The 56,662-nt window shown below is 72.2% G+C and carries 54 protein-coding genes (1 of these 54 cut by a window edge); 33 read left to right on the top strand and 21 right to left on the bottom strand.

All coding sequences use genetic code 11. The features are described from left to right. A partial coding sequence (locus N912_RS0128010; protein WP_028924998.1) for a GntR family transcriptional regulator occupies nt 1-572 on the top strand: 572 nt, incomplete at its 5' end. Between the two features lie 102 nt (nt 573-674). Here N912_RS0128010 and N912_RS0128015 read toward each other — a convergent pair. From N912_RS0128015 to N912_RS0128065, 11 genes are all read right to left on the bottom strand, one after another. Then, complete coding sequence (locus N912_RS0128015; protein ID WP_028924999.1) at nt 675-2,087, bottom strand: aldehyde dehydrogenase family protein; 1,413 nt, start codon at nt 2,085-2,087, stop codon at nt 675-677. A gap of 10 nt (nt 2,088-2,097) precedes the next feature. Next, nucleotides 2,098-3,159, bottom strand: a complete 1,062-nt coding sequence (locus N912_RS55130; RefSeq protein WP_084211280.1) for an LLM class F420-dependent oxidoreductase — start codon at nt 3,157-3,159, stop codon at nt 2,098-2,100. Nucleotides 3,160-3,175: 16 nt separating this feature from the next. After that, nucleotides 3,176-3,952, bottom strand: coding sequence for an enoyl-CoA hydratase/isomerase family protein (locus N912_RS0128025; protein ID WP_028925000.1), 777 nt, complete (start codon nt 3,950-3,952; stop codon nt 3,176-3,178). Nucleotides 3,953-3,955: 3 nt separating this feature from the next. Continuing rightward, nucleotides 3,956-4,894, bottom strand: a complete 939-nt coding sequence (locus tag N912_RS55135; RefSeq protein WP_169747965.1) for an alpha/beta fold hydrolase — start codon at nt 4,892-4,894, stop codon at nt 3,956-3,958. A gap of 138 nt (nt 4,895-5,032) precedes the next feature. Continuing rightward, the gene (locus N912_RS0128035; RefSeq protein WP_028925001.1) at nt 5,033-7,129 is read right to left on the bottom strand and encodes an acetate--CoA ligase family protein; all 2,097 of its coding nucleotides are present in this window, start codon (nt 7,127-7,129) and stop codon (nt 5,033-5,035) included. Further along, on the bottom strand, nt 7,126-7,923 hold the full coding sequence (locus tag N912_RS55140) for an SDR family NAD(P)-dependent oxidoreductase (protein ID WP_084211282.1): 798 nt from the start codon (nt 7,921-7,923) through the stop codon (nt 7,126-7,128). Before N912_RS55140 ends, N912_RS0128035 begins: the two co-directional genes overlap by 4 nt. An 87-nt stretch (nt 7,924-8,010) precedes the next feature. Next, nucleotides 8,011-8,991 carry an alpha/beta hydrolase gene (locus N912_RS0128045; protein ID WP_028925002.1) on the bottom strand — a complete coding sequence of 327 codons (981 nt, stop codon included), beginning with the start codon at nt 8,989-8,991 and terminating at the stop codon, nt 8,011-8,013. Between the two features lie 26 nt (nt 8,992-9,017). Further along, nucleotides 9,018-10,628, bottom strand: a complete 1,611-nt coding sequence (locus tag N912_RS0128050) for an ABC transporter substrate-binding protein (RefSeq protein ID WP_028925003.1) — start codon at nt 10,626-10,628, stop codon at nt 9,018-9,020. 109 nt (nt 10,629-10,737) lie between these two features. Then, a complete protein-coding gene (locus tag N912_RS55145) occupies nt 10,738-11,625 on the bottom strand; it encodes a MoaF C-terminal domain-containing protein (RefSeq protein ID WP_084211284.1) in 888 nt (295 codons plus the stop codon). A 284-nt stretch (nt 11,626-11,909) separates the two neighbouring features. Then, nucleotides 11,910-12,494: an isochorismatase family protein gene (locus tag N912_RS0128060; protein ID WP_028925004.1), complete on the bottom strand. Its 585-nt coding sequence runs from the start codon at nt 12,492-12,494 to the stop codon at nt 11,910-11,912. An 11-nt stretch (nt 12,495-12,505) separates the two neighbouring features. Beyond that, on the bottom strand, nt 12,506-12,925 hold the full coding sequence (locus N912_RS0128065) for a nitroreductase family deazaflavin-dependent oxidoreductase (protein ID WP_028925005.1): 420 nt from the start codon (nt 12,923-12,925) through the stop codon (nt 12,506-12,508). A 96-nt stretch (nt 12,926-13,021) separates the two neighbouring features. Between N912_RS0128065 and N912_RS0128070 the strand changes: the two genes are divergently transcribed. From N912_RS0128070 to N912_RS0128090, 5 genes are all read left to right on the top strand, one after another. Next, nucleotides 13,022-13,534 (top strand): cupin domain-containing protein, encoded by a 513-nt coding sequence (locus N912_RS0128070; RefSeq protein WP_028925006.1) that lies wholly within the window; start codon nt 13,022-13,024, stop codon nt 13,532-13,534. Between the two features lie 13 nt (nt 13,535-13,547). Further along, nucleotides 13,548-15,161, top strand: coding sequence for a CocE/NonD family hydrolase (locus N912_RS0128075; protein ID WP_028925007.1), 1,614 nt, complete (start codon nt 13,548-13,550; stop codon nt 15,159-15,161). A 10-nt stretch (nt 15,162-15,171) separates the two neighbouring features. Beyond that, a complete protein-coding gene (locus N912_RS55150) occupies nt 15,172-15,807 on the top strand; it encodes a TetR/AcrR family transcriptional regulator (RefSeq protein WP_169747966.1) in 636 nt (211 codons plus the stop codon). Between the two features lie 106 nt (nt 15,808-15,913). Continuing rightward, nucleotides 15,914-17,764: an AMP-dependent synthetase/ligase gene (locus N912_RS55155; protein ID WP_064745406.1), complete on the top strand. Its 1,851-nt coding sequence runs from the start codon at nt 15,914-15,916 to the stop codon at nt 17,762-17,764. 53 nt (nt 17,765-17,817) lie between these two features. Continuing rightward, entirely contained in the window at nt 17,818-18,711 is an 894-nt protein-coding gene (locus tag N912_RS0128090; RefSeq protein ID WP_156994099.1) for a DUF6585 family protein, read from the top strand. Here N912_RS0128090 and N912_RS0128095 read toward each other — a convergent pair whose 3' ends face one another. Beyond that, the gene (locus N912_RS0128095) at nt 18,712-19,602 is read right to left on the bottom strand and encodes a LysR family transcriptional regulator (RefSeq protein ID WP_028925009.1); all 891 of its coding nucleotides are present in this window, start codon (nt 19,600-19,602) and stop codon (nt 18,712-18,714) included. It lies immediately after the preceding gene. Nucleotides 19,603-19,674: 72 nt separating this feature from the next. Between N912_RS0128095 and N912_RS0128100 the strand changes: the two genes are divergently transcribed. Then, nucleotides 19,675-20,466 carry an alpha/beta fold hydrolase gene (locus N912_RS0128100; protein WP_028925010.1) on the top strand — a complete coding sequence of 264 codons (792 nt, stop codon included), beginning with the start codon at nt 19,675-19,677 and terminating at the stop codon, nt 20,464-20,466. Between the two features lie 39 nt (nt 20,467-20,505). Then, on the top strand, nt 20,506-21,555 hold the full coding sequence (locus tag N912_RS0128105; protein WP_028925011.1) for an alpha/beta hydrolase: 1,050 nt from the start codon (nt 20,506-20,508) through the stop codon (nt 21,553-21,555). Between the two features lie 14 nt (nt 21,556-21,569). Here N912_RS0128105 and murJ read toward each other — a convergent pair whose 3' ends face one another. The 3 genes from murJ to N912_RS0128120 all read right to left on the bottom strand — a co-directional run bounded on the left by murJ (nt 21,570) and on the right by N912_RS0128120 (nt 26,074). Next, entirely contained in the window at nt 21,570-23,225 is a 1,656-nt protein-coding gene (gene murJ, locus N912_RS0128110; protein WP_084211285.1) for a murein biosynthesis integral membrane protein MurJ, read from the bottom strand. Nucleotides 23,226-23,276: 51 nt separating this feature from the next. Next, on the bottom strand, nt 23,277-24,572 hold the full coding sequence (locus tag N912_RS0128115) for a carboxylate--amine ligase (protein WP_028925013.1): 1,296 nt from the start codon (nt 24,570-24,572) through the stop codon (nt 23,277-23,279). A 239-nt stretch (nt 24,573-24,811) separates the two neighbouring features. Then, entirely contained in the window at nt 24,812-26,074 is a 1,263-nt protein-coding gene (locus N912_RS0128120; RefSeq protein WP_156994101.1) for a carboxylate--amine ligase, read from the bottom strand. Nucleotides 26,075-26,224: 150 nt separating this feature from the next. Between N912_RS0128120 and N912_RS0128130 the strand changes: the two genes are divergently transcribed. Then, nucleotides 26,225-26,677 (top strand): SRPBCC family protein, encoded by a 453-nt coding sequence (locus tag N912_RS0128130; protein WP_028925016.1) that lies wholly within the window; start codon nt 26,225-26,227, stop codon nt 26,675-26,677. On the opposite strand, the gene N912_RS0128135 is transcribed toward N912_RS0128130, so the two are convergent. After that, a complete protein-coding gene (locus N912_RS0128135; RefSeq protein ID WP_156994103.1) occupies nt 26,674-26,940 on the bottom strand; it encodes a hypothetical protein in 267 nt (88 codons plus the stop codon). The two genes, N912_RS0128130 and N912_RS0128135, sit on opposite strands and share 4 nt — an antisense overlap. Nucleotides 26,941-27,138: 198 nt before the next feature. On the opposite strand from N912_RS0128135, the gene N912_RS63820 reads away from it, so the two are divergent. From N912_RS63820 to N912_RS0128185, 10 genes are all read left to right on the top strand, one after another. After that, nucleotides 27,139-28,095: a hypothetical protein gene (locus N912_RS63820; RefSeq protein WP_028925018.1), complete on the top strand. Its 957-nt coding sequence runs from the start codon at nt 27,139-27,141 to the stop codon at nt 28,093-28,095. Continuing rightward, on the top strand, nt 28,092-28,448 hold the full coding sequence (locus tag N912_RS63825; protein ID WP_028925019.1) for an MmcQ/YjbR family DNA-binding protein: 357 nt from the start codon (nt 28,092-28,094) through the stop codon (nt 28,446-28,448). Before N912_RS63820 ends, N912_RS63825 begins: the two co-directional genes overlap by 4 nt. Nucleotides 28,449-28,759: 311 nt before the next feature. Next, entirely contained in the window at nt 28,760-29,917 is a 1,158-nt protein-coding gene (locus N912_RS0128150; RefSeq protein WP_051580907.1) for a right-handed parallel beta-helix repeat-containing protein, read from the top strand. A gap of 158 nt (nt 29,918-30,075) precedes the next feature. Beyond that, entirely contained in the window at nt 30,076-31,116 is a 1,041-nt protein-coding gene (locus N912_RS0128155; RefSeq protein WP_028925021.1) for an NrtA/SsuA/CpmA family ABC transporter substrate-binding protein, read from the top strand. Then, nucleotides 31,113-31,922: an ABC transporter permease subunit gene (locus N912_RS0128160; RefSeq protein ID WP_028925022.1), complete on the top strand. Its 810-nt coding sequence runs from the start codon at nt 31,113-31,115 to the stop codon at nt 31,920-31,922. Before N912_RS0128155 ends, N912_RS0128160 begins: the two co-directional genes overlap by 4 nt. Beyond that, complete coding sequence (locus N912_RS0128165; RefSeq protein WP_037067220.1) at nt 31,919-32,659, top strand: ABC transporter ATP-binding protein; 741 nt, start codon at nt 31,919-31,921, stop codon at nt 32,657-32,659. The genes N912_RS0128160 and N912_RS0128165 overlap by 4 nt, the downstream gene beginning before the upstream one ends. Beyond that, a complete protein-coding gene (locus N912_RS0128170) occupies nt 32,656-33,636 on the top strand; it encodes an ABC transporter substrate-binding protein (RefSeq protein WP_028925024.1) in 981 nt (326 codons plus the stop codon). The genes N912_RS0128165 and N912_RS0128170 overlap by 4 nt, the downstream gene beginning before the upstream one ends. Continuing rightward, nucleotides 33,633-34,697, top strand: coding sequence for an LLM class flavin-dependent oxidoreductase (locus N912_RS0128175; protein ID WP_028925025.1), 1,065 nt, complete (start codon nt 33,633-33,635; stop codon nt 34,695-34,697). Before N912_RS0128170 ends, N912_RS0128175 begins: the two co-directional genes overlap by 4 nt. Then, nucleotides 34,694-35,830: an LLM class flavin-dependent oxidoreductase gene (locus tag N912_RS0128180; RefSeq protein ID WP_028925026.1), complete on the top strand. Its 1,137-nt coding sequence runs from the start codon at nt 34,694-34,696 to the stop codon at nt 35,828-35,830. The genes N912_RS0128175 and N912_RS0128180 overlap by 4 nt, the downstream gene beginning before the upstream one ends. Next, complete coding sequence (locus N912_RS0128185) at nt 35,827-36,768, top strand: ABC transporter substrate-binding protein (RefSeq protein WP_028925027.1); 942 nt, start codon at nt 35,827-35,829, stop codon at nt 36,766-36,768. Before N912_RS0128180 ends, N912_RS0128185 begins: the two co-directional genes overlap by 4 nt. A 28-nt stretch (nt 36,769-36,796) precedes the next feature. Here the strand turns inward: N912_RS0128185 and N912_RS0128190 are convergent, their stop codons facing one another. Beyond that, on the bottom strand, nt 36,797-37,798 hold the full coding sequence (locus N912_RS0128190) for a substrate-binding domain-containing protein (RefSeq protein WP_028925028.1): 1,002 nt from the start codon (nt 37,796-37,798) through the stop codon (nt 36,797-36,799). A 109-nt stretch (nt 37,799-37,907) separates the two neighbouring features. On the opposite strand from N912_RS0128190, the gene N912_RS55160 reads away from it, so the two are divergent. The 10 genes from N912_RS55160 to N912_RS55175 all read left to right on the top strand — a co-directional run bounded on the left by N912_RS55160 (nt 37,908) and on the right by N912_RS55175 (nt 50,522). Further along, nucleotides 37,908-38,420, top strand: coding sequence for a MarR family winged helix-turn-helix transcriptional regulator (locus N912_RS55160; RefSeq protein WP_051580908.1), 513 nt, complete (start codon nt 37,908-37,910; stop codon nt 38,418-38,420). A gap of 244 nt (nt 38,421-38,664) precedes the next feature. Further along, nucleotides 38,665-39,312, top strand: coding sequence for a hypothetical protein (locus tag N912_RS0128200; protein ID WP_028925029.1), 648 nt, complete (start codon nt 38,665-38,667; stop codon nt 39,310-39,312). 142 nt (nt 39,313-39,454) lie between these two features. Then, entirely contained in the window at nt 39,455-41,947 is a 2,493-nt protein-coding gene (locus N912_RS55165; RefSeq protein ID WP_211261424.1) for a polysaccharide biosynthesis protein, read from the top strand. Then, on the top strand, nt 41,944-43,173 hold the full coding sequence (locus tag N912_RS0128210; protein WP_028925030.1) for a DegT/DnrJ/EryC1/StrS family aminotransferase: 1,230 nt from the start codon (nt 41,944-41,946) through the stop codon (nt 43,171-43,173). Before N912_RS55165 ends, N912_RS0128210 begins: the two co-directional genes overlap by 4 nt. A gap of 5 nt (nt 43,174-43,178) precedes the next feature. Further along, the gene (locus tag N912_RS55170) at nt 43,179-44,438 is read left to right on the top strand and encodes a glycosyltransferase family 4 protein (protein ID WP_084211333.1); all 1,260 of its coding nucleotides are present in this window, start codon (nt 43,179-43,181) and stop codon (nt 44,436-44,438) included. Beyond that, nucleotides 44,435-45,784, top strand: coding sequence for an O-antigen ligase family protein (locus tag N912_RS0128220; protein ID WP_028925031.1), 1,350 nt, complete (start codon nt 44,435-44,437; stop codon nt 45,782-45,784). Before N912_RS55170 ends, N912_RS0128220 begins: the two co-directional genes overlap by 4 nt. A gap of 157 nt (nt 45,785-45,941) precedes the next feature. After that, a complete protein-coding gene (locus tag N912_RS0128225) occupies nt 45,942-47,204 on the top strand; it encodes an alanine racemase (protein WP_028925032.1) in 1,263 nt (420 codons plus the stop codon). Then, nucleotides 47,201-48,169, top strand: coding sequence for an ATP-grasp domain-containing protein (locus N912_RS0128230; protein ID WP_028925033.1), 969 nt, complete (start codon nt 47,201-47,203; stop codon nt 48,167-48,169). The genes N912_RS0128225 and N912_RS0128230 overlap by 4 nt, the downstream gene beginning before the upstream one ends. Further along, entirely contained in the window at nt 48,166-49,416 is a 1,251-nt protein-coding gene (locus N912_RS0128235; protein ID WP_028925034.1) for a lipopolysaccharide biosynthesis protein, read from the top strand. The genes N912_RS0128230 and N912_RS0128235 overlap by 4 nt, the downstream gene beginning before the upstream one ends. Then, nucleotides 49,413-50,522 carry a hypothetical protein gene (locus N912_RS55175; protein ID WP_051580909.1) on the top strand — a complete coding sequence of 370 codons (1,110 nt, stop codon included), beginning with the start codon at nt 49,413-49,415 and terminating at the stop codon, nt 50,520-50,522. Before N912_RS0128235 ends, N912_RS55175 begins: the two co-directional genes overlap by 4 nt. Nucleotides 50,523-50,533: 11 nt before the next feature. On the opposite strand, the gene N912_RS55180 is transcribed toward N912_RS55175, so the two are convergent. Then, nucleotides 50,534-51,169 (bottom strand): phosphatase PAP2 family protein, encoded by a 636-nt coding sequence (locus tag N912_RS55180; RefSeq protein WP_156994107.1) that lies wholly within the window; start codon nt 51,167-51,169, stop codon nt 50,534-50,536. A gap of 38 nt (nt 51,170-51,207) precedes the next feature. On the opposite strand from N912_RS55180, the gene N912_RS60770 reads away from it, so the two are divergent. Genes N912_RS60770 through N912_RS60775 form a run of 3 tightly spaced genes read left to right on the top strand, consistent with a single transcriptional unit; the run spans nt 51,208 to nt 53,686 of the window. Beyond that, nucleotides 51,208-51,969 (top strand): polysaccharide deacetylase family protein, encoded by a 762-nt coding sequence (locus N912_RS60770; RefSeq protein ID WP_084211288.1) that lies wholly within the window; start codon nt 51,208-51,210, stop codon nt 51,967-51,969. Next, nucleotides 51,966-53,003, top strand: a complete 1,038-nt coding sequence (locus N912_RS55190; RefSeq protein WP_051580912.1) for a GNAT family N-acetyltransferase — start codon at nt 51,966-51,968, stop codon at nt 53,001-53,003. Before N912_RS60770 ends, N912_RS55190 begins: the two co-directional genes overlap by 4 nt. Further along, on the top strand, nt 53,000-53,686 hold the full coding sequence (locus tag N912_RS60775; protein ID WP_051580913.1) for a class I SAM-dependent methyltransferase: 687 nt from the start codon (nt 53,000-53,002) through the stop codon (nt 53,684-53,686). Before N912_RS55190 ends, N912_RS60775 begins: the two co-directional genes overlap by 4 nt. Here N912_RS60775 and N912_RS63835 read toward each other — a convergent pair. From N912_RS63835 to N912_RS63840, 3 genes are all read right to left on the bottom strand, one after another. Next, nucleotides 53,652-54,425 carry a LuxR C-terminal-related transcriptional regulator gene (locus N912_RS63835; RefSeq protein WP_028925035.1) on the bottom strand — a complete coding sequence of 258 codons (774 nt, stop codon included), beginning with the start codon at nt 54,423-54,425 and terminating at the stop codon, nt 53,652-53,654. The two genes, N912_RS60775 and N912_RS63835, sit on opposite strands and share 35 nt — an antisense overlap. 472 nt (nt 54,426-54,897) lie before the next feature. After that, the gene (locus N912_RS0128270; RefSeq protein WP_169747968.1) at nt 54,898-55,632 is read right to left on the bottom strand and encodes a class I SAM-dependent methyltransferase; all 735 of its coding nucleotides are present in this window, start codon (nt 55,630-55,632) and stop codon (nt 54,898-54,900) included. A gap of 115 nt (nt 55,633-55,747) precedes the next feature. Continuing rightward, a complete protein-coding gene (locus N912_RS63840; protein WP_245645452.1) occupies nt 55,748-55,870 on the bottom strand; it encodes an amidase family protein in 123 nt (40 codons plus the stop codon). Nucleotides 55,871-56,454: 584 nt separating this feature from the next. Here N912_RS63840 and N912_RS62445 point away from each other — a divergent pair. Next, nucleotides 56,455-56,662, top strand: the 5' end (the start) of a protein-coding gene (locus N912_RS62445) for a helix-turn-helix domain-containing protein (RefSeq protein WP_084211291.1). 605 nt of this gene lie beyond the right edge of the window; only the first 208 of its 813 coding nucleotides appear in the window; the start codon lies at nt 56,455-56,457; its stop codon lies beyond the right edge, outside the window.

Consider the following 56,662-nt stretch of genomic DNA (forward strand, 5'->3'; position numbering starts at 1 on the left):
TGCAGCAGCTCAGTGTGGAGGGTCTGGTCAAGATCACCCCGAGGGTGGGGGTGTTCGTGCGCGAGATCAGCGTTCAGGAGATCACCGACGTCTACCAGATCAAGACGGCGCTGGAACCGCTGATGGCCTCCTGGGCGGCCGAGCGCGGGTCAGAGGAACAGCGCGTCGCGTTCCACGAGTCGCTCACCGACCTCGAGCAGGCCGCGAACCACGACGACGTCCCCAGCTACGTCCGCCTCCTCGAACAACGACGCGAGGCACTGCTCGCGATGGCCGCCAGCGACGGACTGCGCGACGCACTCGGCGTGCTCGCCGGCCGGGTCAGGCTCCTGGAGTTCCGCGACCTGAGCCAGGCCGGGCGGCTGGCCGAGTCCGCCACCCAGCACCGGGCCATCGCCGATGCCATCGCCGCCGGCGACCCGGAGGCCGCCTACACCGCCATGCAGGCGCACCTGCAGCACTCGACCGTCCGGATCCAGGAGCTGCTGGCCTCGGTGGAGGACCCGGCGGTGACCGAGAGCCCCGAGTCCAGCCGCCGCCGGCGCGCGGCCCGGACGCCCCGCCGCGGCTGACAAAAACCGCGACTCGCCCTGACAGTGACATCAACTCGCTCGCAGGCTCGCTCGCGGGAGGTCGGTCGCTGCGCTCCCTCTCTAACCCCGACTCGCGGGGGTTCATTCGGCGATGCGTACGGAGACGAACTTGGTCTGCGTGTAGTGGCGGAGGGCCTCGATGCCCTTCTCGCGGCCGTGGCCGCTGTTCTTGTAACCGCCGAAGGGCGCCTCGACCAGGCCGGCGGACCATTCGTTGACGTAGACCTGGCCGGCCTGGAGGGCGGCGGCGACGCGGTGGGCGCGGGCCAGGTCGGCGGTCCAGAGGCCGGCGGCGAGGCCGTAGTCGGAGTCGTTGGCCTTGGCGACGGCGTCGGCCTCGTCGTCGAACGCGGTGACCACCAGGACCGGGCCGAAGATCTCCTCGCGGGCGATCCGCATGTCGTTGGTGACGCCGAGGTAGACGGTCGGTTCGACCAGCCAGCCCTCGCCGGTGGCCCGCCCGCCGGTGGCCAGGGTCGCGCCGTCCTGGATGGCCACGTCGAAGTAGGCCAGCACCTTCTCGAACTGGTCCTTCGTGGTCTGCGGGCCGTAGGCCTTGCCGGGGACCACCTCGCGCACCTTGTCCAACAGCCTGTCCACGAACCTGTCGTGCACGGTCCGCTGCAGCAGCAGGCGGGTGCCGTTGGAGCAGACCTGGCCGGCGTTGCCGACGAACGCGCTGGTCGCGGCGCCGACGGCGGCGTCGAGGTCGGCGTCGGCGAACACGATGTTCGGCGACTTGCCGCCCAGCTCCAGGGTGACCGGCATGATCTTCTCGGCGGCCACCCTGCCGACCTCCCGGCCGGCGCGCACCGAGCCGGTGAACGCGACCTTGCGGACGGTCGGGTGCTCGGCGATCGCCCTGCCCACCACGTCGCCGAGGCCGGTCACGACGTTGAACGCCCCGTCCGGCAGGCCCGCCTCGGCCGCGATCCGGCCCAGCTCCAGCGTGGTCGCCGAGGTGTGCTCGGACGGCTTGCACACCACCGTGTTGCCGGCCGCGAGCGCGGGCGCCGCCGCCCTGGCCGCCTGGTTGAGCGGCACGTTCCACGGGGTGATCACGCCGATCACGCCGTAGGGCTCGTGGCGGGTGTAGCCGTGGTAGCCGGCGCCGAGGTCGACGATCTCCCCCGCCGGCAGGTTCACCAGGCCGCCGTAGTACTCGAAGAACGCGGCGGCGCCCCGGATCTCCACGTCCGCCCGCGCCGCCGGCTTGCCGGTCTCGGCGGCCTCCAGCTCGACCAACCGCTCGCGGTGCCGCCTGATGCCGGCGGCGATGCCCATCAGCACCCGCCCGCGCCGGATCGGCTTGAGGGCCGCCCAGCCCGCGCCGGCGGCCGCCGCGGCCCAGGCCGCCCGGTCCACGTCGGACCCGGTGCCCAGCGCGACCTCGCACACCACCTCGTCGGTGCCCGGCCGCGTCGATGCCAGCCACTCACCGCCCAGCGACGCCACGTCCGCACCGTCGATCCAGTGCCCGTACCTGGTCACCATCCGTACCACCTCATGCCGGCTGTTCCTGCGGTCGTGTCGTCGTGCGGAAGACTTCGGCCAGGCGGAGCAGGTCCTCCAGCCGGGCGCGGGCGATCAGGCCGGTGGCCACACAGCGGTGCCACTTCGTCTCCAGGTCGTTGCGGATCTTCTCCGGCGGCCCGACCAGGGCGATCGCCTCGACCAGCTCGGTGGGGACGGCGGCGGCCATGCCCTCGCGGTCGCGCTCCAGGAACTTGGCCCGGATCTCCTGGCAGGCGTCCGCGAAGCCCATCCTGGCCACCGCGTTGAGGTGGAAGTTCGCGCTGGCCGCGCCGTTCGCGCCGACCTGGAACGCGATGAACGGGCGGACCCGGTCGGCGGCGGTCTCCACGTCGGGGCCGACCACCACCGACGCCGAGGGGATGACCTCGAAGTTCTCGGGCCTGCCGCCGGGGCGGGCCGCGAAGCCCAGCTCCAGCCGTTCCCGGTACCACTCGTCCCTGGCCGGGGAGAAGTTGGTCGGCAGCCAGCCGTCGGCGATCTCGGCGGCCAGCGAGATGTTCTTCGGCCCCTCCGCGCCGAGGAAGATCGGGATGTCCTTGCGTCCGTCGCGCAGGGACGACCGGAGGGGGCGGCCCAGGCCGGTTCCGCCGTCAACCGGCAGTTGGTACGTCCTGCCGGCGTGCGCGACCCGCTCGCCGGCGATGGTGGCGCGCATGATCGACACGTACTCGCGGGTCCAGCCCAGCGGGCGTTCGAAGGGCATGCCGTACCAGCCCTCCACGACCTGCGGGCCGGACACGCCCAGGCCGATCACCACCCGCCCCTCGGACAGCCGGTCCAGGCTCATCGCGGCCATCGCCATCGAGGTGGGCGGCCGGGCGGCCATCTGCGCGATGTTCGTGCCCAGCCGCATCCGCCGCGACCGCGACCCCCACCACGACAGCGGGGTGAAGCAGTCGTGGCCGAACGCCTCCCACGACCACGCCGAGGAGTACCCGGCCTCCTCGACCGCCCGCACCGCCCCGGCGATCTCCCCCGGATGCTCCGGATCCCCCAGCCCTGTGATCGAACACCCCAAGCTGTCGATCATCTTGCCCTCCGTTGAGTTATGAACCCCGAAAGCGAGGCGGCCGCCGTTCCCGCGCGGCGGCGAGACCTTCCAGCCGGTCCGCGCTGGACAGCAGCCGCTCGTACAGCGCGGCCTCCATCTCGACGCCGCGCTCCAGCTCCAGCCGGGCCGACATGTTGATCGCCTTCTTGGCCTGCGCGACGGCCAGCGGGGCGGCGGCGGCGATCTCCCCGGCGAGGGTGGCCACCGTCGGCTCCAGCTCGGCCGGCGGCACCGCCTCGGTCACCGCGCCCCACTCCCGGGCCTGCGCCCCGGTGAACCGGCGGCCGGTGAAGATCAGCGCCTTGGCCCGCCCGGCCCCGACCAGCCGGGGCAGCAGCTGGGTGCCGCCGCCGGCCGGCATGGTGCCCAGCGTGGTCTCCACCAGCCCCATCACGGTGTCCTCGGCGGCCACCACGACGTCGCAGCTCAGCGCCAGCTCCAGGCCGCCGCCCAGCGCGTAGCCGTGCACCTGCGCGAGCACCGGCCGGGTGCAGTGGTACATCGCCGCGACCACCCTGGGCACCAGCCGCCGCCGGTACCGCAGGGCGTCGTCGGTCATGGTGGCGCGCTCGGTCCGGTCCGCCCCGACGCAGAACGCCCGCCCCCGCCCCCGCAGCACCACGCACCGGATCTCCTCGGACGCCTCGATCCGCCCGAAGATCGCGAGCAACCGCTCGTACACCGGGGTGCTGACCGCGTTGAGCACGTCGGGGCGGTCGAGCGTCACGGTCGCCACCCGGTCGGCGACGCACAGTTCGACCACCTCGCCCATGCCTCAGCCCTTGGCGGCGCGGTGGCGGCCGATGAACGACAGCACCGCGTTGTTGAAGGACCTGTACTGCTCCCAGTGCGGGGCGTGGCCGGACTCGGCGATGATGGCCACCTGGGCGTCGCGCACGTGGCCGGCGACCTGCCGCATCCGGCTCGGCGGCATGTAGAGGTCGGCCTCGCCGGTCAGCAGCAGGGTCGGGATCTTGACCGACTCCAGCGCCTGCCAGGTCAGCTTGTTCTTCGGGGCCTGTTCGACGGTGACGACGGGGCGCTCGGCGTGCTCGATCCAGTGCTTCATCGCGTCCGGCGCGGCCGCCCGGTAGGACGGGCCGAGCTCCTTGAAGTGCTCGGGCAGCTCCTCCCACTGCGGGGGCAGGATCGCCGCGCTGACCTTCTTGAACTCCGGGTCCACGATCCCGGCAAGGGTGGAGCCGACCGTGCAGCTCAGCAGCCGGTCGGGCAGCGACAGCGCGGCGTCGAACCCGGCGAACCCGCCCTTGGCCAGCCCGACCAGGTGGAACTTCCCGGTCACGCCGAGCGCGCCGAGCAGCGCCACCACGTCGTCGACCAGGGTTCCGGGGCGGTCGGTCGGGCCGGCCTCGGACTGGTGGTAGCCCCGGCAGGAGAAGCTGATCACCCGGTAGCCGGCCTGGGTGAACGGGCCCTGCTGGTAGCCCCACACGCCGCCGTTGCCGGTGTGCGGGTGCAGGAAGACGACGGGCTCCCCGGAGCCGCCGGTGTCCCAGCAGGCCAGCTTCACGTCCGGGATCTGCACCTGGCCCTTGGCGCCGGTCATCTCCGGGAGCGGGTCCCAGGTGGTCTGCGCCGGGTAGACGGTCTCCCGCCCGGACGGCGGGGGCGGCGGTGCCTCCGCGGCGGACGCGCACGCGGTCAGCGAGCCGAGCGCGGCCAGGCCCACTCCCCCGCCCAGTCCCGCGATCATGCTCCGACGACCCAGTTTCGGACCCATCCCGTCGCCCATGACGTCCTCATCATTCGTAGTACCGACAGCTCGTCGTACGACGGCCGAGGGCATCATCGCGTGTGGCGCGGTCCGGCGCGCGGTGAAAGGGTTCATGGGTCAGCCGTCCTCGGTGTCACGGCTGAACGCGAGCGCGTCGAGCACGGTGGCCGCTTCGCCGGTGACGACCACCGGGTTGCACTCGATCTCGGTGATCCGCCCGGCGCTCGCGGTGACCAGCGCGCTCATCCCGGTCAGTAGGGCGGCGACCTGTGCGGCGAGCGCCGTGGGGTCGGCGGCTCGGCGGTAGAGGGTGGACAGGCGCAGGTCGGCCAGCGCGTCGGCGACGGATCCGGCGTCGTAGGGCGGGACCAGCGTGCGGACGTCGTCGACATCCTCGGCCCAGACGCCGCCGGAGCCGACGACCGCCCTGGTGCCGAACACCGGGTCGGCGAGCACACCGGCGATCAGCTCGGGGCCGGGCTCGACCTGGCGGGCGAGCAGGACGCGGCGGGCACCGTGGTCGCGGCGCAGGGCGGCGAAGGCCTCGCGGACGGCGGCCTCGTCGGCGAGGGCGGTGAGCACGGCGCCGACCCGGGCGCGGTGCGCGAGCATCGGGTCCAGCAGCTTGAGCACCACCGGGAACCCGATCTCGCGCGCGGCTTCGGCGGCCTCGATTTCGGAGTGGGCCAGGCGGCGCGCGGGAAGGGCCACGCCGAGCCCGTCCAGCAGCCCCATCGCCTGCCACTCGTCGAGCGCGCGCCTTCCCCCGGGCAGCGTCCTCGGCTCCAGCGCGGGCAGGGTGATCGTCGGTGAGTCCGGCGAAGGGACGCCGCCGCGCGCGGACCGCACCGCGGCCAGCCCCCGACGGACCAGGCCCACCCCGCGCAGCGCCCGCGCCGGGTCCGCGCACACCCGCAGCCCGGCCGCCGCCGCGCGCAGCCGCACCGACTCGGCCACCCCGTACCAGGACAGCAGCAGCGGCGTGGTGATCCGCTCCTGGGCGGTGGCCAGCGTGTCGATCAGCTCGTCGGCCAGGTACTCCATGCTGCCCAGGACGACCAGGACCAGGTCGGTGGCCGCGTCCGCGTCCAGCGCGTCGAGCGTCTTGGGCAGCAGCGTGTTGTCGTTGATGACCTGCGCGGTCATGTCGATCGGGTTGTCGGTCCCCGCGAAGCCGGGCAGCGCGCCGGCCAGCCGCTCCCTGGTGGCCTCGGTCGGGTCGGCCAGCGGGATGCCGTACCGGTCGGCGGTGTCGACCACGTAGACGCCGGTGCCGCCGGAGTTGGTGGCCACCGACAGCCCGTCCGCCGGCGTCCGCACCCCCAGCGCCCGCGCCACGTCGACGGCGTCGTCCACCGTCGCCAGCCGGGTCACGCCGTAGCGGCGGAACAGCGCCTCGAACGCGTCGTCGTCACCGGAGAGCTGCGCGGTGTGCGAGGCCACCGACGCGACGCCGCGCTCCGAGGTGCCCGTCTTGATCAGGAACGTCGGCTTGCCGGCTTGTCGGAGCAGTTCGAGCGAACGCGCCAGCGCCGCCCCGTCCCCGGCCCCCTCCAGGTAGCCGATCACCGCGCGGGTGTGCTCGTCGGCGGCCAGGTAGGCGAGGTAGTCGGCGAACGTGAGCACCGCCTCGTTGCCGCTGGTGATCACGTGGGAGAACCGGGCGCCGGCCCAGGTGGCCTCGGCGAGCAGGTTGAACGCCATGCCGCCGCTCTGCGCCACCAGCGCCACGTCGCCGGCGGGCAGCTCGGGCAGCGTCTGCATCGCCGTGGAGAACGTGCCGACCGCGCCGTGCGCGAGCGAGGCGAACCCCAGGCAGTTCGGCCCCATCAGCGCGACGCCGTGCGCATCGGCGGCCGCCGCGAGCCGCCGCTGCAGCTCGCGCCCCTCGGCGCCGGCCTCGGCGAAGCCGCCGCTGAACACCACCGCCGCCCCGGCGCCCCGCGCCCCGGCCTGCTCGACGGCCCGGACCGACGCCTGCGCCGGCAGGCAGATGACGTACAGGTCGATGCCCGGTGGGAGCGCGTCGATGTCCGGGTAGCAGGTCAGGCCCTGCGCCGTCACGTACTTCGGGTTGACCGGGTACACCCGGCCGGCATATCCCCGGTCGGCGAGCAGCCGCAGCGGGCGCCCGCCGATGCGCGCGGGGTCGTCGGAGGCGCCGACCACGGCGATGCCGGACGGGTTCAGCAGGCGGTCCAGGCCGGTCGTCATCGCTGCCCCGCGGTGGGGACCGCCAGCCCGAGGCGGTCACGGACGGCCACCGTGACGTCGGAGTGGGCGAGCTCGCCGTCCAGCCGCACGCTCTCCCGCTCCTCCGGCGGCGCCCACCTGGCCAACCGGCGGCCGTCGGCGGTGAACGCCTGCCCGGTGACGTGCCGGTTGTCCGGATCGATCAGCGCCCGGACCAGCGCGGCGACCAGCTCGGACGACTCCGGCCCGGCCGGCGTGACGGTGTTGACGGTGTTGACGTTGACGTCGTAGCGCCCCATGGCCGTCGCCGCGCTCGCGGCCAGCCCGAGGACGCCGGCCTGCGCCGAGCCGCCCGCCCACCCGGGCGCCGAGCCGACCAGCACGATGCTGCCGCCGCGCTGCTCGCGCATGTGCTCGGCGGCGAACCGCACGCAGTTGAACGCGCCGGTCAGGTGCACGGCGATGACCGAGTCCCACTCGTCCTCGGTCATGTCGAAGATCATCCGCTCGCGGCGGACGCCGTGGCAGGCCACCACCGCCTCCAGCCACCCGTACACGTCCACCGCGAGCTGCACCAGGTCCCGGGTGGCCTCGAAGGACGCCACATCGCGCTGATGCCCGACGGCCCGGCCACCCCGCGCCCGGATCGCGGCGACCACGCCGCGCACCACCGCACCGTCCGCGCTCGCCCCGTCGATGCCGACCCCGTGGTCGTTGGCGACGACCCCGTACCCCGCGCCGGCGAGGCACCGGGCCACCTCGGCGCCGATCCCCCCACCGGCGCCCGTGACCACCACTCCGCCGCGCTCAACCACCTAGACTTACCCCTTTCAAAATCTAGAACGTAACCGGTAATACATCAACGGTCAACAACGCGGCACCAGAAACCCGGCAGGGCCTCGTCAGGCGGGCACCGGAGTCAGGGCGAGGATGCGCTCCAGCCAGGAGTCGCGGGCCGCCTTGGACGCGCGGCTGACCGTGACGTCCGGGGCCTGCTCGGTGAAGCCGTGGAACGCCCCGCCCCAGATGTGCAGCTCGGCCTGGCCGCCGGTGGCCCAGATGCGGGTGGCGTAGTCGACGGCCTCGTCCCGGAACACCTCGCAGGCGCCGGCGTCGATGTAGGCCGGCGGCAGTCCGGACAGGTCGGTGGCGCGGGCCGGCGCGGCGTACGGGGACACGTGCGGGCCGCCGGCCTCCTCGCCGAGCAGGAACCGCCAGCCCCAGTGGTTGCTGTTGCGGTTCCACCAGCCGACGGTGTCGTACTGGTGGCTGGACACCGACTCGTTGCGGTCGTCGATCATCGGGCAGTACAGCCCCTGGCCGGCGATGGCGGGGCCGCCCCGGTCCCTGGCCAGCAGCGACACCCCGGCGGCCAGCCCGCCGCCCGCGCTGCGGCCCATCACCACGATCCGGCCAGGTTCGACGCCCAGCTCGCCGGCGTGCGCGGCCACCCAGGACAGGCCGGCGTAGCAGTCCTCCAGCGGGGCGGGGTGCGGGTGCTCGGGTGCCAGCCGGTACTCCACGGCGGCGGCCACTATCCCGTACCGGGCGACCAGGTCGACGAAGCTGTCGATGGACCAGAACCTGTTGCCCATGCACATCCCGCCGCCGTGGATGTTGTAGACCGCCGCCGGCGTCGTCACCCCGCCCTTCGGGCGCAGGATCGCCAGCGTCAGGTCCGGCGCGCCCGCCGGGCCGGGGACGACGCGGTCCTCGAACGCCACCGGCCGGTTCCCGATGACCTCGTCCATCGACACCGGCGCGGTGTTGCCGGCGCGGGCGGCGGGCAGGCTGTCCGGCCCGAGCGGGGTGCCGCCGCCGGGCACCAGCCGGGTGTACGCCGGCATCAGGTCGGGGTCGAACGGAACGGGCTTCACGGGCATCGGGCGCGGGCTCCTTCAGGTGTCGGTCAGCAGCGGGTGGCGTTGGGGTCGACGGTCGCGTCGTAGCCGGCCTGCCAGTTGGCCGGGATCGCCACCGGCGGTTCGACGCCGCCCCAGGTGAACCCGCACACCGCGCCGTAGGAGCGGTAGGCCACCATCAGCGGCTTCACGACGGCGTCGGAGAGGACCCTGTCGTTGATCTGTTCCCACAGGGCCTGCTGGCGCACCGGGTCCGCCTCCTGGTCGGCCTGTTGGATCAGCGGGTCCGCGCCGGTGTAGCCGTTGTAGTTCTGGGCCGGTCGGGAGCCGCCGAGCACCGCGGAGGGTCCGTAGAAGAACGTGGCGTACGGGATCTGCGGCGTCGGCCGGTAGGCGATCAGCGTGACGATGATGGGTTCGCGCCCGGAGAGCATGGCCTTCTGCCAGGTGGGCGTGTCCACCGTCTTGACGTGCACCCGGACGCCGACCTTCGCGAGCTGCGCCTGGAGGATCTCGTAGTAGCGCACCCCCGGCCCGGTGATGGTGACGTCGAAGCCGTTCGCGTACCCGGCCTCGGCCAGCATCCGGCGCGCCCTGTCCAGGTCGGGCTGGTACGCCAGGCCGGCGCGCTCGGTGTGCTCGTCGGGCACCCCGCCGGGCAGCCGGTCGCCCCAGGCGCTCAGCGTCGGCTTCGCGGTACGGGCGCCGGCCGAGGCGACGAAGTCCGCGCGGTCGATCGCGTAGGCCAGCGCGCGGCGCACCCGCACGTCGTCCAGCGGCTTGACGGTGGTGTTGAACATCGCGTACCAGGTGCCGAACAGCGGCGCGGTGACCGTCTTGAGCTCCGCGCGCTGGTCGATCGCCTCCAGGCCCCGGTCGCCGGTGTCCGGCGGGTCGGCGAGGTCGAGGTCGCCGCTGAACAGCGCGGCCTGGCGGGCGGTGTCGTCGTTGATGAACCGGATCGTCCAACCGGCCGCGCGCGGCCTGCCCCGGTAGTAGGCGTCGTTGGCCACCACCTCGACCTGCTGGCCGGGGGTGTGGGACTTGAACGTGAACGGCCCGGTGCCCACCGGGTGCTGCCCGAACTCCCGGTCACCCTCGGCCTCCACCGCCTTCCTGCAGACGACCAGTCCGCCCTCGGTGTTGGCGATGCTGGCCAGGAACACCGCCGGGGAGACCGGGTGCTTCATGGTCACCTCGACGGTGCGAGGGCCGGCGGCGGTGACGGCGCCGTAGTTGGTGTACGCGGTGGCGAACGTCGAGCGGGCCGGGTCGCCGGCGCGCTGCAGCGAGTAGACCACGTCCTCGGAGGTCAGCTCGTAGGCCGGCGTCTTGCGCCCGGCCGGGCACATCACGCCGGCGCGCAGCGAGATCATCCAGACCTGCCGGCCGTCGCGCATCATCGGCTGCGGGACCTGCTCGGCGATCCCGGGCTCGAACGGCGCCGTGGTGTCGCCGGTCCGGTACCGCACCAGGCCGTCGAACAGCATCATCGACAGCATCCGGTCCAGCGGCTGCAGCGCCTTGAGCGGATCCATCGAGGTGAAGCCCTGGGTGGCGATCCCGTACCGGATGGTCGGCCGGTCCGCGCGGGCCGCCTTCCCGCCGCAGGCGCCCAGCAGGGCGAGCACCGCGATCAGGCCGAGGGCCGCGGTCACACGAGCGCGGTGGACCGCCATCGTCCGCCTCATTCGATCGTCGGGGTCAGGATCGAACAGAACGCGCTGGACTTTAGATGTGATGTTTCAGTGAGTCAACTTCCGAGGGTCAGCCGAAGAACACCCGGCGCCCGGGATCCGACTCGTCGGACCCGAACCGGCCGCCGGAGCGGGACTGCCGCGACGGGTCGAACTCGGTGGGGTACACGGTGTTGCTGAGCAGCTTGCCGACCGTGCCGAAGGTGAAGTGGATCGGTTCGGTGCCGGACCTGTCCAGCCCGAACAGCACGCCGTGCGCGCGCAGGCTGTGGATGTCGCGGTGGTCGGCGACGGTCACCGAGGCGCACGGGATGACCTTCTCCCGCCAGGCGAACACGAAGATCCCCGGGCGCAGCTCGTACGAGGTGCACTCGTCGGTGTCGGCCAGCCCCTCCTCCGGTCCGGCCAGGCACTGCCAGCTGAACCGGTTCGGGCTCAGGTGGACGTGCTCGTACGCCTGCTCCGGGCTGTACTCCCACAGCACCCGCCGCCCCACCAGCGCGGTGGACAGCGCCGGCGCCAGCACCGTCGTCTCGATGCCCTCGATGCTGGACGAGACGAACACCTGCCGCACCCTGGTCCGCCCCGGCTCGGGCTCGCGGACCACGTTGATCACCGACAGCGCCCGCCCGCTGACGAAGTCGAGCACCAGGCTGACCGCCTCGAACGGCAGGTGCACGTGGTGGAACTGGGCGTAGACCAGCCCCTCGGCCACGCCGAACGCCTCGTAGGGGTCCTCCCCCGAGGACTCCGGGATCTCGTCGCCCACCCCCGGCAGGTACGTCCAGCGCACCGTGCGGGTGTCGAAGTTGTGGATGATCCGGGTGCCCCTGTCGTCCACCAGCACGACGGTGCGGCCGACCAACGCGGCGGACGGCTCCGCCTTGTTGTAGTCGAAACCGGGGGCCAACCCGTCGAGCATCAGCCGGGACGAGGTGCCCGAGAGATCGTCAGTCATGCCGCCACCTCCGCGCCGAGGAACGCCGACCGCACCCGGGCGGCGCACGACGGCTCCGGCCACCCCGCACACGAAGCCGGGGCGTGCTCCGTCGTGGCCGGTGAGGCGGGTCACATATAGTGCGGGTCAGTATCGGCGGCGCCGGACGCGCGCGGCTTGTCCGAGCGCGCGCACCCCTGTGCCGAGAGCGCACAACGCCGACGCGCCGCACACGCCGGGTGGCCGCCGCACACATGTCCTGACCTGTGTGCGGCGGCGCGACGCTGTGTGCGGCGCCCCGGGATCTACGTCGGGATGAGGCTGGCGGTCAGCGGCATGACGAGCTGGCCGGCCGGGCTGGTCCAGTTGCCGGCGAGCTGGGCGAGCACCTGGCTGGTGCCCACGATGTCGGCGCCGGCGCGTTCCATCCGGCGGACCGCGATCGCGTCGGCGTCGGCGGTGAGCGAGCCGCCGGCATCGGCGACGACCTGCACCTGGTAGCCCTGCTCCAGCGCGGTCAGCGTCGGGAAGACCGTGCAGACGTCGTTGGTCACGCCGGCGATGATCAGGTTGCGGCGGTCGGTGGCGCGCACGGCGGCCGCGAACGCGGGGTCGTCCATGGCGTTGACGACCCCCCGGCGGCGCACCCGCGCGGCGAACGCGGCCGGCGCGATCTCGGCGAGCTCGGCCAGCAGCGGACCCTGCACGTTCTCCTCCTCGGAGGAGGTGAGCACCAGCGGCATCTTCAGGGCCGCCGCGGCGCGGGCCAGCGTGAGCGCGCGCGTGGTCAGGCCCTCCAGGTCGGTGGAGCGCACCCAGCTCATGGTCCCCACCTGGTGGTCGATGAGCAGGACCGCGGCGTCGGCGGCGGTGAAGTGGGTGATGGACACGGTTGTTCCCTTCAGGCGTCGCGGGCTTCGAGGAGGACCACCGGGATGACCCGGTCGGTGCGGTCCTCGTAGGCCTGGAAGCCGGGGTAGCGGCTCTTCTGGGTGCGCCAGATGGGTTCGCGCTCGGCCGCGTCGAGCACCCTGGCGCGAACCGGCACGGTCCGGGTGCCGACCTCGACGACCGCGTCGGGGTTCGCCTTCAGGTTGAGGTACCAGTCCGGGTCGACGTCGGCGCCCGCCTTGGACGCGAACACCGCGTAGGCATCCCCCACCGCCTGGTACATCATCGGGTTCACCCGCTCGACGCCGCTGCGCCGGCCGGTGTGGTGCAGCAGCAACAGCGGCGCGCCCTCGAACGGGCCGCCCACCCGCCCTTCGTTCGCGCGGAACTCCTCGATGATCCTCTGGTTCCTGTCTCGCCCATCGCTCACGGATCCGGATTATTTCCTCCGATTCACACCACCGTCAAGGCCAATAGCAGGGGCTAAACGGATGCTAGTCTCCGACGTTGACAGCTAGGAGGAGCCATGCCGATCCCGCCCGACGACCCGACCCGCGAGCTGACGGTGGTCTCGCCCGACGACCCGGAACTGCCGCACATCGGCCTGGCCGGCGACACCTACACGGTGCTGGTCAACGGCGAGAACACCGCCGGCCGGTACTGCCTGATCGACATGCTCATCCCGCCCGGCGGCGGCCCCGGCCCGCACCGCCACGACTTCGAGGAGATGTTCACCCTGCTCGAGGGCGAGGTCGAGTTCACCTTCCGCGGCCGGTCGCGCACCGTGCACGCCGGGCAGACCGTCAACATCCCCGCCAACGCCCCGCACTTCTTCCGCAACGCCACCGACTCCACCGTGCGGATGCTGTGCATGTGCACCCCCGCCGGCCAGGAGGAGTTCTTCGCCACCGTCGGCGTCCCCGTCCCCACCCGCACCTCACAGGCGCCCCGGCCGGCGGGAGCCGACCTGGAGGCGCAGGTCAAGCTCATCCTGGAGAACGCCCCCCGGTACCGCACGGAGATCCTGCCGCCGGCCTGAGGGGACGCCAACCATGGTCGACGTCAACGTCACGCCGTTCGAGATCGAGGTCCGCACCCGGGCCGGTGACCTGGTCAGGGCCGACGTGTACCTGCCGGGGGCCGGTCACCACCCCGTGCTGCTGGCCGCGTCGCCCTACCAGAAGGCGCTGCGCCACCTGCCCGGGGTGTCGACGTTCCCGTTCGTCGAGTACGGGCCGATGCAGCTCTACCTGGACAACGGCTACGCCTACGTGGCCATGGACGTGCCGGGCACCGGCCGCTCCGAGGGCCGCTGGGACCCGGTGTCGCGGGCCGAGGGCGAGGCCATCCACGACATGATCGAGCATGTCGCGGCCCAGCCGTGGAGCACCGGCGCGGTCGGGATGATCGGCATGTCGTACTACTGCTGGAGCCAGTGGAACGCCGCCCGCACCCGCCCGCCGCACCTGCGCACGATCGTCGCCTACGACGGCGCCACCGACGCCTACCGCGACTGGATGTACCACGGCGGCATCCCCATCCAGGGCTTCCTGAACGCCTGGCTGTTCGGCTCCGTGCTCTACCAGCACCAACTGGGCGGCATCGACTACCGCGAGTGCAACAAGCACGAGTTCGTCTACGACGCGCTGACCCACCCGTTCGACGACGAGTGGCAGCGCCGCCGCTCGCCGTTCTGGGAGCTGGACCGGGTGGACATCCCGGTGTTCTCCATCGGGGTGTGGGGCAAGGGGCCGCTGCACCTGCGCGGCAACTTCTACGGCTACGAGCGCGTCACCGGCCCCAAGAAGCTGCTGGTCACGCACCCGGACTCGTTCGCGGCCGCCCAGGCGTACTTCTTCGACGAGGACTTCCACCGCGCCGAGCTGCTGCCCTGGTACGACCACCACCTCAAGGACGTCGACAACGCCGTCATGGACGGCCCGGACGTGCGCTTCCACGTCAACGGCGAGGGCGTGTACCGCGAGGCGGACGCCTGGCCACCCGCCGACGCCGAGCCGACCACCTTCCACCTCTCCGGCACCCGCGCCGACGCCGTGACCTCGCTCAACGACGGCTCGCTCACCGAGGCCGCGCCGCCGCCCGCGCCCGACTCGACGTCCTGGTCCTACCCGGACCCACACTGGCGCGCCGGGGTGACCGTCTTCGACCAGACCGGCCGTCCCGACCACGTCGCCAGGGTCACCACCTTCACCACCACACCGATGGACCGCGACCGGGAGTTCACCGGGCACGGCATGCTCGACCTCTACGCCTCCTCCGACCAGACCGACATGGACGTCATCGTCAAGCTCACGCTCGTCCCCGGCGACGCCCGGGCGCCGATCACGGTCAGCCGGGGCTGGCTGCGCGCCTCGCACCGCGCCGAGGACCCCGAGCTGACCTCGGAGCTGCGCCCGTTCCACGCCCACCAGCGCGCCGAGCCCATCGAGCCGGGCACCGTGTACCGGCTGCGCATCGAGCTGCTCCCGATGTCGTTCCTGGCCGCGACGGGAGACCGCATCCGGCTGGAGATCAGCAACAACGACTCGCTGGTCGCCGACGCCCCGATGACCCACTTCTACGGCCGGAAGGTCGGCACCGACACCTATCATCACGACGATGTCCACCCGTCCGCCCTCCGCCTCCACGAACGCCCCCGGCGTTGAGGACGCACGGGTGAGAACCGGCCGCCGCCGGCGCTCCGACGCGCGGGCGAACCGGGCGGCGCTGCTCGACGCCGCCGCCCGTGTGGTGCTGCGCGACGGCTACGCCGTGCCCCTGGACAAGATCGCCGCCGAGGCCGGCGTCGGGGTCGCCACCCTGTACCGCAACTTCGCCGACCGCGACGAGCTGATCGCCGCGGTGGTCGACAGGTCCTACGAGCTCGTCGCCGAGCTGGCCCGGTCGGCGGCGCGCAGCAGCGCCGAGCCCCTGGACGCGCTCGGCGGGTTCTTCGCCAGCGTGCTCGAACACCGCCACCGCCTGGTCCTGCCGCTGCTGGGCGGCCCCGCCGTGACCGGGCGGATCAACCCGCACAGCTTCGAGATCAGCACCGCGCTGCAGTCCGTCATCCAGCGCGGCATCGCCAACGGCACCGTCCGCGCCGACGTGGGCGCCCCCGACATCATGGTCGCCGGCGCCATGCTGGCCCAGCCGCAGCTCCCACCCCAGGCCTGGGAGGTGGCCGCCCGCCGCATCGCGACGCTGCTCCTGGACGGCCTGCGCGCCCAACCGGACCAACGCCCCCTCCCCCTCACCTTCACCAGGGAAGAGTTCTCCGCCGCGATCACGGACCACCCAAAGGCGCCCTGAGAACCACATTGCGTAACTTGGCCGATACGGTTGCCACGAACGGGTGAGTGTCGAATACTCCCCTGCGAGCTGCTGATCGTCTGCCCGGACGAGGAGGTCACCGGTAGTGAATCGGCATACCCGAAAGACCGTGCTGGACCTGGTCGACCACAACGCGGAGGAGTACCCCGACCTGGTAGCCACCTGGGACGGGGACGACCAGCTCACCTGGGCGCAGTACCGGGACCGGGCCCGCGCCATCGCGCTGATGCTGCTCGACCTGGGGGTGGGCAAGGGCGACGTGGTCGGCCTGCACCTGCCGAACCGGGTGGAGCACGTGCTCGCCGACATCGGCGCGGTGATGGCGGGCGCCATTCCGTCCAGCTACTACAACACGCTGGCCGCGGACCAGCTCGCCTATGTCGCGGGCGACTCGGCGGCCACGGTGGTGATCACCGATGTCGTCCAGCTGCCGCTGTGGCTGGCCATCCAGGACCAGCTGCCCAAGCTCAGGCACGTGCTGGTGCTCGACCTGGAGCCGGACGCGGAGGACGACCAGCCGCCGTGGGTGCACCGCTTCGAGCACCTGATGGACCTGGCCAAGACCGGGCTGGAGCACCGCCGTGGCGAGCTGGACCGCGCCCGCCGCCAGGTCGACCCGGACGAGCCGCTGACCATCGTCTACACCTCCGGCACCACCGGGGCGCCCAAGGGCACGATCATCACCCACACCGCGGCGCTGTGGGTCATGGAGGAGGTGAACAGGCAGCTCGTCGAGTTCCTCGGCGGCCCGGTGCCGGCCGGCTGGACGACCGTGTCCTACCTGCCGCTGGCGCACGTGGCGGAGCGGCTGTTCTCGCACTACCAGGCCCTGGCCCGGACGATCACCGTCACCTACGTCCGGGAGACCTCGAAGCTGCCCCACCTGCTCCCCCAGATCCGGCCGAAGCTGTTCCTGGGCGTGCCGAGGGTGTGGGAGCGGGTCTACGGCGCGATCCGGGAGCGGGCGTCCACCTCGAAGAACCCGATCAAGCGGCTGCTGATCAACCGGGCGATCTCCGTCGCGCGGGAGGTCGGGGCGCTGCGCCTGACCGGCGGGTTCCGCGACTGGCGCACCCGGATCCGGCACGGGTTCATGAACCGGCTGGTCTACCGCAAGCTGCGCGCCACCCTCGGCATGGACCAGGTGGTGCTCGCGGTCAGCGGGGCGGCGTCGCTGCCGGTGGAGGTCAAGGCCTTCTTCGCCGGGGTGGGGATCACCATCATCGAGGTCTACGGCATGACCGAGACCTGCGCGATGCTCGCGGCCAGCCCGCTGGACGCGCCGAGGCTGGGCAGCGTCGGGAAGGCGCTGAAGGGCATCGAGCTGAAGATCGCCCCCGATGGCGAGGTGATCGCCAGGGGCCCCAACATCACCCCGGGCTACCTGCACCGGCCGGACGCCACTCAGGAGGCCATCGACCCGTCGGGCTGGCTGCACACCGGCGACATCGGCGTCCTGGATGACGAGGGGTACCTGCGGATCACCGGCCGCAAGAAGGAGCTGATCAACACCGCATCCGGCAAGACGATCTCCCCCGCGAACGTGGAGCTGGCGCTCTCGTCCGCCTCGGACCTGATCGGGTCGGTCTACGTGCACGGCGACGACAAGCCGTGCCTGGTCGCGCTGGTCACCCTGGACAGCGGCTGGCCGCAGTGGTGCGCGGCGCGCGGCATCCAGGTGGAGAACCTCGCCGAGGCGACCTCCAACGGGCGGGTGCGGCTGGAGGTGGCCCGGTCGGTGGGCGCCGGCAACGCCGTGCTCTCCCGGGTCGAGCAGGTCAAGAACTGGGCGCTGCTGCAACGCGAGTGGAGCAGCGAGACGGGCGAGCTGACGCCGACCATGAAGCTCAAGCGCACGGTGATCGCCAAGCGCTACCGCGACGACATCGAGGCGCTCTACGACCCGCTCACCGCCGACGCCTGGACCGACGAATAGGGCTCCGACATCGCGTTGCCGCTGGGCCATGATGGTGGCTCGGGGCAGTTTCGGTGGGGGGACCGATGGCCGTGCTGGACGAGGCGCGACTTTCCGGCTGGCGCACGGCGGCGGCCGGCGGTGACGTCCGGGCGATGCGGCGTCTGGCGGGCGCGCTGCGGCGGGCCGATCCGTGGGAGGCCGAGCGCTGGCGGCTGGCCGCCCTGACCGCGAAGGCCACGGTCCCTGTCGAGGTGGCCGAGGCGGGCGCCCGGTTGGGGGCGCACCGGGTGACCGTCGGCTGGAGCGGGCTGACCTGGCTGCACCGGCTCCTCTACGGGGTCGTCGTCGGCCCCCTGGTGTTCGTGCTCGCCTGGTCGGCCGTGGCGGACTATGCGGCCGGCAGGCCCGTGCTCGCGGCGCTGGGGCGGCTGACGTTTCCCGCCCTGTGCTGCGTGATCGCCGTCGCCGTCTTCGCCTCGCGCCGGCGGGTCTGGTGCTACCAGCGGGGGTTCGTCGTTCGCCGCCGCCGGGTGGCCACCGGCTTCTCGTTCGCGGAGGTCAGCGTGCGGCGCAACATCGCCCGCTGGCCGTCCGCGTGGAGGTACACGGTCTCGCGCCCGGACGGTGCGCAGGCCACGTTCACCCACCGCGACATGCCCGCGATCCAGGCCTGGATGCTGGCCGCGACCCTCGAACGGGCGGTGACCGCCGAGTGGCTGCCCGGCGCGCTGGCCACCGTGCGGGCGGGCGGGCGGCTGCGGTTCGGCGATCTCGTCGCGGACGCCGTGGGCCTCACCGGCCCGTACGGCACGGCGCCATGGCGCTCGATCCAGGACCTGGACGCCACCTGGGGCCCGGTCCGGATCAGGCGCGGCCCGAAGTGGTCCGAGTGGTCCTTCACGCCCGCGGTGGAGATCCCCAACGTCTTCGTCCTCGAAGCCCTGAGGTCCGCCCTGACCAGATGATCACAGCGGGCCGTTCGCGGCCAGGAAGTCCCACAACCGGCCGGCGACCGGGCCGTGTGGCCTGTCGCGCCGGCGGGCCGCCGCCAGCTCCTCGGTCATGCCGGGAAAGTGTCGGCCGGCGATGGACAGCAGGCGCCCGTCCCGCAGCTCGTCCTCGATCAGGAACCGGGGCAGGTGTCCCCAGGCCATGCCGCGCAGGACCAGCTCCTTCTTCACCAGATGGTCCGGCACGGAGCACTGGGGCGCGCCGTCGACCAGGAAGTGCCCCTGCTCGGACGGGTGCCGCGCCGAGTCGCGGATCACGCACTGGGTGAAGGCCCGCAGCTGGCGGGGCGTGATGTCGCCGGTCGGCTCGAACGGCAGGAACCCCGGCGCCGCCACCGGCACCATCGCGACGCTGCCCAGGTCGATCCACTCCATGCGCACGTCGCTCTTGGGCACCCGGTGCACGATGAGGTCGGCCTCGTCCTCCAGCAGCCGCTCCCAGGGGCCGGTCACCGCCTCCAGCCGCAGGTGCAGCCGGGTCCGGGGGCAGCGCGCGAAGAACTCGCTGAGCAGCTCCAGCATCGGCGGCAGCGGGCACAGGTCCCCGAGCACCACCCGCAGCTCGGCCTCCTCCCCCATCGCCAGCTGCCTGGCGTACAGGTTCAGCTCGTCGGCCTCGCCGAGCAGGAACCTGACCTTGCGGTGGAACGCCCGCCCGTCCTCGGTGAGGCGCACGCGGTAGCCCGAACGGTCCAGCAGCACCACGCCCAGCCGGTGCTCCAGCTTGGACACCGCCGCGAACACCGAGGGGTGCGAGCGGTGCAGCCGCTCGGCGGCGGCCTGGAAGCCACCGCCGGTCACCACCGCGTCGAAGCACTGCAGCTCGTGCAGCGTGAAGTCCGACATTGTCATTTCAAACTACAAGCTTCGTCCGAACTTTGTAATGCAATCCGTTCCCGCGGTCCACAGGATGGCGGCATGGACACCATCACCACCGTCGACGGCATCCGCATCGCCTACCGCTTCGACGGCGCCCCGGACAAGCCGGTGCTGCTGCTCTCCAACTCCATCGCCACCGACCACACGATGTGGGACGGCCAGGTGCCGGCGCTCACCGAGCACTTCCGGCTGCTGCGCTACGACGCGCGCGGGCACGGCGGCTCCGACGTCCCGGACGGCCCGTACTCACTGGACAGGCTGGCGCGCGACGCGGTGGAGCTGCTGGACGCGCTGGGCCTGGACCGGGTGCACGTGCTGGGCCTGTCGCTCGGCGGGTTCGTCGCCCAGTGGATGGGCGTCCACACGCCCGAACGGGTGGACCGGCTGGTGCTCGCGCACACCGCCGCGCACCTCGGCCCGCCCGAGAACTACCACCGGGCGCTCACCGACGTGCTGGCCGACCCCGACATGCTGGCCACCACCGACGGGTTCCTGCGCAACTGGTTCCCGGCCGAGTTGGTGGAGGCGAACGATCCGATCATCGAGCCGTTCCGGCGCACGCTGCTCGCCACCCGGCGCGAGGGCATCGCCGGCAGCCTGGCCGCCGTGCGCGACGCCGACCTGCGCCGCACCATCCCGCTGATCAGCAACCCGACGCTGGTCATCGCGGGCGAGCAGGACACCGTCACCTCCGCCGAGCACGGCAAGGAGATCGCCTCGGCGGTGCCCGGCGCGCGGTTCGCCGTGCTGCCCGCCGTGCACCTGTCGAACGTCGAACGGCCGGCGGAGTTCCTGGACGCCGTGGTGTCGTTCCTCCACGAACCGGCCTGAGCGCTTGCCGAACCCCGGACGCTGCCGCAGACTGTACGTATGTTCTCGTACTGTCGGATCGTTATCGGCCTGCTCGCGGCCGTCCTGATAACCGGGTGCGCGGGCCCGGCCGACCGGCCCGCCGCACCCGCGTCCAGCGCCCCGGCCTGCGCCGCCCCCGAACCGGCGCGCAGCCCGGGGTTCGACGCGGCGACCCGCGACGACCCGGAGTTCAACCTGGACTTCCGGCACTGCTTCAGCACCGTCGACGGGGTGCAGATGCACTACGTCATCGGCGGCACCGGGCCGAGCACCCTGGTGCTGCTGCACGGCTGGCCGGAGAGCTGGTACGAGTACCGCGCGGTGATGCCGAGGCTGCTGGCCGGGCGCACCGTCATCGCGGTGGACCTGCCCGGCATGGGCGACAGCACCGGCGAGCCTCCCGCATACACCAAGACCACGATGGCCGGCTACGTCCACGCCCTGCTGGGCGCCATCGGCAGGCCCCACGGCGTGCGGATCGCGGCGCACGACTTCGGCGTCGGCGTGGCGTACGCGCTCGCCGCCCAGCACCGCGAGCAGGTGGCCGGGCTGCTGCTGATGGACTTCCCGCTGGTCGGCAAGGCGCTGGCGTTCGACGCGGTGCGCCCGCTGTCCTGGCACTTCTCCTTCAACCTCCAGGAGCCGCTGGACGAACAGCTGGTGACCGGGCGGGAGGGGGCGTTCCTGCGCTACTTCTTCCAGCACAGCCGGATCTCCACCAGGGGCGGGGCGTCCGAGGCCGAGCCGTTGCCGGTCTCGGAGCGCGCGCTCGCCGAGTACACCCGGGTCTACGCACGCCCGCAGGTGCTGCACGCCGGTTTCGAGCTGTACCGCGCGTGGGCACAGGACGAGGCGGAGAACGCCCGGCTGCAGGACACCCCGCTCACCATCCCGGTCCGGCTGCTCGCCCAGGACGGCTTCGCCTCGGTCATGCTGCCCGCCGTTCGCGCCGCGGCGCCGGCCGCGACCGGGGCGGACGTCCCCGGCGCCGGCCACTGGATGCTCGACCAGCACCCCGACCAGGTGGTCGCCGAGATCAACGCCTTCTACCCGGCGGCGGCGGGCTAGGGCGTATCCCGGGCTCAGCCGGGCAGCCGGGCGCGAAGCTTCCCGAGCAGGGCGTGGAACTGCTTGGTGAGCAGGACGAACACCAGCCCGAAGCAGGCCGCCGCGACCAGGCCCATGCCCAGGCCGAGCAGCACCCTGCTCACCTGGGTATGGGCCAGCTCGCGGGTCAGCCAGGAGCCGAACACGGCGGCGGGCAGCATCGCGACGGTGGACACGCCGATGACCGCCATCATCCGCCAGTCCACCATCCGTTCCGGGCGGATCGAGGCGCGCACCAGGTACAGGCAGATCACCGCGGCCATCAGGTCGCCGAGCAGGACCGCGACGCACAGCGCGACCAGGCGGTAGCCGTCGGCGGGCACCGCCAGCGTGCACAGCCCGACCAGGATGCGCAGCACCATCATCGCGGTGCCGGCCTGGCGCGGGCCTGCCGTGTTGAGCTGGGCGAACAGCGTCTGGCGGGCCACCTCGTAGCCGGCGTTGGCGAACTGCGAGATGGCCATCACCGCCAGGCAGCCGGCCAGCCAGCTCACGATCATCGGGTCCCGCAGCTCGCCGTTGGACAGCACGGACGCCACCGGGTGCGCGAACGCGATCAGCAGGCACACCGCGGGCAGGCTGGACAGCACCGTGTAGGTCAACGCCTGGCGCCACGCCGCGCCCAGCGGCCCCCGGTCGCCGTCCCTGGCCGCCGCGCTCATCCCGGGCAGCGACGCCACCGTGACCGACTTGGAGCCCAGCGCGGAGATCACCGAGTACATCGACCAGGCGGTCTGGAACACGAACACGCCGCCGGGCACGGTCGCCGCCACCGCCAGCATGGCGAACATCGACGCCACCGGGAACGCCGCCACCGCCACCGAGGCCCGCAGCCGCTGGGCGACCGCCCGGGCGTCCGGGTCGGAGGACCAGCCGCCGCGCACCCGGATCGGCAGGCCCACCCGGTACGCCCCCCAGAGCTGGGTGCCGGCGTGGGCCAGCACGGACAGCGTGGAACCCGCGCCGAGCACGCACACCATGCCGAGCGTGACGTCCGGGATCTCCGCGCCGGGCCGGAACCACACGGCCACCACGGCCATCGTGGCGATCATGCCGAAGTTCTCCACCGCGGGCGCGGCGGAGGCCAGCGCGAAGCGGCGCCTGGTCTGTTGGACGGCGGCCCCGATCGAGGCGAGCGTGTAGCCCAGCACCTGTGGCGCCACGAACAGCATGACCAGCACCGTCAGCCGCCACGCCCGCCAGCGGGTGTCCTCGTCGGGGATGCCGGCGGTCAGCGCGAGCGCCACCAGCGGCGAGACCAGGATGATCGCGGCGGCCAGGATCGACGCGCAGAGCAGCAGGTAGCCGCTCACCCGGTGGATCATCTCCCGGGAGCCGGCCACGCCGCGCTCGGCCAGCGAGCGGGCCAGCGCGGGCACCAGCACCAGGGCCAGCACCGGGCCGGCCATCGCGGTGTAGATCAGGTTCGGCACGGTGTTCGCGGACAGGAACGTGTTCGCGAAGAACGTCGGGCCGAGCACCGCCCCGATGACCACCACCCGCAGCAGCCCGGACACCCGGCTGACCAGCGTCCACGCCGCTACCGTGATCGAACCCCTGGCGGTGCCGCCGGTGTCTTCGCGGTTACTGCCGACGGGTGCCTCGTTCGAGCGGTCTTCCTCCACTGCCACTGCCGCACAGTATCGGCGCCGCCGACGTGTCGACGACGCCGGCCCTCGGGCTCACCGCTTGCAGCCGAGCCACCGCCGCCCGCCGGCCGACTCCTCGGACCGCCGCTCGTGCTCGTCGCCGCCCCCGCGCACCTTGCCCAGCACGGCCTTGACGACCTTGCGCGCGATCGTCCCCAGCTCGATCAGGAACGGCAGCGGGTCGCGGACCGAGAAGAAGGTGCCGATCGGCGCCCGGCGGGTCCGCAGCGCGGCGAGCAGCGCGCGGACGTCGAGGCGGCCCCGGCGCGCGCCGACGAGCACCGACAGCGGGAACGCCGTCTCGTGCACCCAGATCGCCTCCCGGGCGGGGGCGGCCGGTGGCGGCGGCAGCCGCAGCGCGTCGCTGTAGGCCACGTCCACCAGGTTCACCCGGGCGGCGGCGGCCAGCGCGGTCTGCAGGTCGGGCCGGCCCACGGTCGGCTCGGTGATCATCATCCGGCCGTCGCGCCGGTTGCGGCGCACCTCCAGCGAGCCGAACCCGACGTGGCCGGCCGCGTCCAGCAGCCGCCGGGTCAGCGACTCCAGCTCCGGGTCGTGGTGCGTGACGGCCACCGCCGTGCTCCCGACGTCCACCGGCCACTGGGCGAGCTTGCGCCCGACGCTGGTCGCCAGCTCCGCCCCTCGGCGGTCGCGGTAGGTCAGGCAGAAATAGACGTCGCTGTCCCGGCCGGAAATCCATTCCTGCACGATGAACCGGTCGGAGGCGTCGAACGGGTCGAATGGCAGAGCGTCCAGCTCGGCCGGATCGTCGAGCCGGTAGACCTTGTGCCGGCCGCTGATCTTCGTCCATTGCCGGGTGTGCTCGACGGGTTTCAGCACCACCGGGAACGACAGTTTCTCCAGCGCCTCGTGCAGCTCGTCCATGTTCGCGACGATCATGCCTTGCGGAACGGGGAAACCGTGCGCGAGCGCCCATTCATGGAAGGTGGACTTGTCCAGCAGCCGGTCGACGGTGGACAGGTCGGGCAGCACGAAGTCGAACCTCGACTCCAGCTCGGCGGCGTGCTCGGCGGCGAACCGCACAGCCGGGTCGTCGGCCAGGAACAGCACCATCCGGCCGTACCGCTCGTGCGCGGCGTCCAGCGCGGTCAGCCACCCGCGCGCGGTCGGCTCCTCCACCCGCAGGACGCTGTCCCACATCCTCGAACGGCAGGTCGGCGCGCCGGGGCTGGGGGTGACGCCGACGATCGGGACGCCCCGCCCGCGCAGGCCCCTGGCGAGGGCCAGTCCGGTGGGAGTACCGCCGCCCGCGATCAGGGCGGGTGGCAGCGACGCGTCGACGCCGGCCCACCGCGCTTCGGCACTCATGGCGCCCCTCTCATCGATGAACAGCTGAGCTCTGCTGTGCGTTCGCAGGCATTGTAATCGTCTTGTGATCGACTATGACAGCTGGCCCGAGGCCCGAGATCGCGCCGAAGTGAAACCACCCGGACGGGGCATGAAGTTAAAACAAGAAAACGGTTGGACGACAGAGTACGCCCCTACGGCGGGTGCCGTACAGACACCCGATGTGAGGGCGATTACACCCGTTCACCGACTATGTGTTCCTACCGATCGACGTCCGCCGTGACCGTGTCGCGACTTCTCGGCGGCCCACCCAGCCTGAATCGCGCCGCCCGCGCCACCTTCCCGATGAGCGTGACGGCCTCCAGCAGGAATGGCACCGGGTCCCGGAACGAGAAGAACACCCCGACGGGCGCCCGCCTGGTCCGCAGGGCGCCGAGCAGCGTCCGGCGTTCGGCCGGCCGGCGCACCGAGGTCAGCACCGACCGGGGCATCGCCGTCTCGTGCATCCAGATCGCCTCGCGGCGCCGGGGCATCGGCAGCGCCTGGAGCCCGAGCGCGTCGCGGTAGCCGACCTCCACGAGGTTGCACCCGGCGGCGGCGGCGAGGGCCGTCTGCAGGTCGGGGCGGCCCACGGTGGGCTCGATGATCACCATCCGGCCGTCCCGCTCGCTGACCCGGACCTCCAGGCTGCCGAACCCGACGTGCCCCGCCGCGTCGAGCATCTTGCGGGTCAGGTCGAGCAGCCGCTCGTCCCGGTGGGTGACCGCGAGCGCGGTGTTGCCGGTCGCGGCCGGCCACTGGCCCAGCTTCCTGCCGACCTGCGAGGCGAGCTCGCGCCCCTCCCGGTCGCGGTAGACCAGGCAGAAATAGACGTCGCTGTCGCTGCCGGGAATGAACTCCTGGACGACGAATCGGTCCGCCGCGTCGAACGGGTCGAACCCTAGCCGTTCGAGATCGGCGGCGCTTTCGAACCGCCACACCTTGTACCGGCTCAGCGCCTGCCATCCCAGCGTCCGCTCGAACGGCTTGAACACGACCGGAAACGTCATGTCGTCGAGCGCGGCCCGCAGCTCGGCCCAGTTCCGGGTGATCGCGGATTTCGGCACCGGGAAATCGTGCGCGAGCGCCCATTCATGAAATGCCGACTTGTCCAACAGCCGGTCGACCGTCGGCAACGGGGGCATCACGTAGTCGAACATCTCGCCGAGCTCATCGGGGCGTTCGGCGGCCAGGCGCACCATCATGTCGTCGGCCGGGATGAGCACCATCCGCCCGTAGCGGGCGTGCGCCTCCCGCAGCGCCGCCAGCCACCCCGCCTCGGTGGGCGCGGCGACCGGCAGCACCTCGTGCCACAACCGCGACCGGCAGGTGGACGCGGTCGGCGTGAGCGACGCGCCGACGACCTGGGCGCCCGTACCCCGCAGCCCACGGGCGATGGCCAACCCGATGGGGGTTCCAGCCCTCGCGATCAACACCGGCGGCCGGGGCGAGCCGCGCAGGGTATCGATGTTCCCGTCAGACATCGAGTGGACGGTAGCGGATGCCGACTTTCGGGTGGCGCTGGACCCCGCGATGGCCCCGAACGGCCGATGAGTCTCGCCCCGAAGCCCGGTCTACATACTCCGAGAGGACGGTTGACACCGTTGACAGCGTCGACTCCGAGGAGCCCGCCGATGCCCGACGCCCCGCGCAGGATCCAGGTGACCCGCACGATCGACGCCCCGGCCGGGCGGATCTTCGCGTTCCTGGCCGACCCCGACAACCATCCCGCCTTCGACACCAGCGGCATGGTCAGGGCCTCGGCCGGCCACGTCACGCTGGACGCCGTCGGCACGGTGTTCGTGATGAACATGAAGGGCGACCGCCGGGTGGAGAACCACGTAGTGGTCTACGAGCGCGACCGCGCCCTCGGCTGGGCGCCCGCCGAACCCGGCCACGAGCCCGCCGGCCACACCTTCGTCTGGCGCCTCACCCCCGCCGGCGAGCACCGCACGGTGGTCACCCAGACCTACGACTGGTCGGAGTTCACCCACCTCGACATGCTCGCCCACCTCCCGGTGGTCGACCGCGACCAGCTCCAGGCATCCCTGGACCTGCTGGCCGAGGCGGTCGCGACGACGACCTAGGTGTCGCTGCCCTCCCACGGCTGCGTCCGCCGTGGTCCCAGCGGCCGCCAGATGGTCGCCGGCATGTCGTCCTCGACGACGACCCGAGGCTTGCGGCGCAGCACCCGCACCAGCGGATCGCCCTCCAGCCGCGTCTGCCCACCCGGATGCGACATCCTGATCTCGTCGCCGAGCGTGCTGACCTGCACGACCAACTGCCCGCTGCCACCCTCCTCGGACATCAACCGGTCACCGAACTTGACCTGGGAGGCGCGCACCCTCACCTCGCTGTACTCGTTCGACAGAACGATTCTCCTTCCTGGCCCGACGCCCGTGTCAGGGAGCGACGTGGTCACACTCCCCTCGACTCTGCCAGGTCATCCGTGTTGTCCGCGTGACCAACGCCCTCGGCGTTTCTCAGCCACGCCGGACGTCCGTCAGTTTTAGACCTAACAGCTCGACATCCCGGCTACATTCGCTCCATGGCGAGCGCTGCCCTGCTCGGCTGGCTGCGTGACTCCGATCCGGCCCTGCGCTGGCAGGTCGAGCGCGACCTCCTGCACGAACCGCCCGAGGTCTGGGAGGCGACGCGGGCGCGGGTCGCGACCGAAGGCTTCGGCGCGCGGCTGCTCGCCCTCCAGGATCCCGACGGCCGGTGGGCCGGCGGCGCGTTCTTCCCGTCCGACTTCGACGGGTCCGAGCCCGGCCAACCCTGGACGGCCACCACCTGGACGCTCAACTCCCTGCGGGAATGGGGGCTCGACCCCGCCGTGCTTGCCGAGCGCCGCACCGCCGAGCTGCTCGCCGAGAGCTGCCGCTGGGAGCACGACAACCAGCCGTACTGGCACGGCGAGGTCGACTGCTGCATCAACGCCTGGACCGTCGCGAACGGCCTGTGGCTCGGCGCCGACGTCGCCGGCATCGTCGACTGGTTCGTCGAGCACCGCCTGCCCGACGGCGGCTGGAACTGCGAGTGGGTGGAGGGCTCGACGCGCTCGTCGTTCCACTCCACGCTCAACGCCCTCAAGGGCCTGCTCGCCTTCGACCTCGCCACCGGCGGGACCGACGCGACGCACACCGCCCGGCGCGACGGCGAGGAGTACCTGCTGCGGCGCGGCCTGTTCCGCCGCCTGTCCACCGGCGACCCGGTGGCCCCGTGGGTGGACCGGTTCGCCTACCCGTTCCGCTGGTGCTACAGCGTGCTCAACGCCGCGGCGTACTTCCGCCAGGCGTCGCTGTTCGACGGCACGGCGCCGGACCCCCGGATGGCCGACGCGATCGAGCTGATCCGCGCCGCCAGGCGCCCGGACGGCCGCTGGGTGCAGGCCGGCCGCCGGCCCGGGCGGGTCTGGTTCGAGGTCGACGTGCCGGCCGGCGAGCCGTCGAGGTGGCTGACCCTGTACGGCACGCGGGTGCTCGCCTGGTGGGACCGCCGGTGAGCTCGCAGCGCGACCGGGTGATCGCGGAGTGCGGCCGCAGGCCGGGCTCGGCGGAGGACTACCCGTTCGGCGACGGGGTGGCCGTGTTCAAGGTGGCCGGCCGGATGTTCGCGCTGGTCTCGCTGGGCGCCGCGCCGGGCAGCGTGAGCCTCAAGTGCAATCCCGACATGGCCGAGGGCCTGCGCGCCCGCTACCCGGCGGTCACGCCCGGCTACCACCTCAACAAGCGGCACTGGAACACCGTCGTACTGGACGGCTCGGTGCCCGACGACGAGCTGCTGGAGATGCTCGACCACTCCTACGACCTGGTGGTGGCGCGGCTGCCCCGAGCCCAACGGGACGACCTGCGCTGAGCGCCGACACCGAGCCGACGGGCGGCCGACCGCTGACACGGGCCGGGCGCCGGCGCCCGAGACCCCGGAGGTAGCTTTGAGGCCGGGTGCGGCTCGAGGCGGCCCGGGTCGGTTCATAGCTAGTACACAGCTTATTCCTAGGCACGCGACTGGTGGGTCGGAGACAGTGGTGTCCGATCGGGGTTTCGGTACGACCAAGGGATGGACCGGGTGACTCAGAGGGGGACCGGGTGACGGACAGTGTGGGATCTGGGCGTGGGCTCCCAGATCGGGCGCAGCCGCCGGGGCGCCGGCTCGGGGACACCCGGGCGATGTCGTTCAACGGGCCGGCGCGGGCACAGGTCCAGCAGGGACCGACCCCCACCCGCCAGTTCCCCCAGGCCGGGCCGTGGATGCAGCCGCCGCCCGGCGCGCTCCCGCCGGGTCCGCCAGGGCCGCCGCCGCCCGGACCACCCGGGGGGCCGCCGCCCGGCGGCTACGGCAAGCCGCCGCGCAAGCGGCGCCGGGGGCCGATACTCGGGCTCGCGGCGGCCGTCCTGATCGCGCTGGTCGGCGGGTTCCTGGTCGCCACCCACGAGGGTGACGTCACCGGGCCGGCCAGCGGCACCGGCGGCACGGGCGGCCAGCCGGAGGCGCTGGCCAACTGCACCACCACCGCGACCGACGGCGCCGCCGCGCGCAGCGCGCTGGAGAGCGCGGGGCCCGGTGCCCGGATCTGCCTGTCCGGCGACCTCGGCAGCGAGGAGCTGGAGGTCCGCCGCTCGGGCTCGGCCAATGCGCCGATCATGATCATCGGCGGCGGCTCGGCCAGCACCGGGCGGATCACCGTGAAGGCCGACCACGTGGTCGTCGACGGGGTGCGCATGTCCAAGCCGCGCTCCCCCGGGTTCCTGCTGATGGGCAACGACATCACGGTGCGCAACAGCACGGTGGACAGCCCTCAGGTGCTCAAGAAGGGCGACGACGGCGACGGCATCCGGTTCTTCGGAAACGACATCAAGATCCTGAACAACGTGGTCAAGAACGCCAAGAACCTGAACGGGCAGAAGGGCAACCACGCCGACGCGGTCCAGACCTTCGCCACCTCCGACGAGTACAAGCCCAGCCAGCGGATCCTCATCGACGGCAACCGGTTCGAGAACATCGACAACATGTGCCTGATCGCCGAGGGCCCGAACAGCGAGGAGGGCGACGGCTCCGAGGAGGGCAAGTCCAGCGGGTTCACCGTCACCAACAACTACTGCGCGGCCGGGGCCGGCCAGGCGTTCTTCTTCGACGACGTGTCCAACGCCACGCTCACCGGCAACACCATCGCCGGCCACGTCAAGAAGGCGTTCTCGCTGCAGAACAAGTCGGTGAAGGCCACCATCAAGGACAACAAGGTCACCACCGAGGTCGACTACGAGGTCGGCATGGACGGCTCGTCCGAGAAGGGCTACAACGGCCCCGAGCCCGGCGGCGACCCGTGATCCTCACCCCCGTGAGTGGCTAGGGGTGCCATAGCGCCCCTGGCCACTCACGGCTTGTCAACCGTTCCAATCACCACGATGCATAACCTCGCTCCCCTCCCGGTGGGTGTCTAGCGTCCGACGGCGTTGGTCGACCCACCGGAAGAGGTGCTTGGCTTTTGTCTCGCCGTCGATGGCCCCTGCCGCTCGCGGTGGCGGTCACCGTCACCGTCGCTGTCACCGTCCTGGCCACCGCGTGTGGCTCCGGCCCCGGCGGGGCGGGGCCGATCGTGCTCAAGGTGACCGACCCCGGCAACGCAGGGCCGCTGGCGGTCGGCAAGCGCGACGGCACATTCGACAGGGCGCTCGCGCCGCTCGGCGCGAAGATCGAATGGGTCCGCACCAGCCCGGGCTTCAGCTCGATGCTCAAGCTGTTCAACACCAGCGAGCTGGACGTATCCCAGGCCGCGTTCAGCCCGGTGGTCGGCGCGCTGTCCAAGGACGTGCCGGTGCGCATCGTGGCCGTGCAGGATCCCGCCGACCAGGACCAGGCCGGCATCATCGCCACCCGCGAGTCGGGCATCCGCGCGGTCGGCGACCTGGTCGGCAGGCGGGTGGCCGTCAACCCGGCGGGCAAGGGCGAGTACATCGTGCTCAAGGCGCTGGCTCAGTCCGGGATACCGGCGGAGAAGGTGACCCGCGTCCCGCTGCAGCAGAAGGACGCCGCCCCGGCGTTCGCGTCCGGGAAGGTGGACGCCTGGGCGTCGTTCCTGGTGCCGTACCAGGAGGCCAAGGCCAACGGCGGCGTGGAGATCGCCACCGAGCGGAGCATCGGCTCTCGGGACAACTCCGTCGTGGTGTTCCGCACCGAGGTGCTGGAGCGGCACGCAGGCGTCGCCGCCGCGTTCCTCGGCGCGTTGCGGCAGCTCACCGTGCGCCAGCGCGCCATCCCCACGGAGTTCGAGAACGTGTTCGACAGGACCGGCCCGCAGGCGCTGTCCGGCCAGCGGCTGGCGGACGCGCTGCGGGTCGACGCACAGGCCACCGTGCCCCGGCTGCCGTCCGCCGAGGACGCCGAGGCGCTGGCCGACGTGGTGAACCTGTTCCACGCCAACGGCGTCGTCTCCCGCCCGATCACCGCCGCCGACATCTTCTACGACCTGGCCTCGAAGCTGCCGCCCGAGCAGGCCGCCGCGCTCGCCTCCGAGCAGGTGAAATGACCACGCTCACCGCGCCGCGCGCCCGGACCCGGGCCCGGCGCCCCGGTTGGCTGGCCTCGGCGCTGCGCTTCCTGCTGCCGCTGCTGCTGTTCGCCGGGTGGTGGTTGGCCTCGGCGGCCGGCGCGATCTCGCCCCGGGTGCTGGCCGGCCCGCCGAAGGTGTGGGAGGCGTTCACCGAGCTGGTGCGCGGCGGGCAGCTGGTGGAGTTCGCGGCGGCGTCGCTGGCGCGGGCCGCGCTCGGGCTCGCGCTGGGGGTGGGCACCGGACTGGTGCTCGGGCTGGTGTCCGGGCTCGCGGCGCTGGGTGAGGAGCTGGTGGACTCGACGATGCAGATCGTGCGCGCGGTGCCGTTCCTGGCGCTGGCGCCGCTGTTCATCGCCTGGTTCGGCATCGACGACCTGTACAAGGTGCTGCTCATCGCGGTGGCCACGGTGGCGCCGATGTACGCCTACACCTACCTCGGGGTGCGGGGCGTGGACCGCAAGATGGTCGAGGCCGCGCGGGGCTTCGGGCTGGCCGGGCCTCGGCTGGTGGCGGAGGTGATCCTGCCCTCGGCGATGCCGGGCGTGCTGATGGCGCTGCGGGTCTGCCTGGCGATCAGCATCACCGCGCTCATCGCCGCCGAGCAGGTCGGCACGACGGTCGGCATCGGGTACCTGGTGACCTTGGCGCAGGAGTACAACCGCACCGACTACATGGTGCTGTGCATCGTGCTGTACGCGCTGCTCGGGCTGGTGTTCGACGGCGTGGTGCGCATCCTGGAGCGGGTGGCGCTGCCGTGGCGGGCGCGGGTGGCGATCCGATGAGCCTGATATCGGAGTCGCTGGAGGCGCCGCCGGTCGCGGTGTCCATCACCGGGCTGCGCAAGTCGTTCGGCGAGAAGGTGGTGCTGGACGGGGTCGACCTGACCATCCGGCGCGGCGAGTTCGTGGTGCTGCTGGGCCGCAGCGGCACCGGCAAGACCACGCTGCTGCGGCTGCTGACCGGGCTGGAGGCGCCGGACGCCGGCGAGGTGCTGGTCCCCGGCCGGCGCACCACCGTCTACCAGGAGGCCCGGCTGGTCCCGTCCAAGCGCGTGCTGGGCAACGTCACGATCGGGCAGCGTCGCTCACGGAGCGCGCGGGAGGCGGGGTTGCGGGCGCTGGCCGAGGTGCACCTGGACGGCAAGGCCCGGCAGTGGCCGGCGACCCTGTCCGGCGGCGAGGCGCAGCGGGTGGCGCTGGCCAGGGCGCTGGTGCGCGAGCCCGAGCTGCTGCTGTTGGACGAGCCGTTCGCGGCGCTGGACGCGCTGACCCGGCTTCAGATGCAGGAGCTGGTGGGCGAGCTGGTCGCCCGGCACCGGCCCGCCGTGCTGATGGTCACCCACGACGTGGACGAGGCGGTGCGGTTGGCCGATCGGGTGCTCGTGCTCGACGCCGGCCGCTTCGCCGCCGACCGCGAGATCGACGTCCCCCGTCCCCGTCAGCGCACCGATCCGCGCGCGCTGCGCCACCAGGCCGAGCTGCTCGCCGCGCTCGGCGTCACCCCCGGGAGCGCCCCATGACCGACACCCTCTGGTACACCCGCTGCCCGGTCCCGACCGCCAGCGGGCTCGCGCACAGCCTGGGCTGGCTGGGCGAGACCGCGGCCGGGCACGGGCTGGGGTTCGGGGTCCTGCAGGACGCCGGGCCGGAGCTGGCGGTGCGGCACTTCGACCACACCCTGTCCGGGCTGGTCCGCGAGGGCGGCAACGTGCCCGCGCTGGCCGCCCGCGCCCAGGGCTCGCCGACCCGCCTGATCGGGCTGACCTGGATCGACGAGGCGCAGGCCATCCTGGTCGGCCCGGAGTCGTCTCTCGAACTGGCCGGGCGGCGCGTCGGTCTGCCGGCCTGGGCGCAGGACCGGGCGCGGAGTTTCCCGAGGGCGATGGCGCTGCACGGGTTCGCCAGCGCGCTGCGGCTTTCCGGGCTGGACCTCTCCGACGTGCGGGTCGTCGAGATCGGCGTGGAGCCCGAGCCGCGCGGGCGCGGGATCACCTGGGGCGTCGAGGCGCTGCTGCGCGGCGAGGTGGACGCGATCTACGTGAAGGGCGCTCGCGCCCAGGAGTTGGCCCGCGAGCACGGGCTGCGGGTCGCGGTGGACCTGGACGCGACCGAGCACAAGCGGCACCGGGTGAACAACGGCACGCCGAGGCCGATCACCGTGCACGCCGACCTCCTGGAGCGCCGGCCCGAGGTGGTCGTCGACTTCCTCGCGCAGAGCCTGCGCGCCGCCGACTGGGCCGCCGCGAACCTCGACGGCGTGCGCGAGGTGCTGCAACGGGAGACCCGGTCCGGGCCGGACGGCGTGGTCGCGGCCTACGGCGCCGAGTTCCACCGCGACCTGCACCCGTCGCTGTCGGACGAGCGGCTGGAGCTGCTCGACGTCCAGAAGCGGTTCCTCTACGTCCACGGCTTCCTCGCCGCCGACTTCGACCTGGACTCCTGGGTCGCCAGGGAGCCGCTGGAGCGGGCTCGGGACCAGGTGGCGGTCGCGGCGTGACCAAGTTCCTGTGGCGGCTGCCCAGCCGGGGCGACGGGCGGCGCGCGGATCCCGGGCTGCGCCATCGGGACGGGTTCGACGACATCGCACAGGTCGTCCGTGCGGCCGAGCTGTCCGGCCTGGACGGCCTGGTCGCGCCGTACGACCCGGACGGCGAGGAGTCCTGGATCGTCGCCGGCGGCGCACTGCGATCCACCCGCCACTCCCGGATCGTGGTGGAGTTCCCCGCCGACTTCGGCACCCCGGTGTACGCCGCAAAAATGTCGGCCACGCTCCAACGCCTCTCCGCCGGCCGCCTCTCCTGGTGGCTCGCGGTCGACCCCGCCGAGAGAACTCCCAGCTCAGAACCCGTGAGTGGTAAACGGTGCTATGACACCACTCTCCACTCACGGGTTGTGACCAGCGGTTATGCGCGGGCGGAGGAGTTCCTCACGGTGGCCCGGGGGGTATGGAACGAGCGGTCGGTGCCCGCCGCCGGGTTTCGGGGTACGGGGTTCGACTTCGACGGGGAGTACTACGACGTCGTCGACGGCGGCTTTCGGGGGATTCTGTCCGGGCTGCCGTTCCCGACCGTGTACCTGTCCGGCGGCTCGCTGGAGCTGTCCGCGCGGCACGCCGACGTGCACGTCTTCGCCGAGACGGCCGACGACGGCGCCTTGGAACGGTCGGTGGCGGCGCTGGGCGAGCACGCGGCGCGGGCTGGGCGGACCGTACGCGCCGGGCTGGACGTGCCGGTCGTCGCCAGGCAGACCGACGCGGAGGCGTGGGCGCGGGTGCACCGGCAGTGGCGCGAGCTGAACAGACCCGGCCAGGACGGCGAGCGGCTGCGACTGGACGAGGACCGCTGGGCCGGCTTCACCGAGCTGGGCCACCGCCACCCGATCGGCCTGGTCGGCAGCTACGAGCGGGTGGCGGCACGGCTGCGCGCCTACCAGGACGCCGGGTTCGACACGTTCGTGCTGTCCGGGCACCCGCACATCGAGGAGGTGCACCGCGCCGGCGAGCACCTGCTGTTCCTCGCCGACCCGGCCGGGCGCACCCTGGAGGTCTCCACAACGTGAGCATCGACGTCTACTGGCGCATCGGCATGGAGGGCGACCACGCGTCGCTGCGCACCCCCCGCCGCTACAACCGGGGCCACGCCGGCGGCTACCGGCCGGGCAACATCGCGCCCGCCATCCGCCACGGCGCCCTCGACGACTACCGCTACATCGACCACATGGCGGCGGTGGCCAGGGCGTCGGAGTCGGCCGGGTTCGTCGGCGGGCTGCTGCCGTCCTTCCCGATCACCGACGACCCGTGGGCGGTGGCCTCGGCGCTGGCCGCGGAGACGTCGACGTACCGGTTCATGGTCGCCTTCCAGCCCGGTTTCCTGCACCCGGTGCAGGCCGCGCGGATGTCCGCGAGCCTGCAGCGGGCCACCGGCGGGCGGCTGGTCTACAACGTGATCACCGGTGGCGGCGGCCCGGCCCAGCTGTGGTGGGGCGACAAGGTGGCGCACGACGACCGCTACGCGCGGACCAGCGAGTTCCTCGACGTGCTGCGCGGGGTGTGGGACGGCAAGCCGTTCGACCACGACGGGCGGTTCTTCCGCACCGAGGCCGCCGCGCTGCCGCCCCTGCTGGCCGGCCAGCCGTTCCCGGAGGTCTACTTCTCCGGCTCCTCCTCGGCCGCCGTGAAAGCGGCCGGTCGGCACGCCGACTACTACCTGTCCTGGCTGGAGCCGTTCGCCGACCTGCGCGCCAAGTTCGACCGGGTACGGGAACACGCCGACCGCGCGCCGAAGTTCGCGGTGCGCATCGACGTCCTGGCCCGGCACACCGAGGAGGCCGCCTGGGCAGAGATCGAGCAGGGCTGGGCGTTCGTCGACAGGGACGCGGCCAACCGCGCCGCCCAGGGCGACTCGGTGGGCGCCGCCCGCATCCAGGGCTGGGTGCCCGAGACCATCACCGGCTACCGCGACCTGGAGGTCCAACCGAACGTCTGGTGCGGGTTCAGCCTGATCCGGGGCGGCCCCGCGTTCGGCCTGGTCGGCAGCTACGAGCAGGTCGCCGAACGGCTCGACCAGCTGCTCGACCTCGGCGTGGACGCGTTCATCCTCGCCGGCAACCCCCACCTCGAAGAGGCCTACCGCGTCGGCGAAGAGGTCCTGCCGCTGCTGCGTTCGACCACACACCAAGGAGTCCGTACGTGACCGTCAGAGTCGGGTTCTTCCCGCACAACAACTCGCTGTTCGTGCTCCGCCACCTGGGCATCCTGGAGCGCCGGCTGCCCGGCGTGGAATGGGTCGACCTGCGCGCGCTCCCCCGCCCCGAACCGGTGGACCCGCGCTCCGGCCTGCCGTCGCTGCACTCCGACTGGCTGTTCACCGACGGCGGCTACGACTTCATCGGCACCGGCTTCACCCCGCCGGTGACCGCCCTGGGCAACGGCAGGGACATCGTCTACGCCGGCATCTCCGGCCCCAGGGTGGCCAACGGCCGGCTGGTCACCACCGAGGGCTCCGGCGTCACGTCGGTGTCCGGGCTCAAAGGCAGGCGGGTCGGCATCGCGCACGGCTCCTGGCAGACCACCCTGGTGCTGTTCGCCCTGGACAACGCCGGCCTGGGCTGGGCGGACATCGAGCCGGTGGACACCGACGTGCACGACGGCGGGCAGGCGCTGCTGCGCGGCGAGCTGGACGCCTGGGTGGGCGCCTACCCCGGCCTGTCCGCGATCGAGTCCACCACACCACTGCACACCCTGGTCGAGACCGACGGCCTGTTCAGCCACCCGTCGCTGTGGTTCACCCGCCGCGAGTTCGCCGAGCACCACCGAGGCGCGCTGGAGGCGATCCTCGGCGCGCTGCAGGAGTCCGACGCCTGGATCACCGCCAACCCGCGCGCGGCGGCCGGGTTCTTCGTCGACGACGTCACCGCCCGGGGCGGGACCGCCGACCTCGACGCCTGGGAGGCCGCGCTGCGCGGGCGCCCGTTCGGCGTCGGCCCGGTCACCGAGGAGTTCCTGGACGAACAGCAACGCGCCGCCGACCTGCTCGCCACCCACGGCCTGCTGCCGCGCCGGGTACGGGTGCGCGACGCCGTGCTGCCCTGGATCGCCGACGCGATCGAGACCACGCGAGCCGCCGCCTGACGGTGCCACCCGACGAGGCGCCGCGCGCCTACGTGTCGAGCAGCTCCTCGGCGAAGATGTCGTCGCTGGTCAGCAGGCGCTTCGACAGCCCCTGCCGAAAGTGGTACCGCAGGAAGGTGTCGATCGTCGCGCGGTTGGCCTCGACCCCGTAGGGGAACCAGTCGTCTCCGAGCAGCGGGCGGTTCTCCTCGAAGAGCGCGTTCATCCACGGGATCATGCTGCTGGCCTGGTAGATCCGCCGATCCGTCAGGTACTTCTCGGTGGCGGCGTTCTTGGCCGCGAGGAAGCCGTCGTAGAGCGTCCTGGCCAGGCCGGGGCGCTCGCCGAGCAGGTCCCTGCGCAGCACGATCGCGTGCATGGCCGGGAAGATCCCGGTCCGCCGGTAGTAGTCACGCTCGACCGGCTCGTAGTCCGGGAACAGCCGCACCACCTCCGGCGAGCCGTCCAGCACGCACCTCGGCACGTTCGCGGAGAACAGCGCGTCGATCTCGCCGCTCTCCAGCATCGGCCCCAGTGCCCTGTCGTCCGGCAGGTACCGCACGTCGAGGCCGTCCGGTGCCGGCCGGGGAACGAAGTCGAAGGGCGTGATGGGCCGGTCCAGGCCGCCGATCAGCCAACGGCACCGCGCCGGGTCGAAGCCGTACTCGTCCGCGAGGATCCCCTTGGCCCAGACGCCGGAGTCCTGCCCGTAGATCCCGAACTCGCCGACCGTCCGCCCCTCCAGGTCCTTCGGCTCCGTGATGCCGCTGGACCTGTTGACGTAGATGCACGAGTGCCGGAACACCCGGTTCGGGAACACCGGTATCGCGACGAACGGCGGGTCCTCCAGGTCGAGCGTCCGGGTGTAGAAGGTCAGGCCGAGCTCGGACACGTCGAACTCACGCCCCCGCACCATGCGTTCGAAGATGTCCGAGATCACCGGCGCGGTGTGGAAGCTCGCGTCGATCCCCTCGAACGTCACGCTCCGGTCGAAGAGCGCCCGCGTGCTGTCGTAGCGGTAACTGGCCACGGTCAGTGCAAGATCGCCCATCGCTACCACCCCTCGTCGCCGAATGTCCAGCTCAAGACCGATCATAAATCCATTTACGAAATGGTGTCAACCGTCGCATCGGCGACGCGGTGTCCTACACTCCGGCCCCATGCGCGCCGATGCCTCCGACCTGAGAGACCTGTTCGAGACGGCTTCCCTCGGCGCGCCGGAGAGGGCCGTCGGGTTCGTGATGTGGCGGGTGCTCCACCACTACGTCCGGGAGGTCGACCGGGCGCTCGGCGCGCTCGACCTGACGCACCTGCAGTTCACCACGCTCGCCATGGCCGCCTGGCTGGGCCGGCGGGACGAACCCACGACACAGGCGCGACTCGCGCGCTCCGCCGACATTCATCCGATGCAGGTCTCGCACATGCTCAAGGCGCTGGAGGGCAAGGGCATGGTCGCCCGCCCCCGAGGCACGTCGGACGTGCGCACCAAGCACATCGAGCTGACCCGGGCCGGCGTGGCCGCCCTGCGCCGCGCGATGCCGGTCGTCATCGACGTCCAGCGGCGGGTGTTCGGCGAGGCCGGACGGCCGGGTGGTGACCTGCTGAGCACGCTGGTACGCGTCGACGAGGCACTCCGCTCGGGCCAGGAACGCGCCGAGATACCGAGTCAATAACAACTTTGAGGATGGCTCTGAGCAAAGCGCTCCGTAAGCTGGGTCTCGCCGGGCTCGTCACGACGAGCGAGGGGGATTGAGTATGACATCCCTAAGGTGGGATGCCATGCGCGGATAATACTCAAATGGCGGGGAGACGAAGAGTGTGACGACTTTCCGAGTGCTCTGTCGACGGTGGCCCATCACAGCCGCGGGAATTCTTCTCTCGCTCGCTGCCGCCGGTACCGCGGCGACGTTGTTGCCGATGCAGTACAGCTCGAGTGGCACCGTCGTGCTGGTTCAGCCCAAGCGGCCGGTGGCCAATGACATGAACCCATCACTACTACCGAGCCAGGGCCTGAACACCACCGCGTACGTCCTGGTTCAGTCGTTGTCCGCACCGACGATGCCCGCGCAGCTCGGGCTGACGCCGTTCCAGGAGTCGTTCACCGTCAAGGGAACCGGCACCGAGGTCAGCATGATCGGGCAACCGTTCGTGTTCGTGACCGCCAGGAGCCCTGACCCGCAGCGGTGCATACAAATCGTCTCCCAGATCCTGACCCGGGCGGAGAAGGAGCTGGCCGAACGGCAGAAAGACCTGCGCGTGACGAACCGCGAGGCCGTCCGGCTGTCGAACGTCGTCACGGCCACGCCTCCCAAGTTCGCGCCCGGAATACGCGAGGCGGCGGCCGCCGTCGCCCTCGTACTCGGGATCATTCTCACGATCAGCGTCGCCTGCATCTGGGATCGAGCGGCGCGGCGACGCCTGGCCATCGCCGAGGAGAATGAGAAGGAAACCACGCGCAACGGCACGCCGAGCGAAACCGTCTCGCTCACCATGAAGGCGCCACCACAGTTGAGCGCGCCGGCGCCGGCGGAAGAAAACCATTCCACTCCGGCACAGCTTCCCTAACTCCCGAAGTTCCACCGCTCCACGCTGCTTACGGTGATGGAGTCGGTCGCTGACGCCCGCCGCACGGCCCGAAGCACCGGGCTGAGCTGGCACAACACCACTAACTACAGGACGGACAGGGCGGGGTTGGTTCTCGATGGGAATGAATGCTCGTGTTCCGAGCACCGATGACTCGGACTTAGCCGGATCGCTTCGTTTTCGCCTCGCGGTCAAGCGCGGCATCGACGTGGTCGCCGCATCGGTCGCGCTCGTGGTGTTCGCGCCGGTGTTTCTGGTTGTCGCCGTTGTCGTGCTGTGCACCATGGGCCGGCCGGTGTGGTTTCGCCAACTGCGCCCGGGCCTGCACGAGCGGCCTTTCGTACTGTTGAAGTTCCGCACGATGCGCCCGGCCGAGCGCCCGGAGGACGAGGACGACTTCGACGCGCGCATCACCAGGGTCGGCCGGTGGCTGCGCAAGTCCAGCCTCGACGAGCTCCCCCAGCTGCTCAACGTCATCAAAGGGGACGTGAGCCTGGTCGGGCCCCGGCCGCTGCTGCTCGAATACCTCGACCTCTACACCGCGGAACAGGCCCGGCGCCACGATGTCCGGCCGGGCATCACCGGCCTCGCCCAGATCAACGGCCGCAGCCGGATGAAGATGGAACGGCGGTTCGAGTACGACGTGTGGTACGTCGACAACTGGTCGCTGCGGCTGGACGCGCGGATTCTCGTCAAGACGATCCTGTACGTCCTCAACCGGCGGGCCACCGGGCGCGATGACGCACCCGAAACCGTCTGGAACGGCAACGCCGAGTCCGCGACGCCGACGCCGGTGTTCTCCGGGTTCCGGCCGTCCACCGGGTCAACCCGGCGCCCGCTCAGAATGGCTCGGGGGCTTATCGGCCCGGTGGTGGACGGGCTGGCCTGGGCGGTCGCCCTCGCCGGGGCCACCTGGTGCCGGTACGACTGGAACATCGGCCCCATCGACGGCTCGGGACTGCTCGAGATAATTGTCGTCGCGGTGCTCGCGCAATGGGTTCTGGGCGCGTTGTTGCGGACCTATTGGGGCAGATACTTCGTGGGCAGCGTGGACCAGGCCTGGAACCTGGCGGTGGTGGCGCTCGCGGTCGCGGCGGTCACCTTCGTCTACCAGGCGCTCGCCGCCACCTGGCTGGTGCCGCGCTCGGTGCCGCTGATGGCGCCGTTCCTGATGTTCGTCTTCGCCGCGGGCGCGCGGCTGGTGATGCGCGCGGTGGTCGAGCACCGAGGCACCCGGGCGGCCCCGCAGGCGCCCCGGGTGATCGTCTTCGGCGCGGGGTCGGCCGGCCGGGAGCTGGTGCGGGCGATGCTCGCCGACCCGGCCGGCGGGTACCGGCCGATCGCGTTCCTGGACGACGACCCGGAGCTGCGGCGCCGCTGCATCGCCGGCATCAAGGTGCGCGGCAACCGCACCGACCTGCCGGCGGTCGCCGCCGAGACCGACGCGGAGCTGCTGGTCATCGCGCTGCCCAGCGCGGACCCCTCGGACGTCAGGGCGGTGACCCGGATCGCGCTGGCGTCCGGGCTGCGGGTCAAGCAGCTGCCGTCGCTGGCCGAGCTGCTCGGCCCGGGGGTCGGGCTGTCCGACCTGCGCGAGGTCAACGTCGGCAGCCTGCTGGGCCGCCAGCCGGTGCGGACCGACGTGGAGTCCATCGCCGGGTACCTGCGCGGCAGGCGGGTGCTGGTCACCGGCGCCGGCGGGTCGATCGGGTCGGAGCTGTGCCGGCAGATCGAGCGGTTCGAGCCGGCCGAGCTGATGATGCTCGACCGCGACGAGTCCGCGCTGCACGCCGTCCAGCTGTCCATGGTGGGCACCGCGCTGCTCGACTCCCCCGGCACGATCCTGGCCGACATCCGCGACCGGCACACGATGTTCGAGCTGTTCACCCAGCGCCGCCCGCAGGTCGTGTTCCACGCCGCCGCGCTCAAGCACCTGCCGGTGCTGGAGCTCTACCCGGCGGAGGCCTGGAAGACCAACGTGCTGGGCACCGCGAACGTGCTCGACGCGGCGGCCGCGGCGGGCGTGGAGCGGTTCGTCAACATCTCCACGGACAAGGCGGCCAACCCGATCAGCGTGCTCGGGCTGTCCAAGCGGGTCGGCGAGCGGCTGGTCGCGGCCAAGCCGGGCGGGCGCTACCTGTCGGTGCGCTTCGGCAACGTGCTGGGCAGCAGGGGCAGCGCGCTGACCACGTTCACCGACCAGATCGCCTCCGGCCGCCCGGTGACGGTGACCCACCCCGAGGTCACCCGGTTCCTGATGATGATCCCCGAGGCGGTCGAGCTGGTCATCCAGGCGGCGGCGATCGGCAACGCCGGCGAGGTGCTGGTGCTGGACATGGGCGAGCCGGTCCGGATCGTGGACATCGTCGAGCAGCTCATGGAGATCGCCGGGCGGCCCACCTCGATCGTCTACACCGGGCTGCGCGAGGGCGAGAAGCTGCACGAGGAGCTCTTCGGCGACGGGGAGAGCGACGTGCGCCCGATCCACCCGGCCATCGCGCACGTCCCGGTGCCGCCGCTGGCGCCCGAGCAGCTCGCCGAGCTGTTCGACGTGACGGACCCGGCGCTGGAGCTCAACCGGCTGGGCGGTGCCGGGCGCGCGGTGGGGCTGCGATGACGGCGGTCAGCCCGTCGCGGGTGCTGGCGGTCGACGGCGGGATGCCGGTGCGGGCCCGGCCGGTGTCGGGGTGGCCCCGGTTCGACGGCGACGACCTGGCCTCGGTGCGCGAGGTGCTGCTCTCCGGCCGGGTGAACTACTGGACCGGGGAGCACGGGCGGCTGTTCGAGGCGGAGTTCGCGCGCTGGGCCGGCGCGCGCCACGGGGTCGCGGTGGGGAACGGCACGCTCGCGCTCGAACTGGCGCTGGCCGCGCTCGGGATCGGGCCGGGCGACGACGTGGTGGTGCCGGCCGCCACGTTCATCGCGACGGCCAGCGCGGTGGCGGCGCGGGGCGCGACGCCCGTGGTGGCCGACGTCTCGCTCGGGCACCGGTGCCTGACGCCGGCGAGCATCGAGGCCGCGCTCACCCCGCGCACCCGCGCGGTCGTCGTGGTGCACCTGGCCGGGTACCCGGTGGACATGCCGCCGATCGTGCGGCTGGCGCGGGCGCACGGGCTGCGCGTGGTGGAGGACTGCGCGCAGGCGCACGGGGCGCGCCGGCACGGGCGGATGGTGGGGACGGACGGCGACATCGCCGCGTGGTCGTTCTGCCAGGACAAGATCATCACAACCGCCGGCGAGGGCGGCGCGGTCACCACCGACGACGAGGACCTGTGGCGGCGGGTGTGGGAGGCCAAGGACCACGGCAAGAGCCATGCCGAGGTGTTCGCCGGCACGCGCTCCCCCGGGTTCCGGTGGGTGCACGACTCCTTCGGGACGAACGCCCGGATGACCGAGATACAAGCGGTGGTCGGACGCAACCAGTTGCGCAAAGTAGACGGTTGGTTAGCCGCGCGCCGGGCGCACGCCGACGCGCTGCGGGAGGCGCTGGCCGACCTCCCGGCGCTGGCCCTGCCCGACGAACCTCCGGGCGCGCGGCACGCCTGGTACCGGTTCACCCCCCGGGTACGCCCCGCCGAGCTGGCCCCCGGCTGGGACCGGGACCGGTTCGTGGCCGCGGTGGCCGCCGAGGGCGTGCCCTGCCAGCAGGGCGGCTGCACCGAGATCCACCGCGAGCGCGCCTTCGATCGGATCCGGCCGCGCCACCCCCTGCCGGCGGCGGCCGAGCTGGGCCGGACCGCGTTCGCGCTGCTCACCCACCCGACCCTGACCGACGAGGAGATCCGGGACACCGCCGAGGCGGTCCGCAAGGTCGCCTCGGCGGCCACCCGAGACGAGAGGTGACGCCGGTGCGCATCGTCTACATCCACCAGTACTTCGTGACCCCGTCGATGCCGGGCGGCACCCGGTCCTACGAGCAGGCGCGGCGGCTGGCCGCCGCCGGCCACGACGTGCACGTGATCACCACGTGCACCGAGGCGGCGCGCGCGTCGCTGCGCTGGACCAGCACCGTGGAGGACGGCGTCACCGTGCACTGGCTGCCGCTGCCGTACTCCAACCACATGCGGTTCCGGAGCCGCATCGGTGCGTTCCTGCGGTTCGCGGTGCTGGCCACCGCCAAGGCGGTCCGCCTCGGCGCGGACGTCGTGTTCGCCACCAGCACGCCGCTCACCGTGGCCATCCCCGGGATCGTCGCCGCCAAGGTCCGCCGTGCCCGGTTCGTCTTCGAGGTCCGCGACCTGTGGCCGGAGCTGCCCATCGAGCTGGGCGCGCTGCGCAACCCGGCGGCGGTGCGGGCGGCGTTCGCGCTGGCCCGCGCGGCCTACCGCAACGCCGACCACGTCGTCGCGCTCTCGCCGGGCATGGCCGAGGGCGTGGCCGCGCACGGCTTCCCCCCGTCGCGGATGTCGGTGGTCCCCAACGGCGCCGACCTGGACCTGTTCGCCTCCGCCGCCTCGGAAGGACGCCGATGGCGCGCCGCCCACGACTGGCTGGGCGAGCGTCCGCTGGTCGCCTACATCGGCACCTTCGGGATGATCAACGGGGTCGGCTACCTGGTGCGGCTGGCGGCGGCGCTCGCGCACAGCGACCCGGACGTCCGCTTCCTGCTGGTCGGCGACGGCGCCGAGGCGGACGAGGTGCGGGCGCTGGCCGCCGAGCTCGGGGTGCTGGACCGCTCCCTGTTCATCCTGCCGGAGGTGCCGAAGGACCAGGTCCCGGCCGTCCTCGGCGCCGCGAGCATCGCGACCAGCGTGGTCATCCCGACGCCCGGACTGAACGCCAACTCGGCGAACAAGTTCTTCGACGCCATGGCCGCCGGCCGGCCGATCGCGATCAACCACGGCGGCTGGCAGGCCGACGTGCTCCGCGAGTCGGGGGCGGGCCTGGCGCTGGACCCGCACGACATCGACGCCGCCGCCGCCGAGCTGGTAACCCACCTGCGCGACGGCGCCTGGCTGGAGCGGGCGGGGCGGGCGTCGCACGAGCTGGCCACCACCCGGTTCGGCAGGGACATCCTGTTCGAGACGCTCCACACGGCGGTGACGGGGGCGGGAGCCCGCGCCGAGGATCGGGCCGGCGCGGCAACGGCCGGGCGGCCGGGACGATGACCGCGATCGCGGAGGTGACCGCGGTGCGGCGCGATGCCGGCACCCCGCGCCGGGTGCCCCGGCTGCTCGTCCTCGCCCTGTTCGTGGCCACCCTGATGGGCCGGTTCACCCTCGACCGGATCGGGATGCCCGAGTTCACCGACTTCGACCTGCGGATCGTCGCGATCGGCGGGCTGCTCGCCCTGGTCCTGATGTGGCGCACGCTGCCCGTCGCGCACCACTACCACAACCGGTGGCCGCCCTCGATGCTGCTGGTCCTGGCGCTGATCTGCTACCTCGCGACGACTGTGTTCTGGGCGCCGGCGCAGGCCCGCGCCGCCGAGGCCGCCACCGACCTGGGCTACCTCGCGCTGCTGCTGGTCATCACCGTGACCATCTCCGCGCCCGACCCGGAGCACGCCCGGCGCACCATGCTGGTCCTGCTGTGGATCGCGGGCGTGACCTACGCGGCGCACGGGCTGGTGATCGGCCAGACCGACGTGCAGGGCCGGACCACCGCGTTCGGCGGCGGCCCCAACGTGTACGTGCGGGTGGTGGTGCTCGGGCTGATCGCCGCCGTCGCGCTCGCCGTGCTGCACCGCCGCAAGCTGTTCCTGATCCCGATACCCGCGCTGGTGGTCGCCGCCATCCTGTCCGGGTCGCGCGGCGGCGCGGTGGCCGCCGTGGGCACCGCGCTGTTCGTCGCGATCCTGTACCGCCGCCGGATCTCCCGGCGGGCGGTGGCGGGCGCCTCGGTCATCGCCGTCGGCGTGCTGCTCGCCGGCGCCGCCGTGCTGGGGTCGGGCGCGGCGGGGAGCCCACAACAGCGGTTCGTGGTGGGCCTGTTCCAGCGCGGCCAGTTCTCCGACCGCCCGGCCCTGCTGGACCAGGCGCTGAGCATCGCCATTCGACACCCGGTGTTCGGCGGCGGGCTGGACAGCTTCTTCGCCGAGTTCGGCCAGAGCGAGGACCTGAGCTACCCGCACAACCTGGTCGTGGACGTGGCCGCCACCGGCGGGCTCATCGGGGCGGCCCTGCTGGTGGCGTGCGCGGTGGCGTTCGTGGCCGAGGGCCGGCCGTGGCGAGGGCTGCCGACCGACCGGGTCGCCTTCGTCGCGGCCGCCCTGTTCATCGCGATAGCCGCCATGTTCTCCGGCGACCTGTACGACAGCCGTTTCCTGTGGGTCTTCGCCGCTCTCGCCACCAACCGCGCCGCGGTGTGGGTGGGCGGCGGCCAGAACTGCTGCCGACCACCGTCCACATACGCGCACCTTAACAAACTTGACGATGCCGCCAATGACTTTTCACAACTACCATTCGTTCATGTGCTCACTCGACGACCAAGGTGGCACCGCAACAATAATTAACGCCTTGGTCGGGGCGGCACTCGACGACCTCGAGAACAATCGTCTGGACATCGGCCAAGCACTGACAATCGTTGCCTCTATCGCGGCCTCACCCACACTGCTCGACCTCCGACGCAAAGCACGCGGAGTCATCGGTGACCGGAGACACGAAAGAAGAATGAAAATCAACACGAACGGCACCGCGACCCTCCAGGAAAGCGACCGCGACCTCGACCGAACAGCGGCCGCCGCGCTGGGCGCCGCCCACGGATGGCCGTTCTATCTCGCCGACCTCGGCCGGCTGCGCGCCAACATCGCCGGGCTGCAGTCCGCGCTGGCGGCGACCGTCGCGAAGCGGGAGGTCGGCTACTCGTTCAAGACGAACTACCTCGCCGCGTTCATCGCCGAGGCCCGGGCCTGCGGGGTCGCCGCCGAGGTTGTCTCGGAGCTGGAGTTCGACTACGCGCTCGACCTCGGCTACTCCGGGTCGGAGGTGGTGGTGAACGGGCCGGTGAAGAGCCCCGCGTTCCTCGCCCGCTGCCTGCGCGCGGGCGCGGTGGTGAACGTGGACTCGATGGAGGAGCTGCGCGCGGTCGCGGACCTGCGCCCTTCGGGAGCGGCCCAGGTCGGCATCAGGGTCCCGGCCGGGGTGCGCGGCGCCCGCTCCCGCTTCGGGATCGACACCAACGACCCGGCGACGCGCGCGGAGGTGCGCAGAATGCTCGCCACCCGGGCCGTCCAGATCGACGGAATTCATTGTCATACGGCGGTCGCGCGCTCCGCGGAGAGCTTCGGCACGCGGCTGCGCACCATTGCCGAAACGTTCGACTCGTTGCGGCCGGGGGTGCGTCCGGATTTTCTCGACGTCGGTGGCGGAATGATGTCCGCCGTGCCCGAGGACATCGCGTTGCAGTTGTCGTTCCCGGTCGAGACGTACGCCGACTACGCCGAGGCGCTGGGCCGCGAGCTGCATTCCTTCTACGGCAACGACCAGCCCCGGCTGATCGTCGAACCGGGAATGGGGCTGCTGGCCGACACGATGTCGCTCTACGCCCCGGTGGTCTCGGTGAAACGTGGGCCGTCGCACACGGTGGCGGTGGTGATGGCGTCGGTGCTGGACGTCAAACCGCTGCGCGGCGCCATCGAGCCCTCGATCCGGGTGGTGCGGGCCGACGGCGGCATCGACAGCGAATCTGTGGAGGTCACCGGCAACACCTGCATGGAGATCGACGTGCTGCACAACGCGCTGGAGGTGACCGGGCCGCCGCTGCGCGCCGGCGACATCCTGGAGATCCGCAACGTCGGCGCCTACTCGATCTCGCTGCGGCCCAACTTCATCGAGCCCGCGCCCGCCGTGCTCGCGCTCGGCCCGGAGCCAGAGGTCCTGCGCCCCCGGATGACCGCCGCCGATTTCGGCCACCTCTACGGCCGGCGCACATGAACGTTCTCCTGTCCACGATCGGCAAGCGCGGCTACATCGCCCGCTACTTCCGCGAGGTCCTGCCGCCGGGCTCGCGGATCATCGGCACCGGGAACTCCCCGCACACGCCGGGCTTCTGGGCCTGCGACGAGTCGGTCGTGCTGCCCGACATCCCCGACCCGAGCTACCTGGACCGGGTCTTGGAGACGATCACGGCACACGACGTGCACGCCGCCTTCACCCTCTCCGACCTCGACCTCGGACGCCTGGCGCACGCCCGCGACACGCTGATCGAACGGGGCGTGGCGGCGTTCTTTCCCGGCCCGGAGGAGGCCAGGGTCTCGCTGGACAAGCTGCGGACCCACGAGGCGCTCACCGCCCTGGGGTTCTCCTGCCCCGCGACGACCACCTCGGTCGACGAGGCCCTGGGCTGGGGGCCGCCGCTGTTCGTCAAGCCCCGCTTCGGGTCCGCCAGCGCCGGCATCCACCTGGCCCGCACCGAGGAGGAGATCGCCTTCTTCATGACCCACGGCCAGGACATGATCGCCCAGCCCTACCTGCGCGGCGTCGAGATGAACGCCGAGGTCTGCTGCGACCTGGAGGGCGACCCGGTCCGGGCCTGCCTGTGGCGCAAGCTGGAGTCCCGGGGCGGGGAGACGCTGCTGGCCCAGACGCTGCACGACGACGCGGTGCTGCGGACCGCGATCGAGGTCGCCGCGGAGGTCCGCATCCCCGGCCCGAGCGACCTGGACCTGATGCTGGTGGACGACGAGGTGGTCGTCATCGAGATCAACGCCCGGTTCGGCGGCGGCTACCCCGCGTCACACCTGGCCGGGGCCGACTTCGTCGCCGCGCTGGTGGACATCGCCTCGGGCCGGCGGGTGGCGCCCGACTTCGGCTACCAACCGGGGATCATGATGACCAAGGAGCTGCGGCCGTTCGCCTACCCGGCGGACCGGCCCGCGCCCGGGACCAGGCTCCCGTGACGGTCACCGCGCTGAGCTGGGCCGGGACCGCCGCGCGGCGGGTGGCGCGGGAGTCGTCCACCCCGCTGCTCGCCGCCCAGCTGATCGGCGCCGGCACGGCGTTCCTGGCCAACCTGCTCGCCGCCCGGGTGCTGGAGCCGTCCGGCCGGGGCGAGCTGGCGCTGCTGCTGCAGCTCGCGTACTTCGGCAGCCTCGGCGTCGTGCTGGGCACCGACCGCTCCGTGGTGGCCGTCTACGCCGGCTCCACCGCGCGGGCGGTCGCCTCGACGTTCCTGCGGCTGCTGACCCGGCCGTCGATGATCGCGCTGCTGGGCGCGGCGGCCGTGCTGTCGCTGCCGCTGCGCGGGCTGGAGTCGTGGCGGCTCGGGCTGGGGCTGGCCGCGCTGTTCGTGGTCGTCAACTCGTTCGCCAGGGCCGCCCGCTCGGTCGCCATCGTCGCCGGGCTCACCTGGGCGTTCCTCGGGTTCGAGGTGGCCACCGACGTGCTGCTGCTGGCCCAGCTCGGGTGGCTGAGCCTGCAGCCGGGGCCGGGCAGCTCCGCCTGGATGGCCGGCTACCTGGTCGCCGGCGCGCTGCCCGCGCTGGTCTGGTTCGTCTGGTCCACCCGCCGCCGGGCCGAGCCGGCCGGGGACGACGCCGCGCCGCTACGCCGGGCCCGGGCCCGCCGTGAGGGCCTGCACCTGCTGCCGGCGACCATCGCGCACAACGGCACCCTGCGCCTGGACCGCCTGGTGCTGGTCGGGCTGGCCTCGACCGCCGCGCTGGGCCACTACGCCGCCGTCGCGACCATGACCGAGCTGATCGCCTGGCCGCTGATGGCCTACGCGGACTCCCGGCTCGGGGTGTGGCGCCAGGCGCACGACAGGGGGCGGCTCGCGCTGCGCCCGGTGCTGGTCGCGGCGGTGGGCTACGCGGTGGTGGCGAGCATCGTGACGGCGCTGGCGGTGCGGCTGCTGCTGGTGCCGCTGCTCGGCGAGCGCTACGCCCCGGCGCTGCCGCTGGTGGTGCCGCTGGTGGTCGCCTCGGTGGTCACCGGGTTCTCCCAGCTGCTGATCACGGCGTTGACCTCGGTGCACCGCGGGCGGTTGTCCTCGGCGGTGGAGGTGGTCGGGCTGGTGGTGAGCGTGGCGGCGTACGTGGTGCTGATCGGGCGGTTCGGCGCGCTCGGGGCGGCGTACGGTTCGCTCATCGGCTACACCACCTGCCTCGTGCTCGCCGGCGTGCTGCTGGCCAGGGTCCGGTCATGAGGGCCGCGTGCGCGTTGCTGGCGCTCGCGGCCGTCCTCGGCGTCACCGCGGCGTGCATGCGCGTCGTCCCGCCCGACCCGCCGGTCCCGACCGCGTCGCAGCCGCTGCTGCCGGTGTCGCACTGGCGCGGGCTGTTCGACGCCGAGGCGGCCGCGAACGACCCGGAGTCCGACCGGCTCAGCCGCTCGCGCGACAGCTTCGACTTCTACACCCTGGCGTACTCGATCGACGAGCTGGCCAGCATGTACGAGGCCACCGGGGACGTCGGCTACGCCCGCAAGGCGCTGCGCTTCACCCGCAACATGATCGCCTCGGCCCGGCCGTCCGCGTCCCTGCCCACCAGCTCGTTCAAGGACTCCTACCAGGGCTGGGTGTCGGCGTCCAACAGCGACGACGAGACCCCGCTGTACGAGAGCTACGCGTGGCGCTACGTGACGCGGCTGCTGCGGCTGCTCAAGCCCGGCATCGGGACCGCGCCGGGCGACGTGCGCGCCGACTACGGCCGGGCGCTGGCGTTCACCGAGACCAACATCGTGGACAAGTGGCGCGCCCGAGGCCCCAACGAGCACATCTACCGCTCCCACACCCACATGGCGGCGCACTGGGCCTCGATCGCGCTGGACGTCTCGCTGCTCACCGCCGACCCGGCGCGCCGCGCGGCCTGCACCGAGATCGTCCGCAACATCGACGACCACCTGCCCAACTACCCGTCCTCGCTGCGCAAGCAACTGCAGCCCGGACGCACCGACCCGCGCGCCTACTGGTGGAGCGACGAGTGGGGCGTGACCGGCGGCCCCGGCCAGGACGTCGGCCACGGCAACGGCGTGATCGCCTACGTGGTGGAGGCCCGCGACACCAACGCCGGCTGGTCCCCCGAGGAGCTGGCCCGGTTCGCCCGGACCCTGACCGGCCTCATCTCCGGACCGAGGTACCCGGAGTTCGTGGACGGCACCGGCAGCGACAACGGCTGGATCGCCGACGGGTTCGTCAAGCTCGGGCGCTACGACCCCGGCCTGCAGGCCACGCTGCAGAGCTACGGCGTGCAGAACTCGCAGTTCTACGCCTCGATGGCGGTCAACGCCGCCCGGCTGGGCGCGCGCGGGTGAGGCGGATGTGTCTACTCCGGGACGGCCAGCGCGTCGCTGGCCAGCGCGACGACCAGCGCCACCCCCACCGCCAGGCAGGCCGCGCCGAGTGTGTCGGTGACGTAGTGCAGCTCCAGCGCGACCAGCGCCCCCGCCACCGCCGCGGTGACCACGAACCCGGCGCCGGCCAGCGCCAGCCGCACGCCCGAGGACGCCGGCCACCGGGCTCCGGCCAGCAGCACCAGCAGCACCGCGGCCAGCGAGGCGATGGTCGCGGTGTGCCCGCTCGGGTAGGCCCACCCGCCGCCCCGAAGGCGCCCGATGCCCGGCTGCAGCACGAACCCGGTCAGCCCGGCGGTCAGCACCGGCGCCACCACGATCAGCGGCAGCGCCTCCCACCGCGCGCCGGCCACCGCGACCGCCGCCACCAGCCCCAGCGCCGCGGCCACGAACAGCGGGTCGCCGAGGTCCACCACCGCCCACAGCGGCCCGCGCCAGTCCGGCGAACCGGTGCGCAGCGCGGCGTCGGCGATCCGGTCCAGCGCGCCCGGCCCGTCGCGGCCGCTGTAGAGCACGCCCAGCCCGGCGGCCACCGCCAGGCACGCCGGCGCGACGACCCACGCCACCCGCCGCCAGGTGCCGGGAAGCAGCCGGCGCCTCGGCCGCATCAGCACTCGCCCATCCCGTTTCCAGATCGAGGTGCGTGATGATCGGACTACCCATCCTTATGTACCACGGGATTCACACCGCGCGCGACGCCCGGCGCGGTGTGTTCGACGCCCGCTACAGCGTCACCGCCGAGCAGTTCGCGCGCCAGCTCGACTGGCTGGGCGAGCACGGCTACGTCCCGGTCCGGCTGGACGCCGCGCGGCCCGAGGGTGCCGTGGTGCTGAGCTTCGACGACGGCGACCTGTCCGCGGTCGAGGTGGCCATGCCGATGCTGGCCGAGCGGGGCCTGGTCGGCGAGTTCTGCGTCACCACCGACTGGGTCGGCCAACCCGGACGGATCGACCCGGCGGCGGTGCGCGCCCTGGCCGAGGCCAGCATGGGCGTCGGCTCGCACGGCCGCACCCACCGCCACCTCGCCGACCTGTCCGCCCACGACCTGGCGGAGGAGCTGACCTCCAGCAAGCGCGCGTTGGAGGCCTGGACGGGGCGCCCGGTCGACGCCATGAGCCTGCCCGGCGGGCGGGGCGGGCGCCGCGAGCACCTCGCCGCCACGGACGCGGGCTACCGCTGGGTCATGGACTCGGTGCCCGGCCCGAACCGGACGGTCCGGCCCGACAGGTACCTGCACCGGGTGGCCGTCACGCGCCGTACCACGGTCGGCGAGTTCGGCCGGCTGGTGAGCTGGCGCGGGGTCGCGCCGCGCCGGCTCGCGGCCCGCACCGCCGCCCTCGAAGTGCCGAAACGGCTGCTCGGCAACGCCGGCTACACCCGGGTGCGAGGGCTGGTGCGGTCGCGATGAGCCACACGGCCGTACGCCTCGACACGGTGCGCCTGGAACGCATGGATCCCACCGAGGCGGACTGGCGGCGCCTCGACGGCCTGCCCGACCGGACGCTGTTCCAGACCCGCGAATGGGTCGAGTTCGTGTCCAACACCCAGGGCGGCGAGCCGGTCGTGGCCGAGGTGGTGCGCGGCGGGGAGGTCGTCGGGTACTTCACCGGGCTGGTGGTCCGCAAGTACGGGCTGCGCATCCTGGGCAGCCCGTTCCCGGGATGGACCACGCCGTCGATGGGCTTCACCCTCACCGGGGACGTCACCCGCCGCGAGGCCGCCGCCGCGCTCACCGACTTCGCGTTCCGGACGCTGCGCTGCGTGCACGTCGAGCTCACCGACCAGGACATCCAGGACGACGCCCTGACCGGGCACGGCTTCGGCTGCGCGTTCGCCGACACCGTGGAGCTGCCGCTGGGCTCGGACGAGGAGATGTTCGCCGGCTTCACGGCGGCCAGGCGAAACGCCATCCGCAAGGGCCGCAAGGTCGGCGTGGTCGTCGAAGAGGCCACCGACCTCGAGTTCGCCGACGACTACCACGCCCAGCTCCAGGGCGTGTTCGCCCGCCAGGGCCTGGTGCCGACCTACGACGTCGGGCGGGTCCGCGAGCTGATCACCCGGCTGGCGCCCACCGGACGGCTGCTGCTGCTGCGCGCCCGCGCGCCCGAGGGCCACTGCATCGCCACCGCGATCTTCCCGGCGTTCGGCCGGACCGCCTACTTCTGGGGCGGCGCCAGCGTCCGCGAGTACCAGATCCTGCGTCCCAACGAGGCGCTGGTCTGGCACGCGCTGCGGCACTGGCGGGACCGGGGCGCGACGGTGCTCGACTTCGGCGGCGGGCGCGACTACAAGCGCCAGTACGGCGGGCGGGTGGTCTCGGTGCCGTCCTTCCGCCGCTCCCGGGTCGCCGGGCTCGGGGCCATGCGGGACGTGGCCCAGCGGCTGGTCGGGCGGCGGCAGCGCTGGCAGGGCCGCCGGCTCGCGCGGGGGCACCGGCCGTGACCGCCGTGCTGCGCAAGCTGACCCGCACCATCCGGGAGGACGGCCCGCGCGCGCTCGCCGCCAAGATCGTCTCCAAGCTGAGCGACCACGCCTTCGACGTCCGCCACGGCACCGACACCTGCCGCTGGGTCCGGCTGTCCGGGCTGTCCGTGCCCGAGCACGCCCGCGCCCACGGCACCGACTACCAACCGACCGGCACCGCGGAGTTCCGCCGGCTGATGGCCGCGATCGACCCGCCGCGCTCGGGGGCGTTCGTGGACTTCGGCTCCGGCAAGGGCCGGGTCGTGCTCATGGCCGCCCGCTACGGGTTCCGCAGGGTGATCGGCGTCGAGCTGTCCGAGGAGCTGTGCGCGGTGGCCCGGACCAACATCGCCACCTTCCGGGCCAGGGTCGCGCACACCTCACCGATGGAGATCGTGACCACCGACGCGGCGCACTACGACGTGCCCGACGACACCGGTGTGGTTTTCCTGTTCAACCCGTTCGACGAGGTGGTCGTCACGCACGTGTTGCGTTCGGTCGAGGAATCGCATCGACGGCTGCCCCGGCCCATCCATCTCATCTACAGCAACGCCGCGCACGGCTCGCTCATCGACCACAGCCCGCTCTTTACCGACCGCAGCCAACACAACTACCCGCGCGCGCATTTCACCGTCTATCGGAGCTGCCCCGATCGGGAATAACGAACCCGCAGATACCGCAGCAGCGGTGCGGCGATTCCGCCATCACCGACACCACCGTCGCGTCTCCCTGGGGCGTCAGGAGGCTGTGCAGGAATGCCATGACCTCGAGCTGGGAGTTCACGTCCAGCTTGGTGAAAATGCCCCGGATCAGGGTGCGGACGGTCGCCACCGAGACCAGTAACCGGGGCGCGATGCAGCTGGCCCGGTGGCCCGTGTGCAGCAGGTGCAGCACCTCGTGCTCGCGCGTGCTCAACCCGCGCAGGCGCTCCAGCAGCCGCTCCCGGCGCTGGTGCCAGCGGTGCAGCGCCCGCCACCGCTCGCGCTCCTCATGGCCCATGAGGGACCGGCCGGTCGCCACCGTGGCGAGGTGGCGCAGCAAGGCGTCCAGCGAGTCCGACCCGTCCAGCACGCCGGCCGCGCCCGCCACCACCGCGTGCGCCACCCACGGCTGGGGCGCGCCCCGGTCGGTGAGCGCCACCACCCCCCACCCCGCGGCCCGCAGCTCCTCGACCGTCCCCGCGGCGTCGATTCGCCCGCCCGGCGCGGGATCCGGCCGCAGGGTGACCACCGCGAGGCCCGGGTGCGCCGACGCGGTGACGGCGGCCAGCCGCTCGGGCTTGGTCCAGGTGATGTCGCGCATGCCCTTCGCGCGCAGGGCGATCGCCAGGCTCTCCCCGAGGAGCGACTGGTCGTCGACGATCACGATCGCGAGCGACGCCATCGGCTCCGACGGCTCCACGGTTCTCGGGTGCGCGCACCGCCCGACGGCGGCATCCCCCGACGGCCTCCATACCCGCTTTTCCTGACTCATGGTGTCTGCCGACACTGGTTCCCCCTGGCTCGTTCATCTCATGTTCACGCGCGCACGGTCTCGCCAGGTCTCACGACTCATCCGATACGACTCACGCTCGGATGAGCGGCGGCGAGCCATCGGCCGGCTCCCCTGCCGACCGACACCTGCTACCTTTACCGCAGCCACCTATAGGGTAGGTTATTTCGGGGCGTCCATTCGTCCGGCGCCAACCCCTTCCGCTCGCTGGCCCTGAGTGTTCATGGCCACGTTACCCATCGCGCGAGACGGATGCATTATTAAAGGCGACCTTTATCACTCAGTGATAGACGGTCCGCGGGTTCGCCGTCGTGTGAGCATGATTCGGAGGCCGCCCGGCGATATATCTTAAGAGGCGGCCGTTCACCACAATGTGGAGTTGTTACGGCGTCAGCTCGTAGAGGTGGACCGAGTGCCGCCGGGACCACTCGCGGCCGGGGCGCCGGCCCCGGGCGGAGCGGACCAGGCGCACCCGGCCGGTGTCCAGCAGCGCCCGCTCCTCGAACGGGTCCAGGTAGACGATCCGCAGCACCCTCGGGCTGGCGTCCACCGACGCGATCAGGCGGTCGACGACGGTGCGGAAGATCGCGCCCCGGAACGGGTTGAAGAAGTACGCCACGGTCAGGTCGTCGGGCACCTCGAACTCGGTGGCGTCGCAGGCCACGATCCGCACGTCCGGACACACCAGCCGGTCCCGGCGCCGCTCGACGTTGCGGCGGGCGACCTCGGCCAGCTCCGCCGACAGCTCGACGCCGACGACCCGCCGGAACGGGTACCCCGCGGCGGCCAGCACGACCCTGCCCATCCCGGCCCCGAAGTCGACGAACACGTCGCGCTCGGACACCTCGCGGCGGGGCAGCACCCGCCCCAGGGCCGCCCACGGGCTCGGGACGTAGCGGACCCGGTCGGGCGCGGCCAGCCCCAGCTCCTCCAGCTCGGTCCAGCGCGCGGTCCGGGTGCCGCGCATCCGGTCCTGGGCCTCGTCGACCACCCGCCTGCGCAGCCACAGCGCCGGCGGGCCCACCAGCCGCCGGACCCCCCGCACCGCCGGCTGGAGCACTCGATCAGCGCCGACCACCGTCGTCCCCTCCCGCCGCGAGCGTCCGGATGCCACCACCCTGGCAGCCCGCGCCGCCCGCCCGCCTCGTCAAAGTTGTGTTGTCTGGTGTGGGACGGCGAAGGCATCCGCCGCCCCAGGAGGCGACCTTGAACAGCGCGGCGTCCCGGTCGGGTCACCGCCGACGCGCGCGGCGGTAGCTCGCCGGGCGCACGATCACCTGGGTGCCCAGGGCGACCGGCACCATCCCGGCGGCCACCGCCGCGGCCGAGCCACTGGACGAACCGCCCAGGGGCACATCACATTCGGTCCCCTCTTCGCCGCAGGCTCGGATGCTTCAGCCATCCGTTGGCCGCGACCTTGCGATCGTCGGACAGGTGCGGCACTCCCTGACGTTGACCAGCCACGTACAGCGCGACAGGCTTCCGTTCCCCGGGCGAGTCCACCACGAACCGGGTTACCGCACCGGCCAACACTCCGGGATCCGTGGACAAATCTTTCGCGTAAGCCTCGGCTGGTTCTTGCGAGGTCCAGATGACCTCAGTCGCGCAGATCTCCTCCGGTCGAACCGAATGAACCCCGAACACTGCATGATGAGTGCACTTATCACCAGCGTCCGTGTCGTGGTCCGCGCCAGCTATGCGCAGCTCCCGCCACATGCCCGCTCTCCTTCCGATTGTGGATAGACCTCGGCTTTCACGGGTCAGAGTCAGCAGGGATGCTTGGCGCCAGCGTCCCGAGGTGGCCTGACCCGCGGGATCGACGACGCTAGAGCGAACCGAAGGGACACGAACACGTCGCTTCCAAGACAGTTGGGGACATTTGTGTTAAAGTAAACGTCCCCTAAATGTCCCCTCGCTTCCGCTGGTCAAGAGGTCCCAGATGGTCAACGAGCGTCTTCGTGGGTGCCTGCGGTCTTCCGGCTACACGGAAGAGTCCCTCGGCGAGGAAATCGGAGTGGATCCGAAAACTGTTCAACGCTGGATAACAAAGGACCGCACACCTCATCGGAACACAGCTATTCGTGCGTCAAAATTGCTCAACGTGCCAGCCGAATGGCTATGGTCCGACCTGGAACGGTCCAGTTCCG

The organism is Actinospineispora acaciae DSM 45401, from assembly GCF_000620785.1.
GTDB classification, from domain to species: domain Bacteria; phylum Actinomycetota; class Actinomycetes; order Mycobacteriales; family Pseudonocardiaceae; genus Pseudonocardia; species Pseudonocardia acaciae.

What these genes read in the sequence shown, in the direction of transcription:
- N912_RS0128015 (WP_028924999.1), bottom strand. Translation starts at nt 2,087, where the DNA reads ATGGTGACCAGGTACGGGCACTGGATCGACGGTGCGGACGTGGCGTCG.
- N912_RS55130 (WP_084211280.1), bottom strand. Translation starts at nt 3,159, where the DNA reads ATGATCGACAGCTTGGGGTGTTCGATCACAGGGCTGGGGGATCCGGAG.
- N912_RS0128025 (WP_028925000.1), bottom strand. Translation starts at nt 3,952, where the DNA reads ATGGGCGAGGTGGTCGAACTGTGCGTCGCCGACCGGGTGGCGACCGTG.
- N912_RS55135 (WP_169747965.1), bottom strand. Translation starts at nt 4,894, where the DNA reads ATGATCGCGGGACTGGGCGGGGGAGTGGGCCTGGCCGCGCTCGGCTCG.
- N912_RS0128035 (WP_028925001.1), bottom strand. Translation starts at nt 7,129, where the DNA reads ATGACGACCGGCCTGGACCGCCTGCTGAACCCGTCCGGCATCGCCGTG.
- N912_RS0128045 (WP_028925002.1), bottom strand. Translation starts at nt 8,991, where the DNA reads ATGCCCGTGAAGCCCGTTCCGTTCGACCCCGACCTGATGCCGGCGTAC.
- N912_RS55145 (WP_084211284.1), bottom strand. Translation starts at nt 11,625, where the DNA reads ATGACTGACGATCTCTCGGGCACCTCGTCCCGGCTGATGCTCGACGGG.
- N912_RS0128070 (WP_028925006.1), top strand. Translation starts at nt 13,022, where the DNA reads ATGCCGATCCCGCCCGACGACCCGACCCGCGAGCTGACGGTGGTCTCG.
- N912_RS0128075 (WP_028925007.1), top strand. Translation starts at nt 13,548, where the DNA reads ATGGTCGACGTCAACGTCACGCCGTTCGAGATCGAGGTCCGCACCCGG.
- N912_RS0128095 (WP_028925009.1), bottom strand. Translation starts at nt 19,602, where the DNA reads ATGTCGGACTTCACGCTGCACGAGCTGCAGTGCTTCGACGCGGTGGTG.
- N912_RS0128100 (WP_028925010.1), top strand. Translation starts at nt 19,675, where the DNA reads ATGGACACCATCACCACCGTCGACGGCATCCGCATCGCCTACCGCTTC.
- N912_RS0128105 (WP_028925011.1), top strand. Translation starts at nt 20,506, where the DNA reads ATGTTCTCGTACTGTCGGATCGTTATCGGCCTGCTCGCGGCCGTCCTG.
- N912_RS0128115 (WP_028925013.1), bottom strand. Translation starts at nt 24,572, where the DNA reads ATGAGTGCCGAAGCGCGGTGGGCCGGCGTCGACGCGTCGCTGCCACCC.
- N912_RS0128120 (WP_156994101.1), bottom strand. Translation starts at nt 26,074, where the DNA reads ATGTCTGACGGGAACATCGATACCCTGCGCGGCTCGCCCCGGCCGCCG.
- N912_RS0128130 (WP_028925016.1), top strand. Translation starts at nt 26,225, where the DNA reads ATGCCCGACGCCCCGCGCAGGATCCAGGTGACCCGCACGATCGACGCC.
- N912_RS63820 (WP_028925018.1), top strand. Translation starts at nt 27,139, where the DNA reads ATGGCGAGCGCTGCCCTGCTCGGCTGGCTGCGTGACTCCGATCCGGCC.
- N912_RS0128150 (WP_051580907.1), top strand. Translation starts at nt 28,760, where the DNA reads ATGTCGTTCAACGGGCCGGCGCGGGCACAGGTCCAGCAGGGACCGACC.
- N912_RS0128160 (WP_028925022.1), top strand. Translation starts at nt 31,113, where the DNA reads ATGACCACGCTCACCGCGCCGCGCGCCCGGACCCGGGCCCGGCGCCCC.
- N912_RS0128165 (WP_037067220.1), top strand. Translation starts at nt 31,919, where the DNA reads ATGAGCCTGATATCGGAGTCGCTGGAGGCGCCGCCGGTCGCGGTGTCC.
- N912_RS0128170 (WP_028925024.1), top strand. Translation starts at nt 32,656, where the DNA reads ATGACCGACACCCTCTGGTACACCCGCTGCCCGGTCCCGACCGCCAGC.
- N912_RS0128190 (WP_028925028.1), bottom strand. Translation starts at nt 37,798, where the DNA reads ATGGGCGATCTTGCACTGACCGTGGCCAGTTACCGCTACGACAGCACG.
- N912_RS55160 (WP_051580908.1), top strand. Translation starts at nt 37,908, where the DNA reads ATGCGCGCCGATGCCTCCGACCTGAGAGACCTGTTCGAGACGGCTTCC.
- N912_RS0128200 (WP_028925029.1), top strand. Translation starts at nt 38,665, where the DNA reads ATGCAGTACAGCTCGAGTGGCACCGTCGTGCTGGTTCAGCCCAAGCGG.
- N912_RS55165 (WP_211261424.1), top strand. Translation starts at nt 39,455, where the DNA reads ATGAATGCTCGTGTTCCGAGCACCGATGACTCGGACTTAGCCGGATCG.
- N912_RS0128210 (WP_028925030.1), top strand. Translation starts at nt 41,944, where the DNA reads ATGACGGCGGTCAGCCCGTCGCGGGTGCTGGCGGTCGACGGCGGGATG.
- N912_RS0128220 (WP_028925031.1), top strand. Translation starts at nt 44,435, where the DNA reads ATGACCGCGATCGCGGAGGTGACCGCGGTGCGGCGCGATGCCGGCACC.
- N912_RS0128225 (WP_028925032.1), top strand. Translation starts at nt 45,942, where the DNA reads ATGAAAATCAACACGAACGGCACCGCGACCCTCCAGGAAAGCGACCGC.
- N912_RS0128230 (WP_028925033.1), top strand. Translation starts at nt 47,201, where the DNA reads ATGAACGTTCTCCTGTCCACGATCGGCAAGCGCGGCTACATCGCCCGC.
- N912_RS55175 (WP_051580909.1), top strand. Translation starts at nt 49,413, where the DNA reads ATGAGGGCCGCGTGCGCGTTGCTGGCGCTCGCGGCCGTCCTCGGCGTC.
- N912_RS55180 (WP_156994107.1), bottom strand. Translation starts at nt 51,169, where the DNA reads ATGCGGCCGAGGCGCCGGCTGCTTCCCGGCACCTGGCGGCGGGTGGCG.
- N912_RS60770 (WP_084211288.1), top strand. Translation starts at nt 51,208, where the DNA reads ATGATCGGACTACCCATCCTTATGTACCACGGGATTCACACCGCGCGC.
- N912_RS55190 (WP_051580912.1), top strand. Translation starts at nt 51,966, where the DNA reads ATGAGCCACACGGCCGTACGCCTCGACACGGTGCGCCTGGAACGCATG.